Source organism: Streptomyces sp. NPDC053427 (genome assembly GCF_044544985.1).
Taxonomy (GTDB): Bacteria; Actinomycetota; Actinomycetes; order Streptomycetales; family Streptomycetaceae; genus Streptomyces.
Map to the genome: position 1 here is coordinate 56,801 of NZ_JBITYA010000017.1, position 57,671 is coordinate 114,471.

The following is a 57,671-nucleotide window of genomic DNA, read 5'->3' on the forward strand; positions in this document are numbered from 1 at the left end:
AGCCGACCCGCCCCGGAAGCGCCGACCGTCCCCTCGGGCCACGCGGCGGCACCCGCCCCGGCGGTCGTACGACCGGCGGACGCGGCAGGCGCCGGGCCGGCCGGGACGGTGACCGGAGCCGACGGTGACGCTGCCGACGCTGGGCGGCCGGCGTGACCTGGGCGCCGGCCGAACCGTTCACGAGAGTGGCGCAGGCCGTACGGAGCCCCGACACCACCAGGGAGCGCAGAGCGTGCCAGGCATCGTCCCCACCACCCAGCCGGCCCGCCGGCCGTCCGGCGAACGGCGCCCCGCGCCGCCCCCGGTTCCCCGGCCCCAGCCGGTCCACTCCTCGCTGGTCTGCGTGGCCCTGCCGGGCCTGGCCGTCTCGTCCCCCTCGGGGCAGCTGACCGGGCAGGGGCTGGACGGCTACTACCGTGACGGGCTGCGGGTCCTCTCCCGCTGCGAGGTACGGGCCGGGTGCGGTGAACCACTCGTCGTGCAGGGCCGGTTGATCGCCGCGGAACGCGCGCGGTTCGTCGGCACGATCCGCAGAACCGGTGACCGCGGTCCGGATCCGGATGTCCGCATGGAGCGGCTGCGGTCCGCCGAGGGCACCGAGCAGTTCACCTTCCGCAGCAGCGCCGCCAGGCCCCTCCGGCTCCCCGTCGAGATCCGGCTGGCCACCGACCTCGCGGAGCTGGGCGCCGTCGCCGCCGGGCTACCCGGGCCCGGGCTGCGGGCCGCCGTCCATGGCTCAGGGCTCCGCTGGTCCGCGCCCGGCGCGCATGCGGTGGTCTCCGCGACGCCCGCGCCGCAGGACGCGATCGCGTCGGCGGGCCTGCTGCGCTGGAAGCTGGACCTGCCGCCCGGCGGCCACTGCACCATCGAGCTGCGCGTCCGGCTCGAGCACTGCGCCGACGGCCCCCTGGGCGACGACCAGGCCGGCCGATGGCGCCCCGGCGATGCCCAGATCCCCGGCCCGCGAGCCCGGACCCCTGCTCCTCGTACGCGTGGTGACCGGGCACCGCGCCCCTGGTCGCCCGCGCAGCTGGAGTGCGACGACCACCGGGCCGACGCCCTCCTGGCGGGCAGCCTCGACGATCTGTACGGCCTGCTGATGCGCGACCCCGCCCGGCCCATGGACACCTTTGTCGCAGGCGGCTTTCCGTGGCGGTGCGGGCTGGCCCCGGCGGAGGCGCTGTGGACCGCCCGGATGCTGCTGCCCCTGGGCACCCGTCTCGCCGCGGGCACGCTGCGGGCGCTCGCCCGTACTCAACAAGCCACCCCGGGGAAGGATTTCGGCCGAATTCCCGGAGCCCTCCGCGACGCCGGACCGCACGCCCCGCCGAGCTGCACCGGCATGGAGGCGACTCTCCTGTTCCCCACCGTCCTCGCGGAGGCGCGTCGCTGGGGCCTGCCGGACCAGGAGACCGAACGGCTGCTGCCCGCCGCGGACCGCTGCCTCCGATGGCTGCGCATCGCTTCAGAACCGGCGGGCAGAGGAAGCGGCGGCTACGTCCCCGACCCCGCGTCCGACGGTCCCTACCGCTGCGAGACCCAGGCCCACGCACACCGCGCCGCGCTCCTGGGCGCCGATCTCCTGGACGCCTCCGGGTCGCCCGACGCGAGGGTGCTGCGGGAGTGGGCCGCGGATCTGCGCACCAGGTTCCGTACGGACTTCTGGCTCGAGGACCGGGCGGGCGGTCGCCCCGCCGCCCTGCTCACCGGCGACGGACGCCCGCTGCCGCACCTCGGCTCCAGTGCGGCCCATCTCCTCGACACCGGGCTGCTCGGCGGCGGCACCCTCGCCCCCGGCCTCCTGGACGCGGCCCAGACCGACCAGCTGGCCAGGCTCCTGGGCGGCCCCGCCCTGGACACCGGCTGGGGGTTGCGAGGCCTGGGGGCAAAGGAGAGCGGTTACAACCCGTTCGGTCACCGCAGCGGCGCGGTCCGCGTCCACGAGACGGCGATCGCCGTGGCGGGACTTGCCGCGGCCGGCCACGACAAGGCGGCCGGCTCGCTGGCGCGGGGCGTCCTCGACGCCGCGGACAGCTTCGGGCTCCGCCTCCCGGAGATGTACGCGGGCGAGCAGCGCACCGCCGACGGCGCACCCGTCCCGCACCCGGCGGCTTGCCGCCCCGCGGCGGTGGCGGCGGCCGGTGCGGCGCAGATACTGATCGCGCTCGCCGGACTGCGCCCCGATGTTCCCGCCCGGACGGTGACCGTCCGTCCGCTCGGCAGTGCGCCGCTGGGAGCGATGCAGTTCACCGGCCTGAGCGTCGCGGAGCAACCGTTCGCCGTACGGATCAGCCGACTCGGCATGGGCATGGTGGAGGCGGCCGCGGACGGTCTGCAACTGGGTTCCTGAGCGCCTCAGGACCTGTTTATCGTCAGGCGGACGACTATGATCGCGGGCATGCCTCCCTACGACCCGTCGGCCTTTCCGCCCTTCGCCGTCACCGTCGACCTGGTCGTGCTCACCGTGCGCCGCCATGCGCTGTGCGCCCTGGCCGTCCGTCGCGGCGAGCCGCCGTTCCAGGGCCGCTGGGCGCTGCCCGGCGGGTTCGTCCGGGCTGATGAGGACCTCGTGGACGCGGCCGCCCGGGAACTCGCCGAGGAGACCGGCCTGCACGCCCAGTCCCCGACGGGACCGCCGCCCGCGTACGCCGCGCACCTCGAACAGCTCGCCACCTACGGCGACCCCAAGCGCGACCCCCGCATGCGGGTCGTCAGCGTCGCGCATCTCGTCCTCGCCCCCGACCTGCCCGCCCCGCGAGCCGGCGGCGACGCCCACAGCGCGCGCTGGGCACCGGTGGAGACCCTCCTCGACCACGACGGTACGCACGGCCGCGACGGCGAGCTGTCGGCGCCGCTGGCCTTCGACCACGCGCAGATCCTCGACGACGGCGTGGAGCGCGCCCGTTCGAAGATCGAATATTCCTCCCTCGCCACGGCCTTCTGTCCGCCGGAGTTCACCGTTGGCGAGCTGCGGAGGGTCTATGAAGCGGTCTGGGGCGTCGCGCTGGACCCCCGTAACTTCCACCGCAAGGTGACCGGTACCCCAGGTTTCCTGGTGCCCACCGGCGGTACGACGACCCGTCAGGGCGGCCGACCCGCCCAGCTGTTCAGGGCCGGCGGGGCCACGTTGCTCAATCCGCCGATGCTGCGTCCGGAAGTCTGAGCCGGGGCGCGAGCGACCGGGCGGGACACGACGGAACATCACCACTCGGCAATTACGGGTAAATAGGACATATCGCGTTACCTTGGCCGGGTGAGCCCTCTCGTATCCCCAGCCCCCGCCGAACGGTCTCACGCCCCGCGAGGGACGCGATGATCCAGGCCATCGGACTGACCAGCGCACCCCGCGGCGAACTCCCGTCCGCCGTCGACGACCTGAGCTTCGAGGCGCAGCCCGGCAAGGTCACCGTCCTCCTCGGCGGCGCCGCCGCGGGCAAGACCACCGCCCTGCGCCTGATGCTGCAACTCGAACGCGGCCGCGGCGTCGCCCTCTTCCGGGGCCGCCCCCTGCACCGCATCCCCAACCCCACCCGCGAAATCGGGGTCCTCCTGGGCGACACCCCCGCCGACCCGTCCCGTACGGCCCGCACCCATCTGCGCATGCTCAGCGCCGCCGCCGGCGTCCCGGTCACCCGCGCCGACGACGTGCTCGAGCTCGTCGGCCTCAGCGGCCTGGCGGACCAGCGTCTGGGTGAGTTCTCCCGCGGGATGGACCGCCGGCTCGGCCTGGCGTCGGCGCTCATCGGTGACCCCCACACCCTCCTGCTCGACGAACCCGGCGACGGAGTCACCCGGCGCGAAGCGGCATGGCTGCACGGCCTGCTGCGCGGCTACGCCGCACAAGGCGGCGCCGTCCTCGTCACCTCACGTGACGCCAAGGAAGCCGCCCGGATCGCCGACCGTGTGGTCACCCTCGCAGAAGGTCGACTTGTCGCCGATCAGGAAGCCGCCGACTTCGCCCGCACCCGCCTGCGACCGCGGGTGGCCGTCCGCTCCCCGCAGGCCGACCGCCTCGCCACTCTTCTCGTCGACGAGTCCCAGCGCGCCGACCACGCCGCGGACCCCGTCGTCGGCCGGGCCATCGAGGTCGTACGCGAGAGCGGCAGCCGCCTCGCCGTCTACGGCAGCAGCTGCGCCGCGGTGGGGGAGGCCGCCTTCCGGCACGGCATCCTTGTGCACCAGCTCGCCGACGAGGTCGGTGACACCAGCCCGGTCACCCCGCTGCACCGCGCCGACGGCCGCTCACCCGGCCCCACCGCCGATGTCCCGTCCGCGACATCGCCCCCGGACGATGCGGACCCCGCGCCCGCTCCCGGCCCAGCCTCGGCTCCCGCTCCCGCCCCCGCGCCGATGGTCCGCGTCCTCCAGGCCGCCCGCGCCGCCATCGCCCCCAAAGGCACGGACACCGTGTCCGACACCCTGACCCTCCCGATCATCGGGGCCACCGTCCCCGCGGCCCGCCCGGCCCGCTCCTCGACGCCGGTCGTGGAGGAACTCGTCATCCCCCGGCTGCCCGCACCCGGCCCGGCCTGGCCGCTGCGCTATGAACTGCGCCGCTCGCTCAGCGACCGCACCGGCCTGTTCGTGACCGTCGCCTCCGTGCTCGTATCCCTGGGCCTGGCGCTGCTGCTGGCCCGGCTCGGCGACGCCCCGGTGTCCCGCGTACTCACCGGCTGGCCCCGTCAACTGCCCTTCCCTCCGGCGGCACTCGGCGCGGGACTCCTGGGAGCACTCTCCTTCGGCCAGGAGTTCCGATATCCGGCACTGGCTCCCGAACGCGGCACCGTTCCCCGCCGTCTCGCACTGCTTGTCGCCAAACTTCTCGTCAGCGGCGCATCCGCGCTGGCTCTCGGTGTTTGTGTGCTCACCGCCGACGAGGCCGGTGTCCGCTTCCTGTTCGGGCCGGAATCAGTCACCAGCATCACCGAATGGCCTGTTCTCGCCGCAGGTTGGACGGGCCTGCTGATCGCCTGCGCATGGGCGGGCGTACTGGCCGCCGGCGTATTCCGGTCCACCGCAATGGGGTTGGCCGCCGTGCTCGCCGTACCCGTCGTCGTTCTGCCGCTCGTGCAGCGCATGGCCGCCGAGCCCGCAGCCCGGTCACTGGCGGGACTCCCGGGGCGACTGGGGTCGTCGGCTCTCTATCAGTGGCCGTCCGGAATCGATCAGGCCGTATCCGTCGCCATGCGACTTGCGACCCAACCCGTGGGCAGTGCAATGGCGTTGTCGCTGACCGCCCTGGTCTGCGCGTATGCCCTCACGATGTTCCGCGGATGGGCACGCTGACGCCGTATGACGCCCGTTTCGCAGCCCCGTTGTTGCGCCGCTGTCCACAACTCACCGCAGGCGGCGCATTTCTTTCCGATAAAGCGTCAATTGAGAGATGACGGGCGATCACCCTTTCGTGTGCTTTTCACCAAAGACCTCAAGGGTGTTCAGGGTGTCGCCGACAAAGGATGCGTGAGTACCCTTGCGCACACCATGATGACCGCGGCTCGCCCCGGCGACACCGGCCTCGCAGGTCCGGGCGAGCTTGACCGCTACCCCTACGCCAACGGCGCCAACGCCGCCGTGAACGCGGCAGGCGTGGATCGCACCGAGCGCGTCTCGCCGGTTTGGGACGGTTCCGAAGCAGAGATGGGCCGGGTCGGCCGCCGCGCGGCCGGCAGCCGCGGCCGCGGCCTGCACGGCCAACTCGTACAGCAGCTAGGACAGATGATCGTCTCCGGCGATCTCGGCGCCGACCGCCCGCTCGTCCCCGAGGAGATCGGCCAGCGCTTCGAGGTCTCGCGGACCGTCGTCCGCGAGTCGCTGCGCGTCCTCGAGGCCAAGGGCCTGGTCAGCGCCCGCCCCAACGTGGGCACCCGGGTCCGCCCCGTCAGCGACTGGAACCTCCTCGACCCCGACATCATCGAGTGGCGGGCCTACGGACCGCAGCGCGACGACCAGCGCCGCGAGCTGTGCGAGCTGCGCTGGACGATCGAGCCGCTCGCCGCCCGCCTCGCCGCCGGCCACGCCCGGGAGGACATCCAGCAGCGCCTCGCCGACATGGTGGAGATCATGGGCCACTCCGCCGCCCAGGGCGACACCGTGACCTTCGGCCGCGCCGACGTCGAGTTCCACACCCTGCTGCTGTCGCTCGCCGGCAACCGGATGCTCGAGCACCTCTCCGGGATCGTCAGCTCCGCGCTGCACGTCTCCGGTGGCCCGTCCGGTGGCTGTGAGCGCCCGATCGAGACGTCCGTGGGTCAGCACATGCGGATCGTCGACGCCATCGGCTCCGGCGACGCCACGGCGGCCGAGTCCGCGATGCGCCAGCTCCTCGCCGCCCACAGCGAGGCCGGCGCCCAGGGCTCCGGGACGCCCGTCGACCACGTCGTCCCCGCGCCCCGCGAGCACTGAGGGCCCGTACCCGAATGCGTACGGACCGTAGGCGCCGCGGCGGCCGGTTGCCACGCGCCCCCTACGGGCGGGGTGCTCCGTACGTGTCGAAGGCACGCGAGATCGTCGGATCCGGGGCGTCGCCCGGGTCCGACGATGGACCTTAGGAGGATTGCATGTCATATGACTGGGAATGGGTCGTTATGGGGTGTGACTCGGGCCACGCGGATTGGGCGTAACGCTCCACGGGGAAGCGCGATGACTTAAGAGGTGATGGCCGAGGAGGGAATACGGACGGCGTTCGTGACGCTGTTCAACTCCCCGGCCGCCCCCGCGCCGTCGGTCCATCCCTACCGGCGGTCGTCGGCTCCGATCCACACAGGACGGGGCCGGAAGCCGTTTCCATCGTTCCGAGAGGTTGTTCGTGTCGGCCAGCACATCCCGTACGCTCCCGCCGGAGATCGCCGAGTCCGAGTCTGTGATGGCGCTCATCGAGCGGGGAAAGGCTGATGGGCAGATCGCCGGCGATGACGTGCGTCGGGCCTTCGAGGCTGACCAGATTCCGCCAACCCAGTGGAAGAACGTTCTGCGCAGCCTCAACCAGATCCTCGACGAGGAGGGTGTGACGCTGATGGTCAGTGCCGCAGAGGCGCCCAAGCGCACCCGCAAGAGCGTCGCAGCGAAGAGCCCGGCAAAGCGCACCGCCACCAAGACCGTCGCGGCCAAGACCGCCACGGTGAAGAAGGCCACCGCCGCGGCCGCCCCCATGGCGGACCCGGCCGGTGAGACCGAGTCCGCGCCTGCCAAGAAGGCAGCGGCAAAGAAGACCGCCGCCAAGAAGACGGTCGCCAAGAAGGCAACCGCCAAGAAGACCACCGCCAAGAAGGCGGGGGCCAAGAAGGACGTCGACGAGCTGCTCGACGACGAGGCCACCGAGGAGACCCCGACGCCCGGGAAGGGCGAGGCGGCCGATGCCCCGGAGGGCGCCGAGAACGCCGGCTTCGTCCTGTCCGACGACGACGAGGACGACGCTCCCGCGCAGCAGGTCGCCGCGGCCGGCGCCACCGCCGACCCGGTCAAGGACTACCTCAAGCAGATCGGCAAGGTCCCGCTCCTCAACGCCGAGCAGGAGGTCGAGCTCGCCAAGCGCATCGAGGCGGGCCTGTTCGCCGAGGACAAGCTGGCGAACTCCGACAAGCTCGCGCCCAAGCTCAAGCGCGAGCTGGAGATCATCGCCGAGGACGGCCGCCGGGCCAAGAACCACCTCCTGGAGGCCAACCTCCGGCTGGTCGTCTCCCTGGCCAAGCGCTACACCGGCCGCGGCATGCTCTTCCTGGACCTGATCCAGGAGGGCAACCTCGGTCTGATCCGTGCGGTCGAGAAGTTCGACTACACCAAGGGCTACAAGTTCTCGACCTACGCGACGTGGTGGATCCGCCAGGCCATCACCCGCGCCATGGCCGACCAGGCCCGCACCATCCGCATCCCCGTCCACATGGTCGAGGTCATCAACAAGCTCGCGCGCGTCCAGCGCCAGATGCTCCAGGACCTGGGCCGTGAGCCCACCCCGGAGGAGCTGGCCAAGGAACTCGACATGACCCCCGAGAAGGTCATCGAGGTCCAGAAGTACGGCCGCGAGCCGATTTCGCTGCACACCCCGCTGGGCGAGGACGGCGACAGCGAGTTCGGTGACCTGATCGAGGACTCCGAGGCGGTCGTCCCGGCCGACGCGGTCAGCTTCACGCTTCTGCAGGAGCAGCTGCACTCCGTGCTGGACACCCTCTCCGAGCGCGAGGCCGGCGTGGTCTCCATGCGCTTCGGCCTCACCGACGGACAGCCCAAGACGCTGGACGAGATCGGCAAGGTCTACGGCGTCACGCGCGAGCGGATCCGTCAGATCGAGTCCAAGACCATGTCCAAGCTGCGTCACCCGTCGCGCTCCCAGGTGCTGCGCGACTACCTCGACTAGCCGAACGGGCACGGACCGCCCCGCGAGCCCGGTTCCTCCTTCGTGGAGGGGCCGGGCTCGCGGCCGTCCGGGTGCGGGGGACCTCCGTTTGGGTCACTCTGGGTGGGCGACACTGTCCCCAGAGTCAGGAGTCCGTATGCGTCCGTCCCACGCCGTTTTCGGAGCCCTCGCACTGGTCTTCGCCGTGCCGGCAGCCGCGACCGCGGACGATTCCGTGGTCGGCGGCACGCCGGTACGGCTCTCCCAGAGCCCATGGGCGGTCGCCCTTGCTTCCCACAACCGGTTCGGCACCGCGCGCTCCGGACAGTTCTGCGGCGGTGTCCTGGTCGGCAGCTCGACGGTGGTGACAGCCGCACACTGTCTGAGCAGGGAGGTGCTGGGCGTGCCCTGGCAGCAGGTGACCGATCTGCGGATCGTCATCGGGCGCGACAACCTCACCCAGGGCGGTGGCCTTGAACTCAAGCCCGCGAAGGTCTGGGTGAACCCGGGATATGACAGCTGGACCAACGAAGGCGACATGGCCGTCCTCACGTTGCAGAAGCCGGTCAGAAACCGGCCGATTCCGATAGCGCGCCAAGAGGACACCGCCTACCAGGCAGGCAATGAGGCCACCGTTTACGGCTGGGGCGACATGACCGGCGAGGGCAGTTACGCCTCGCGGCTGCGGTCGGCCGATGTGAATGTGCTCAACGACTCGGTCTGCGCCAAGGCCTATCCCGGCAACGCCGACGGCACGTACAAGCCCGAATCCATGCTGTGTGCGGGGGAGCCTGGGGGCGGGCGGGATGCCTGCCAGGGGGACAGCGGTGGGCCGCTGGTCGTGCGCGGACGCCTGGTGGGGCTGGTGTCGTGGGGGACCGGCTGCGGCAAGGCCGGCAGTCCCGGCGTCTATACGCGTGCCTCGGCGCTGCTTCCCGCGGTGGCCGGGCACGGCGCAGGGTGAACAGGCGCAGAGCGCGAGGGCACGGTGGAGCGTACGAGTGCGGGCGGTCTCCCCGGTTGTGCCGGGGGAACCGCCCGCCGCACGGCCTCAGGCCGCTGCTCGCTCGTCGTGGATGCGAAGTGTCAGCGTTCCTCTTCGGACGCGGACGTCGGAGAAGCGGTCAGCCGCTCCGTCTCGTCCTGTATTTCCGCGGCGATCTTCTTGAGTTCTGGCTCGAACTTGCGACCGTGGTGGGCGCAGAAGAGCAGTTCGCCGCCGGACATCAGGACGACGCGCAGGTATGCCTGGGCGCCGCAGCGGTCGCAGCGGTCAGCGGCCGTCAGCGGGCTCGCGGGTGTCAGAACAGTAGTCACGTCGCCTCTTCTCTAGCTCGACGAGCTGTCGTACCAGGGTCAACATCCAACCAGGCCGAAAACGTTCCCGCTTGTGCCTTTTCCTCGAAAAAAAATTCTTCGAGGTGGCCGGGTGCTGCCGGGTGGCGGCGAATGAGCCGTATTGCGTGGTGGTCTGATTCACATCGGTTGTCGGGGTCTGCCCTCCCGGCTGGCTTGCCGGTTGTTGATGAGGACGTGCCCGGAGCCTAAATGGTTCATGCCTCGAAGGGAACGTGATGTGCACGTCACTGGGACGTCATACTATCGAGGGATCGAACAACTGAACGAAACTTTACTACGATGGACGTGCTTACGGGTGGCGTCACATCGGCTCTACCAGGCCTCGGTACCCTCTCACCGGCGACACCGCCACAACCGAGTCCGCGGAATGCGGACTGCCAGAAATTCAGCGAGGAGCGAACCGCGTGACCGCCGAGATGTCCGTGCCGTCCACCGCAGTGCTGACCGGGGCAGACCGGGACGGTTCCAACTACACCGCGCGGCATCTGCTCGTCCTCGAGGGTCTGGAGGCCGTCCGCAAGCGTCCCGGCATGTACATCGGCTCGACGGACAGTCGCGGCCTGATGCACTGCCTGTGGGAAATCATCGACAACTCCGTCGACGAGGCGCTGGGCGGCTACTGCGACCACATCGAGGTGATCCTCCACGACGACGGGTCGGTGGAGGTACGGGACAACGGCCGCGGCATCCCCGTGGACGTCGAGCCCAAGACCGGGCTCAGCGGCGTCGAGGTCGTGATGACCAAGCTGCACGCCGGCGGAAAGTTCGGCGGCGGCTCGTACGCGGCCTCCGGCGGCCTGCACGGCGTCGGCGCCTCGGTCGTCAACGCGCTCTCCGCGCGGCTCGACGTCGAGGTGGACCGCAACAGCAAGACGCACTCCATCAGCTTCCGCCGCGGCGTCCCCGGCGTCTTCACCGAATCCGGACCCGACGCCCCCTTCGACCCCGGCAACGGCCTGATCAAGGGCAAGCGGGTCGTCAAGGCGAAGACCGGCACCCGGGTGCGTTACTGGGCCGACCGGCAGATCTTCCTCAAGGACGCCAAGCTTTCCCTGGAGACGCTGCACGCCCGCGCCCGCCAGACGGCCTTCCTGGTGCCCGGCCTGACCCTCGTCGTCCGTGACGAACGCGGCATCGACGGCGCCGGCAAGACGGAAGAGACCTTCCGCTACGACGGCGGCATCAGCGAGTTCTGCGAGTACCTCGCCCAGGACAAGGGCGTCTGCGACGTCCTGCGCCTGACCGGACAGGGCACCTTCAAGGAGACCGTGCCGGTCCTGGACGACCGCGGTCATATGACACCGACCGAAGTCACCCGGGAACTGGGCGTCGACATCGCGCTGCGCTGGGGCACCGGCTACGACTCCATGGTCAGGTCGTTCGTCAACATCATCGCCACGCCCAAGGGCGGCACCCACGTCTCCGGCTTCGAGCGCTCGGTCACCAAGACCGTCAACGAGGTACTGCGCACGCAGAAGCTGCTGCGGGTCGCCGAGGACGACGTCGTCAAGGACGACGCCATGGAAGGCCTCACCGCGGTGGTGACCGTACGGCTCGCCGAGCCGCAGTTCGAGGGCCAGACCAAGGAGGTGCTCGGTACCTCGGCCGCCTCGCGGATCGTCGCCCAGGTGGTGAGCCGGGAACTCAAGGCGTTCCTGACCTCCACCAAGCGGGACGACAAGCAGCAGGCGCGCTCCGTCATGGAGAAGATCGTCGCCGCCGCCCGCACGCGCATCGCCGCCCGTCAGCACAAGGAGGCCCAGCGGCGGAAGACGGCGCTGGAGTCCTCCTCCCTGCCGGCCAAGCTTGCCGACTGCCGCAGCGACGACGTCGACCGCAGTGAACTGTTCATCGTCGAGGGTGACTCGGCGCTCGGCACCGCGAAGCTGGCGCGCAACTCCGAGTTCCAGGCGCTGCTGCCGATCCGCGGCAAGATCCTCAACGTCCAGAAGTCGTCGGTCTCGGACATGCTCAAGAACGCCGAGTGCGGCTCCATCATCCAGGTCATAGGGGCCGGATCCGGCCGGACCTTCGACATCGACGCCGCTCGCTACGGCAAGGTCATCTTCCTCGCCGACGCCGACGTCGACGGCGCACACATCCGCTGCCTGCTGCTGACGCTCTTCCAGCGCTACATGCGGCCGATGGTCGAACAGGGCCGGGTCTTCTCCGCGGTCCCGCCGCTGCACCGCGTCGAACTCACCAACCCCAAGAAGGGCCAGGACAAGTACATCTACACCTACTCGGACAACGAGCTGCGCCAGACGCTGCTCGAGCTCCAGCGCAAGAACGTCCGCTACAAGGACAGCATCCAGCGTTACAAGGGCCTGGGTGAGATGGACGCCGACCAGCTCGCCGAGACGACGATGGACCCGCGGCACCGCACCCTGCGGCGGATCAACATCAGCGATCTGGAGGCGGCGGAGAAGGCCTTCGACCTCCTGATGGGCAACGAAGTCGCGCCCCGCAAGGAGTTCATCACCAACTCCGCGTCCACTCTGGACCGTTCGCGCATCGACACCTGAGCCGGCCGCTCCTCCCCACGGGCGCCTCTCCACCCCCGGGTGGAGAGGCGCCCGTGGCGATTTCCACCCGGGGCCCACCCCTGCTCCGATCCGGCCGGCCAGGCCTTCTCCGTAGCGTCGGGAACATCGTCGATTCCCCGTCCCACGGAGGCCCAGACCATGAGCGGCGTGCTCACCATCGTTGTGATCACCGCGGTTGTCGTGCTCGTATTCGTCCGGCAGTTCACGGCGCAGCGCATCACCTCGGAGGGCAAGAAGTGGTGGCTGATCCCCGTCGTCCTGGCGGTCGTGGCATGCCGGCAGCCCGGCCTGGTGGACCCCGACCATCACACGGCCTCCGTCCTCCTCCTCGGTGCGGAACTCCTGGTGGCGCTCGCCGGCGGCGCCGCCTGGGCCTGGACCACCCGGATCTGGACGGACACGGACGGTGAGGTGTGGACCAAGGGTGGCTGGGTGACGGCGGGCGTGTGGCTGTGCGGGATGGCGGTGCGCATCGGCCTCCTGGCCGTCGCCCGGCTCATGGGCGTCCACCAGGGCAGCCCGGCCCTCACGCTCACCATCGCCGCGATGCTGCTCTCCCGGGCCGGCGTCCTCTCCTGGCGGGCCCGGACCGCCCAGCGGACGTACCGTGTCCCTGTCGCGGGCCGATGCCCCTGCCCGGCCCCGAGCCTCGGGCGCCGATCCGGACCCCCGGGCGCCGGGCTGGACGCCTCGGGGCCGGACACCGATATCCGGACACCGACGAAGGACCGTACGTGCCGCTGAACGCCTGGACGAGCTGGCCGCTGCGGGAGTCGCTGTCGCGCGAGGGCCTCGGCGGAGGCCGGCTGTGGATCGGCCGGGGCATCCGCGTCCTGGTGGTGGTCGGTCTGGCGTGGGCCACCCTGGGGGGACGGACGTTCAGCGGCTGGGGCCTGGTGGCGGCGGCCGCCGCGATGGCGGTCACCGTGCTGGTGTTCCGCGGCTTCTTCCGCATGACGCTGGCACGCCGCCTGTGGCCGTCCATCGGCCTGTTCTTCCTCCTGGAGGCGGCGGCCTTCGGTTTCGCACTCGCCGGTGCCCGGCCGGCCGCGATCGTCCTGTGGTGCGCATGCGCCATCACCGCGATGGAGCGGCTGCCGCTGAGCGTCGCCCTGCCGTGCTCGGCCGCCGCCCTCGCTGCGTACGCCACGATGAACACCGACAGCTGGCTGACGACCACCACGACCGTCGCGGGCCTCGCGCTGGCGGGCTATGTCGTACGGCTGGACGCCGAGGCGCGCGGCAACGCCCAGCGGCTGCTGGCGCAGGAACGCGCCGCCCGCGCGGCCGAGGCCGAGACGGCGGCGCTGGCCGAACGCGGCCGGATCGCCCGCGAAATCCATGACGTCCTCGCCCACAGCCTCAGCGCCCAGCTGGTGCACCTGGAGGCGGCGCGGCAACTGATCCAACGCAGCACCGACCTCGAGGCCGACCGCGATCAGATCCTGGAGCGGGTGATCGCGTGCCGGGGAATGGCCCGAGAAGGGCTTGACGGGACGCGTGAGGCGCTTTCAGCCCTGCGTGGGGACATGACCCCATCGAGGACTTCCTGTGCCGCCTGGTGGCCGCTGAGGGCGCGCAGCTGGACGTCACGGGCGAGCGGCGGGTCGTACCGGCGGAAGCGGGGCTCGCGCTGCGGCGGGTGGCCCAGGAGGCGCTGACGAACGTGCGCAAGCACGCGCCGGGCGCCCGGGTGAGCGTGCGGCTGGAGTACGCGGACGGCGACGTGGGGCTCGAGGTACGCGACTCGGGCGGCGGTGGCGCGCCCGCCGAGCTCGCGCGGAGCGGCTCCGGGTACGGTCTGCTCGGGATGCGGGAGCGCGCCGAACTCCTCGGCGGAACGCTGGAGTCCGGTCCCGCGGAGGAGGGCTTCGTGGTGCGGTTGAGGGTGCCCGCATGACGGCACGCGCCGCGGCACGCGTTGTGGTCGCCGACGACCAGACGGTGGTGCGCGAGGGAATCGTGATGCTGCTGGGGCTGCTGCCGGGCATCGAGGTCGTCGGATCCGCCGCAGACGGCGAGGAGGCGGTCCGTATGGTCGCCGAACTCGCCCCCGACGTCGTCCTGATGGACCTGCGGATGCCACGCTGTGACGGCGTCGAGGCGACCCGCCGCATCCGTACGGACCATCCGGGCACCCAGGTCGTGGTGCTCACCACCTACGCCGACGACGACTCGCTCTTCCCCGCCCTCCAGGCCGGCGCCCGCGACTATCTGACCAAGGACGCGGACGGCGACGAGATCGTCCGCGCCATCGACGACGTGCTCTCCGGCGAAGCCGGGCTGTCGCCGAAGATCCAGCGCCGCCTACTCGAGCGCATCGCCGAGCCCGTACGGCCCAGGCCACAGCCCGCGGTCGGGCCCCCGGACGGGCTGACCGTCCGCGAGACGGAGGTGCTGCGCCTCGTCGCAGAGGGGCAGTCGAACCCGGAGATCGCCCGCACTCTCCACGTCTCCACCGCGACCGTGAAGACCCACATCAACAACCTCTTCGCCAAGGCGGGGCTGCGGGACCGGGCCCAGGCGATCCACTACGCCTACCGCCACGGCCTCGCACAGCCGCCCGGATGACCCACCTGATTCAGTGAAGCATTCGGAATGAAGCGTCCCGGATCTTCCTTTCTGTCCATCCTTGGTGCCCACGGTCTGCAAGCCCGTGCAACAAGGAGTGTTCGGTGGACAAGCAGGACGGCCGAGAGGCCGGCGAGCCGGGTGACGTACGGTTCCACGACCCCGGGTACGAGACGCCCGCCTCCGGGCGGGGCGAGTGGCACGACGGCGCGACGGACGAACGGTGCCGGCCGGGCCATGTGCAAACGCCCGCCCCGGTGCCACTGCCGCGGTCCGCGTCCCACGGAGAGGTCTACCTGGCGGTGCAGCGAAGCGGCGCCTTCCAGGAGGTACGACGCCGCTACCGGCGCTTCGTCGTACCCGCCACCGCCCTTTTCTTGGCCTGGTACCTCGCTTACGTGATCGCGGCCATCGCCGCGCCAGGTCTGATGGCGCACCGCGTCGCCGGGGCGCTCAACGTCGCGATGCTCGCCGGACTCGGACAGTTCGCCACGACCTTCCTGCTCACCTGGGCCTATGCGCGGCATGCCAGGCTGCGCCGGGACAGCGCGGCGCTCGACATCCGCTGGGAGACCCAGGAACTGACCGGAAGGAACGCCCGGTGACCGGCGACCACCAGACCCTGGCGCTGGTCCTGTTCAGCGCGTTCATCGCCGTCACCCTGGCGATCACCACCTGGGCGAGCCGCCGCAGGCATGGCTCAGCCGAGGAGTTCTACGCCGGCGGCAGGCTTTTCTCACCCATGGAGAACGGTTTCGCCATCGCGGGTGACTACATGTCCGCCGCGTCCTTCCTCGGCGTCTCCGGACTGATCGCGCTCTTCGGCTACGACGGCCTGCTCTATTGCGTCGGCTTCCTCGTCGCCTGGCTCGTCGTCCTCTTCCTGGTCGCCGAACTGGTCCGCAACTGCGGCAGGTTCACCCTCGCCGACGTCGTCGCCGCCCGGATGCGCGAACGCCCCGTCCGTATCGCGGCCGGGGCCGCCTCCGTCACCGTCTCCGTGCTCTACCTCGTCGCCCAGATGGTCGGCGCCGGCAGCCTGGTGGCGCTGCTTCTCGACGGGGCGGACGCACAGGCCCGCACCTGGACGGTGATCGGCGTCGGCGCGCTGATGGTTTTCTACGTCGCCTTCGGCGGCATGCGCGCGACGACATGGATCCAGATCGTCAAAGCCGTGCTCCTCCTTGGAGGTGCCATCGCACTGACCGTCCTGGTGGTGGCTCGCTTTCACGGTGACATCAATGGACTGCTGAACACCGCAGCCGAACGCAGCGGCCACGGAGGCAAGTTCCTCGCACCGGGACTCAAGTACGGCAGCGACTGGACATCCCGGCTCGACTTCATCAGCCTCGGGCTCGCACTCGTCCTCGGCACCGCAGGGCTGCCGCACATCCTGGCCCGCTTCTACACCGTCCCCACGGCGCGCTCCGCCCGCCGCTCCGCCGTCTGGGCCATCGGTCTGATCGGCGGCTTCTACCTGATGACCATCGTGCTGGGCTTCGGCGCCGCCGCGCTGCTCGGCAGCGACGCCGTCCGCGCCTCCAGCAAGGCAGGCAACACCGCGGTTCCGCTGCTCGCCCTGCACCTGGGCGGTGGCGCCGGTTCGACCGGAGGAACGGTTCTCTTCGCCGTCGTGGCCGCTGTCGCCTTCGCCACGATCCTGGCCGTGGTCGCCGGCGTCACCCTCGCCTCGTCCGCCTCCGTCGCCCACGACCTGTACGCCTCGCTACGGCGCTCTCGAAGCGCGACGCGGGGCAGCCAGCGCAGCGAAGTGGCCGTGGCGCGTATCGCGGCGGTCGGTGTCGGCGCCGTCGCCATCGGCCTCGCGCTGCTCGCCCGGGACCTGAACGTCGCCTTCCTGGTAGGCCTGGCGTTTGCCGTCGCCGCATCGGCCAACCTGCCGGCCCTGCTGTACGCCCTCTTCTGGCGCCGGTTCACCACCCGCGGCGCGGTCTGGTCGGTCTATGGCGGACTGATCCCGGCACTCACCCTGGTCGTCCTCTCACCGGTGGTCTCCGGCAATCCGGAGGCACTCTTCCCCGGACCGGACTTTGCCTACTTCCCGCTGGAGAACCCGGGTGTCGTATCGATCCCCCTGGGCTTCCTCATGGGCTGGCTGGGAACACTGCTCTCCCCGGAGGCAGCCGACGAAGCCCGCCACGCGGAGACCGAGGTCCGGGCTCTTACGGGGGCGGGGGCTGTCTAGGAGTCATGTGACCGGCCTGCGCCGTACGGTGGCACGCGCGCGGTCTCTGCATGCCGACCACTAGACCCACTCGTAACGGTGTTCGGGGCGGCCGGTCTCGCCGTACCTGAGGGTGAGGCGGACCCGGCTGGTGCGTTCCAGGAGCTTGAGGTACCGCTGGGCGGTCTGCCGGCTCAGACCCGCCTGGAGGGCGACGTCCTGCGCGGACAGCGGGGTGTCCGCGGAGCGGAGCACCGAGCGCACACGGTCGGCGGTGGCGGTGGAGTGGCCCTTGGGCAGCTCTGCGTTGCCCGCACCGGTCGCCCCCAATGCGCCGAAGATCCGGTCGACTTCGGACTGTTCCGCCTGGCCACCGCTCTCGAAGGTACGGTGCAGCGCAGCGTAGCCCTCCAGCTTGGAGCGCAGGCCCGCAAAGGTGAACGGTTTGACCAGATACTGGAGCGCGCCGTGTCGCATGGCGGCCTGCACGGTCGCGATGTCACGGGCCGCCGTCACCATGATCACGTCGGTGACCAGACCGCGCCGCCGCAGGTCGGCCACCAGCTGGAGTCCCGTCTCATCGGGGAGGTAGTGGTCCAGGAGGATCAGATCAACGGGGTGCGTGTCGAGGGCGGCCAGCGCTTCGGCGGCGGAGTGGGCCAGGCAGCTGACGCGGAAGCCTGCGATCTTGGTGACATACGCGGCGTTGATCTCCGCGACCCGCACGTCGTCGTCCACGACCAATACGTCGATCATCGGCCGGCTCCCGCGGTGTCCGTTGCGTCATCGGCGCCCGTCGGGCGCTGAGTGCCTTCGGAGGCGCCGGACGTCCCGAAGGCAGCGGCGTCCGTACGCCCGTCGTGCCGCGATGCTTCGTGCGTCGACTCCCGAAGCTCTTCGGACAGCGCATCGGGGACCGTCACCGTGAACACCGCGCCGCCTCCCGCGCGCTCGCCGACCGAGACGCTGCCGCCATAGCGCTCGGCGAGGCGGCGTACGAGCGCCAGGCCGATGCCGCGCCGCCCATGGGCCGGAGGTTCCTTGGTCGTCCAGCCCTCGGTGAAGATCTCCGCGCGACGAGCCTCCGGCACCCCAGGTCCGTTGTCACAGACCTGGACGACGGCGGTCCGGCCGTCCGCGCGGACCTCCACTTCCACCCGGGCGTCCCGCTGGCCGCCCGTGGCGTCCAGGGCGTTGTCCACGAGGTTCCCCAGGACGGTGACCAGGCCGTGCGGGTCGACCAGGCGGTCGGGCAGAAACGCCTCGGGGGAGAGGCTCAGCGAGGCGCCGCGCTCGGTGGCAACGGTGGCCTTGCCGACCAGGAGGGCGGCCAGCAGCGGATCGCGAATGCGCTCGGTGACCTGCTCCGCAGTCGCCCGGTGCACGCCCACGGCCTCTGTCACGAACTCCACGGCCTCCTCGTACAGCCCGAGTTCGAGCAGCCCGAGGAGCGTGTGCAGTCGGTTGGCGTGTTCGTGGTCCTGGGCGCGCAGGGCATCGATCAGACCGCGGGTGCCGTCCAGTTCGCGTCCCAGCCGTTCCAGTTCGGTGCGGTCGCGCAAGGTGACCACGGCGCCCCCGTCATCGGTGGGCATGCGATTCGCCACCAGGACACGCTGCCCGCTGACGGCGAGCAGATCGGCACCCGACACCCGGCCGGCAAGGACGTCGGTCGTACGGCCTGGTGGCAGGGTCTCGTCCAAGGGGCGGCCGGTGTCCGCGGCATGCAGGTCGAGGAGACGCTGCGCCTCGTCGTTCATGAGGCGGATCCGGCCGTGCTTGTCCAGCGCGAGGAACCCTTCCCGGATGCCGTGCAGCATCGCCTCACGCTCCGCGAGCAGCGAGGAGATGTCCGAGAAGGCCAGGTCGTGGGTACGGCGCTGCAGGCGCCGGGCGACAAGATAGGCGGCGACTGCGCCCACGGCGAGGGCTCCGCCCGCGTAGGCCAACAGCTCGGGCACGGTGGAGAGCAGTCGTTCCTGAACGCTCTCGTAGGAGATACCGACCGATACGGCTCCGACGACCTTGCCGTTCTCGTCGCGCAGCGGGACCTTGCCGCGTGCGGATCGACCGAGCGTGCCCTCATCGATCTGCATGACCTCCTTGCCGGAGAGCACGGTGGACGGGTCGGTGGAGACGTGGTGGCCGATCTCGTTTGGGTCGGTGTGGGACCAGCGCACCCCTCGCTGATCCATGATCACGACGTACTCGGCGCCGGTGGCGGCGCGAATCCGCTCGGCCTCGTTCTGGACCGGTCCGTGCTGCGTCGGGCGGGAGGATTTCAGGGCGTCGTCGAGGCGCGGCTCGGCGGCGGTGGTCTGGGCGATGGCGAGCGCGCGGCGCATCGCCTGATCGTCGAGTTCGGCGCTGAGCGGGGCGAGGAACAGGCCGGTCGCGAGCGCGGTGACACCGGTGGCGATGGCCAGCTGCATCAGCAGCACCTGGGAGAAGACGCGGCGCGGCCAGCCCAGACGCAGCCTGGTGGAGCGCGGCGGGCCGGCTGGGGACTCGCCTCTCGTGGCCGCCGGCCTGCTGCGCCGAGCAGCGCTGCCCGGCACCTCTGTGGGGGCATCGTCGCGCAATGAGTGGCCCGAGGGCCGTGCGCCGCTCGGGCGCGAGGCCGGTTCGTCCTTCTCGCCCATACGAACGAACAGTAAGCGTGGAGGGGACCGGGCCGGTAATCCCTGTCGGCCCGGACGCGGAGGGTGGTCGGGGGACGACGCTCATGTGACCTCAGGGTGTCCCGGGGCGACCCTCCGCGGAGTTATCCACAGGCCTTTCGGTCGCGAATTGTGTGCGCATAACCTCGCAGGGTGCTCGTGCCGCCTGGCAATCGCAGCAGGCCTGAGGGGGTGCGAGGAGCAGGCGGGGCGTGCGAGCAGGCGGAGGGGGAGCAGACATGCGGGCGATGTGGGATCGGCACGACGGGGGACGTAGCACGGAATCACAGGGTGTACGGCACCCGATCACCGTGCTGGAGGCCGTGAGGCCCGTGCTGGGCAGCCTGGGTGTGGTGGTGACGCTCGGGGTGGCTTTGGGGCTCGCGCTGAGGCGCGGTAAGGCGCTGGGCGCCGCGGGTCCATCTGCCGAGGCATGCCGCTGCAGGTGCCACGCGGAAACCGGCAAGCGGAAACGGCCGACGGCGTCAGGAGACCGGAAGGGCGAGCGAGCCGTGTTGCGGTGTGGCGACCGTGTCCGGGACGGCGGTGATGGAGGTGACCGCCATACGCGCCGGTGGTCCGAGCGGCGCACCACAACTAGCGGGCGCCGGAGCACCGTCGGTCCGCTGCTCGACCGCGACGCGCCAGGCGCGGCCGTCGGTGTGCGCGACGGAAACGGACCAGGCGGCAGCGCTTCCCGTGATCGGTCCCCCCGCGGACGCCCGGTCGTCGCCCCGCCCCGTTTCGGGCCGCACCGTGTCGGTCCGTACGACGTCGAGTGCGTCCGCCCGCTCCTCCCGGATCAGCTCGCGGACCGCGAGGTCAGCGGCCTGCGCCGGCCGGTCCCACGCAGAACGGCCGCGGCAGTGCTCGAACGTGATCCGTCCATCGCGCGCCGCCTCCACGGTGTCCTTGACGAGATGAGCCGACGCCCGGCCGTAGGCGTAGCCGTACGGGAGAACGAAGAGCGTGGGGGAGAAACGGTGGCCTCCGATGTGGGTGACCTCCCAGGCCTCGGCTCCGCTGGCGGCGAGCTCGGCGGCCAGAGGCCGGCCGAGAAGCGCGCAGCAACGGTCCCGCTTGCCGTTGGTGCAGACGAGGACCAGCGGCTCACCGGTGTACGGCTCCCAGAGGCCTCGGTGGTCCCCGGCGCCCAACGCGGAAAAGTCCAGCCCGAGGGCGGCCCTGGGGTCGCTGACGGTGGTGGTGCGAACCCAGGAGCGGCCCGGCGCGGTGTGCGCAACGAACAGCCGACGCCGGGGGACGCTGTGGCAGTCGGCATGCCGCCCGGGTCGACGGATCAGGGCGATGCGTACGCCGGTGCCGTCTGCCGCGGCCTCCAAGGCCCTGCCGAGGTGCGGATCGAGGTGGCTGTCCGTCAGCGCATTGGCACCCCAAGGACCGGTCTGCTCGATGAGCAGCCAGGTGCGGGCGGTCGCCGCGGTCCCGGCGACAGGTTCGGCCGATTCGCGGGAAGCGGTAGCGCAGATGCTCACGAAGGTAAGCCTAACCTGATCAGCTGTGGTGGGTCTTCACGCGCCGGCGTCCCCCTCTGTCACGGCAGCGGCTGCGGCGGACGGGGGGTGTCGCTGTACTGCCCGCTGGGGCGCATGCGCAGTGGGCGTTCGTCGTACTCCTCCAGTGCGTGCGCGATCCAGTCGGCCGTACGGGCGATGGCGAAGACGGCTTCACCCGCTTCGGAGGGCATGGCTGCCGATACGGTCAGCACGGCCAGCGCAAGATCGACGTTGGCATGCGGCTCGGTGTGCCGGGCGGCGGTGGTGATGACGTCGCGGGCGGCCTGCAAAGCCGAGCGCGCCTGCGGTACGTCCTCCAGCAGTCCGGAGAGCGCACCGGCCCGTGGGTCCTCACCCGAGTAGAGACGATGGCCGAGGCCGGGCAAGCGGTGCCCCTCCCGCAGATGGTCGGCGACGACCGCGGCACCACTCCCTCGCTCCAGTGGCTTCAACGCGTCGAGCTTCACCGCCCGTGTCGTTGCTTCTACCGGTGCTGACCTCGCGGCTTGCCTCGTCGGCGCGGTCAGTGCGCTCAGCCGTTGCCCGCGGTTGTGTCCTGACGCCGGCGGTAGTCCGGGGCCAGGGGGCGGGAAGGGAACAGCAGACCGCCGGGTGGGCCGTTGGCGGCCGGACCTGACGGCGACCCGGCCGCTGTTGATGGTGAGGCGGTCGTGCGGGGGCGCATCGGCGGGGGTCCGTTACGATCGGCAGCCCGTCCGACGCCGTCCCGCACGTCTCGCCACCCGCAAATGGAGGCGCCCCACCTTGGCCATGCAACAGATCCCGGTCGTCGTGCTCGCGGGCTTCCTAGGGTCGGGCAAGACCACCCTCCTCAACCACCTGCTCAGCGCCGGCGCCGGAACTCGTATCGGTGCCATCGTCAATGACTTCGGCAGCATCGAGATCGACGCGATGACCGTCGCCGGGCAGGTGGACTCGATGGTCTCGTTCGGCAATGGCTGTCTGTGCTGCGCGGTCGACACCAGCGAACTCGACGACTATCTGGAGCGGCTGGCCCGCCCCGCCGCCCGTATCGACGTCATCGTCATTGAGGCCAGCGGGCTGGCTGAGCCCGAGGAACTCATCCGGATGATCCTCGCCAGCGAGACCGACCGGATCGTCTACGGCGGGCTGGTCGAGGTCGTCGACGCCGCAGAGTTCGCGGATACCCGCACCCGGCATCCCGAACTCGACCGGCATGTGCGCATCGCTGATCTTGTGGTGCTCAACAAGGCGGACCGCATCGAGGACGCGGCGCGTGAGGAGCTCATGGACACGCTGGGCGATCTCGCGCCGGGCAGGCCCGTGGTCTGTACGGCGTACGGGCGCATCGACCCGGATCTGTTCTTCGACCGCGGCGCGGGCGATGACCTCGATGCGGCGGTCCGGCAGTTGTCGTTCGAGGATCTGCTCCGGGAGAGAGGCGTGGACTCGGCCGACGGCCCCGGTCACCTGCGCGACGAGCACCAAGGCCATGACCATGGGCCCGGTGAGCCCTGTGCTCACCTCCACGTCGGCTACCAAAGCGTGGAGTTCACCTCATCGGAGCCGATGAACCCGCGTCGACTCATGGACTTTCTCGACAGTCGGCCCAGCGGCCTCTACCGCATCAAGGGCTTCGTCCACTTCGATGTCCCGGACAGTCGGCAGAAGTTCACCGTGCACGCGGTGGGTGACTTTCTGCGTTTCTACCCTTCACCCTGGGGGCGTGGCGAAGAGCGCAGCACGCAGCTCGTCCTGATCGGCAGCGGGATCGACGCGGCGGCTCTGAGGAAAGAGCTGACGGCGTGCCGCGACGACGCTCCGGAGGAGGCCTCCGAGCACAGCATGTGGGGCGTCCTGCGTTATGTGGCCTCGCACGAGGAGTAGCCACCGGACACCGGTAATCGGACACCGGCCCGAAGGCATGGCCCAGAGAACCATGACGGGCCGGAGACCTGCGGGCGAGGCGCCCCCGCGCCAGCAACCCACCAGGCACCCACAGGCCAAGAGTTCAGGGCCCAGCAGTCACTCCGACTGCCGGGCCGCGAGCCGGCCGGCCCCCAAGGACCGGCCGGCCGCTCGACGGCGACCCGCCTGCAACGACCCGCCTACACCGGCCCCGCCAGCGCCGCCACCGGCTTGATCAGCGGGACGCCGGAGCCGTCCCGGCGCGGATCCACCTCCGGCAGCTCCACCGGCGCGCCCTTGGTGTCCGCCGCCCGCACCGGCGCGGCGCCGGCCCACGCCATGGTCAGGCAGTCCTCGCCCTTGAGGAACCGCTGACAGCGCACGCCGCCGGTCGCCCGGCCCTTGCGCGGATACTGGTCGAACGGCGTGAGCTTGGCCGTGGCCACCGAGTCGTCCAGGGTGCCGTGCGAGCCGGCGACCGTGAACACCATGGCGTCGGCGGCCGGATCGACCGCGGCGAACGCGATGACCTTCGCGCCCTCTCCCAGCTTGATGCCCGCCATGCCGCCCGCGGGCCGGCCCTGCGGCCGTACCTGGGACGCGGGATAGCGCAGCAGCTGCGCCTCGCTGCTGATGAAGACCAGGTCCTCCTCACCGGTACGCAGCTCCGCCGCGCCCACGATGCGGTCGCTGTCCTTGAGGGTGATGACCTCCAACTCGTCCTTGTTGGACGGATAGTCGGGCACCACGCGCTTGACGACCCCCTGTTCCGTGCCGAGCGCCAGGCCGGGTGAGGACTCGTCCAGCGTGATGAGGCAGATCAGCTCCTCGCCCTCCTCGAGGGTCAGGAACTCCGAGATCTGCGCGCCACCGGAGAGGTTGGGCGCCGCGGCGGTGTCCGGGAGCTGCGGCAGGTCGATCACGGGGATGCGCAGCAGCCGCCCCGTGGACGTCACCGCGCCGACCTCGCCGCGGGTCGTGGCCGGCACCGCCGAGACGATCGCGTCGTGCTTGACCCTCTTGGCCTCCGCGTCGAACGGGATCTCCCCGGTGGCCGTACGCGCCAGCAGCCCCGTCGAGGACAGCAGCACCCGGCACGGGTCGTCGGACACCTCCAGCGGCACCGCGCCGATCGCGGGGCCCGCCGACTCCAGCAGGACCGTGCGCCGGTCCGTGCCGTACTTCTTGGCGACCGCGGCCAGCTCGCCGGAGACCAGCTTGCGCAGCTCGGCGTCCGACTCCAGGATCTGCGTCAGCTTCTCGATCTCGTCCTTGAGCCGGTCGCGCTCCGACTCCAGCTCGATGCGGTCGAACTTGGTCAGGCGGCGCAGCGGGGTGTCGAGGATGTACTGCGTCTGGATGTCGCTCAGCGAGAAGCGTTCGATCAGCCGCTCCTTGGCCTGGGCGCTGTTCTCGCTGGAGCGGATGAGGCGGATGACCTCGTCGATGTCCACCAGGGCGGTCAGCAGGCCCTCGACCAGGTGGAGCCGGTCGCGCCGCTTGCCGCGCCGGAACTCGCTGCGCCGGCGCACCACGTTGAAGCGGTGGTCGACGTAGACCTCCAGCAGCTCCTTGAGGCCCAGCGTCAGCGGCTGGCCGTCCACCAGCGCGACGTTGTTGATGCCGAAGGACTCCTCCATCGGCGTGAGCTTGTAGAGCTGCTCCAGGACGGCTTCGGGGTTGAAGCCGTTCTTGACCTCGATGACCAGCCGCAGGCCGTGCTCGCGGTCGGTGAGGTCCTTCACGTCCGCGATGCCCTGCAGCTTCTTCGAGCCGACCAGGTCCTTGATCTTGGAGATGACCTTCTCGGGGCCGACGGTGAAGGGGAGTTCGGTGACGACCAGGCCCTTGCGGCGCGCCGTGACGGTCTCCACCGTGACCGTGGCACGGATCTTGAAAGTGCCGCGGCCCTTCTCGTACGCGTCCCGTACGCCGCCCAGGCCCACGATGCGGCCACCGGTGGGCAGATCGGGGCCCGGCACGAAACGCATCAGGGTGTCGAGATCGGCGTTGGGGTGCTTGATCAGGTGGCGGGCCGCGGCGATCACCTCGCCGAGGTTGTGCGGCGGCATGTTCGTCGCCATCCCGACCGCGATGCCGGACGTGCCGTTGACCAGGAGGTTCGGGTATGCGGCGGGGAGGGCTACCGGCTCCCGTTCCTGGCCGTCGTAGTTCGGCGCGAAGTCGACGGTGTCCTCGTCGATGGACTCCGTCATCAGGGACGTCGCCGAGGCCATCCGGCACTCGGTGTATCGCATCGCGGCCGGCGGGTCGTCGTTGCCCAGCGAACCGAAGTTGCCGTGGCCGTCCACCAGCGGCAGCCGCATCGAGAACGGCTGCGCCATGCGTACCAGCGCGTCGTAGATGGACGCGTCGCCGTGCGGGTGGAGCTTACCCATCACCTCGCCGACGACCCGGGCGCACTTGACGTACGAGCGTTCGGGCCGCAGGCCCATCTCGTTCATCTGGTACAAGATGCGGCGGTGCACGGGCTTGAGGCCGTCGCGGGCGTCCGGCAGGGCGCGGGAGTAGATGACCGAATACGCGTACTCGAGGAAGGAACCCTGCATCTCGTCGACGACGTCGATGTCGAGGATCCTCTCCTCGAAGTCGTCCGGCGGCGGGGTCTTCGTGCTGCGGCGGGCCATCGCGGCTGCGGCTCCTTCTGCTGCGTCTACTGCCGATGTGGGATCAACATGCTCGGGTCGGTCAACACTGCCGGGCCGACCGGAATTGCCGGTCGCCCGGATGTCGGGCCGGTCGGCCGGCGGATCGATCAGTCGGCGGATCAACCCGTGAGTCTGCCTGAGTCTGACGCGGACCATTGTGGACCGCCCCACTGACAACGCCGACCGCGACTCCCCTTTCGGCGGCTCGGGGCCGCCTCACAGGCCCTCCGTACGGGTCCGCTCGTCCGGGAACTTCGCCAGATGTCGGCGCGGTTGCATACAGTGACAGGACTTCCTCGCAAGCGGATCGAAGGGACGTACATGCCCATGGGTCACACGGCCACAGAACAAGCCGGCTCCGGCGGCCTGACAGCGACCGAGCACCGGCTGGCCAACGGCCTGCGCGTGGTGCTCTCCGAAGACCACCTGACCCCGGTTGCAGCGGTGTGCCTGTGGTACGACGTCGGCTCCCGCCACGAGGTCAAGGGCCGTACGGGCCTGGCTCACCTCTTCGAGCACCTCATGTTCCAGGGTTCCGCGCAGGTGCAGGGCAATGGCCACTTCGAGCTCGTCCAGGGCGCCGGCGGATCGCTGAACGGCACCACGAGCTTCGAGCGCACCAACTACTTCGAGACCATGCCCGCCCATGAGCTGGAGCTCGCGCTCTGGCTGGAGGCGGACCGGATGGGCTCGCTGCTGACCGCGCTCGACGACGAGTCCCTGGAGAACCAGCGCGACGTCGTCAAGAACGAGCGCCGCCAGCGTTACGACAACGTCCCCTACGGCACGGCCTTCGAGAAGCTGACGGCCATGGCGTACCCGGAGGGCCACCCGTACCACCACACCCCCATCGGGTCGATGGCCGATCTGGACGCGGCCTCTCTGGAGGACGCGCGGGCGTTCTTCCGCACGTACTACGCGCCCAACAACGCCGTCCTGTCGATCGTCGGGGACATCGACCCCGAGCAGACGCTGGCCTGGGTGGAGAAGTACTTCGGTTCCATCCCCGCGCACAACGGCAAGCAGCCGCCGCGCGACGGTTCGCTGCCCGAGGTCATCGGCGGCGAGCTGCGCGAGGTCGTCGAGGAGGAAGTGCCTTCCCGTGCCCTCATGGCGGCCTACCGGCTGCCGCACGACGGCACCCGTGAGGCGGACGCCGCGGACCTCGCGCTGACCGTCCTGGGCGGCGGCGAGTCCTCCCGGCTCTACAACCGCCTGGTGCGCCGCGACCGCACCGCCGTGGCCGCCGGTTTCGGCCTGCTGCGGCTGGCCGGGGCGCCCTCGCTGGGCTGGCTGGACGTGAAGACGTCCGCCGGCGTGGAGGTACCCGCCATCGAGAGCGCCGTCGACGAGGAGCTGGCCCGCTTCGCCGCCGAGGGGCCGACCCCGGAGGAGATGGAGCGCGCGCAGGCCCAGTTGGAGCGCGAATGGCTGGACCGCCTGGCCACGGTCAGCGGCCGCGCCGACGAACTGTGCCGCTTCGCCGTGCTGTTCGGTGACCCGCAGCTTGCGCTGAGTGCCGTCCAGCGCGTCCTGGACATCACTCCCGAGGAGGTGCAGGCGGTCGCCGAGGCCCGGCTGCGCCCCGACAACCGCGCGGTGCTCGTGTACGAGCCCACCGAGCCGACCGCCCCGGCCGACCCGGCCGCCGACACCGAGAAGGAGGAGGAGGACCGGTGAGCGACTCCACCACCCGCGCAGATTCCGCCGCGACCGCCATGGACTTCCACCCCCAGCCCAAGGGCGGCGCGCCCAAGCCCTGGGCCTTCCCGGCCCCCGAGCGCTCCCAACTCGCCAACGGGCTCACCCTCCTGACCAGCCACCGTCCCGGCCAGCAGGTCGTCGCCGTCGAGATCAACCTCGTCGCCCCTCTGGAGGCCGAGCCGGAGGGCCTGGACGGCGTCGCCACGATCATGGCGCGCGCCCTGTCCGAGGGCACCGACAAGCACGACGCCGAGGAGTTCGCCGCCGAGCTGGAGCGCTGCGGCGCCACCCTGGATGCGCACGCCGACCACCCCGGCCTGCGGGTCTCCCTCGAGGTGCCGGTGTCGCGGCTGCCCCGCGCGCTCGGTCTGCTCGCCGACGCGCTGCGCGCCCCCGCCTTCCCTGACAGCGAGATCGAGCGGCTGGTACGCAACCGCCTCGACGAGATCCCGCACGAGCTCGCCAACCCGGCGCGACGGGCCGCGATGGCGCTGTCCAAGGAGCTGTTCCCGGCCACTTCCCGGATGTCGCGGCCCCGCCAGGGCACCGAGGAGACCGTCGAGCGCATCGATGCCGCGGCGGTCCGCGCCTTCTACGACGCCCACGTACGGCCCGCCACGGGCACCGCCGTCATCGTCGGCGACCTCACCGGCGTCGACCTCCAGGCGGCGCTCGCCGACACCCTGAGCGCTTGGAGCGGCTCCACCGCCGAGCCGCTGAAGCCCTCGGCGATCACCGCCGACGACACCGGCCGCGTGGTCATCGTCGACCGCCCCGGAGCCGTCCAGACGCAGCTGCTGATCGGCCGCATCGGCGCCGACCGGCACGATCGGGTCTGGCCCGCGCAGGTGCTCGGCACGTACTGCCTGGGCGGCACGCTCACCTCCCGGCTGGACCGGGTGCTGCGCGAGGAGAAGGGCTACACCTACGGGGTGCGCGCCTTCGGCCAGGTACTGCGCTCGTCGGCGGACGGCAGCGGCGCCGCCATGCTCGCCATCAGCGGGTCGGTGGACACCGCCTCCACGGGGCCGGCCCTCGAGGACCTCTGGCAGGTGCTGCGCACCCTTGCGGCAGAGGGGCTGACGGACGCCGAGCGGGATGTTGCCGTGCAGAACCTCGTCGGCGTCGCGCCGCTGAAGTACGAGACCGCAGCGGCCGTCGCCGGCACGCTCGCCGACCAGGTGGAGCAGCACCTCCCGGACGACTTCCAGGCGCAGCTGTACGCCCGGCTCGCCGAGACCGGGACGGTCGAGGCGACCGCGGCCGCCGTCAGCGCCTTCCCCGTGGACCGCCTGGTGACGGTCCTGGTGGGTGACGCCGCGCAGATCACGGAGCCCGTCAGGGAACTGGGCATCGGCACGGTGACGGTCGTCGGCGGCTGACCCCCGCCGGCTGACTGCCGGTCAGGTACCGGCTGGGGAATCCGGCCGGCCGTGAAGCGACAGAGCGGCTCCCGTGGTGCACGTCCACCACGGGAGCCGCCGTATGTCCGGATTGTTGCGGCTGGTTGCCCGGTGTCCTTGTGGCGTACGGCACAAAGCGCCGGTTCTGTTTGCCGATTGAAAGATGTCCCGATTAGCGTCGGTCCGACTGTTCGTCACAGGTCCGCCACAACAGTGGCACCGGACAGTCATCGCCGAGTCCCCGTACGGCGCGAGCCAGGGGAGCCGGGGACCCACACGTCCCCTGGGGTGAATCGGGTCCCTCTCCGGAGGAGCCCGTAGGAGACCTTCCTGCTCCGAACCCGTCAGCTAACCCGGTAGGCGAGAAGGAAGGAAAGGACAAGCCACCAGATGGCGTTCACCCGTGCCACCGGGAAGCATCGTCGTGCCAGCCGCACGGCTCGTACGACCCGCAAGTTCGCCGGCATCGCCACCCTCGCGGCCTCCGGCGTCGTCGCCTCCGTCGCCTCGCCGGCGCTGGCCGCCACCGGCGAGACGCACGCCGAGGACACCGGCCTGCGGCAGGCCGTCGTGATGGGCGACGAGCTCGCCAGCCGCGTCGAGGCCCAGGCCGACGCGCAGCAGACGGCCGCCGAGGCCGCCGCGGTGCAGGCGAGGGCCGCGGCCGTGGCGAAGAAGGCGGCCGACGAGGCCCAGCGGCTCGCCGAGGCCGCCAAGAAGAAGGCAGAGGCGAAGGCCAAGGAGGAGCGGGAGGCCAAGGAGCGCGCGGCCCGCGACGCGGAGCGCAAGCGGCTCAACGCCTTCGTCGCCCCGATAGCCGGCTCCTACGTCTCCACCGGCTACAAGGCCTCCAGCGGCCTGTGGTCCTCCGGCAGCCACACCGGCATCGACTTCCACGCCGCCACCGGCACCTCCGTCCACACCGTCGGCTCGGGCACCGTCGTCGAGGCCGGCTGGGGCGGCTCGTACGGCAACAACATCGTGATCAAGATGCACGACGGCACGTACACCCAGTACGGCCACCTGTCGTCCATCGGGGTGTCGGTCGGTCAGACCGTCACTCCCGGCCAGCAGATAGGCCTCTCGGGTGCCACCGGCAACGTCACCGGTCCGCACCTCCACTTCGAGGCCCGCACCGGCCCCGACTACGGTTCGGACATCGACCCGATCGCGTACCTGCGCGCGCACGGCGTCGGCGTCTGACGCCCCACGCGTCCTGGTGGAGCCCCGGCCGACGGCCGGGGCTTCCGCGTATCCGGTGCGCGGCAGGCGCCGGCCGTCCCGCCCCGTGGCCAAAAAATATCCCTGAATTCCCGGAGCCCGTCGGAAATCTCGTCCCGGTCGAATAGAGTCACGGAAAACCCGCCGATCGGCGGAGTTTCCCGGGGATTACGGCGGAGGCACGGACGATGCGAGGCCATCTTTCCGCGCATGCGGTGTGCACGGCGATTCGCGACGACATTGTCTCCGGTGCGCTTGCGCCGGGGAGCCGGCTGATCGAGGAAATTCTCGCGGCCCGCTACGGCGTCTCCAGAGTCCCGGTCCGCGAGGCGCTGCGTACCCTGCAGTCCGAGGGCTTCGTCACCACCCGCCACCATGCGGGCGCCTGCGTCGCCGAGCCCACCGAGCAGGAAGCGGCCGATCTCCTGGACATCCGCGCCCTGTTGGAGCCGCTGGGCGCCGCCCGTGCCGCCGTCCGCCGCAGCCCCGCCCACCTGAAGGTGCTACGCGGTCTCGTACGGCTCGGCCGCGAGCGGGCCCGGCACGGTCACCCCGCGGACGTGCGCCAACTGGACGGCTGGTTCCACGAGACGCTCGCCCAGGCGGCCGGCAGCGCCAGCCTGACGGCGCTGCTCACCCAGCTGCGGCGCAAGATCGAGTGGATGTACACGGTGGAACTTCCCGCGCGGGCCGTCGACTCGTGGGACGAGCACGGTGCGGTGCTGGACGCGGTGGCCAAAGGGGATGCGGAGCGGGCCCGCGCCCTGATGGCGGCTCATGTCGAACGCTCCCTCCCGGTGTACCGGTTGCGCCGCCCCGCCGCACCCGCGGTGAGGGACGCGAAACGACCCGTCAACACGGCGCGTGCCCGCAATTAACATCCGGGCCGTATACAAAGGGGTAGGGAATTCCCGCCGGGGCGGGTGAGGGTGCCTGCCGTTCGCGATGCCGGTATTTCCGCCGTGCATTCCTGCCCCGATGTGCATTCCTGTCCGACGTACATTCTTGCCTGTCGTGTATTCCTGCCGCGAATAATCGGCGATCCATTATTTCGGCATGCCCGTACGGTGAATGCGGTTCAGTAAACCCGTGCAGCGAAAGTCCCGCAGCGAAACCGGCCCGCTGATGCCGCCCCCGGCAAAACGGCCCCGCGGCGGCAACCGTTTCCGGTCGCCGCCGCGGGGCCGCAGGCGGAGAAAACAGGGAATCCCGAGGGACCCGGACCGTCAGACCGTCTCGGGGAGCTCTTCCAGGCCCTCGGAGACGAGCTTCGCCAGGCGGTCGAGCGCGGCCTCGGCCCCTTCGGCGTCGGAGGCCAGCACGATCTCCTCGCCGCCCTGGGCGCCCAGACCCAGAACCGCGAGCATGGAGGCCGCGTTGACGGGGTTGCCATCGGCCTTGGCGATCGTCATCGGAATGCCGGCCGCGGTGGCCGCACGGACGAAGATCGAGGCGGGGCGGGCGTGCAGGCCCTCTGCCCAGCCGACATTGACGCGGCGCTCAGCCATTGGGGATGCCCTTCAAGTCGCGTGACAGTTGTCTAGACCATTCTCTCACGCTGCCGGGAGTGCTCCGGCGACGCTCCGGCAGCGCTCCGTTGGCATCGAGCGTACGCATGCCGAGCCGGTTGTCGGTGCCCCGCCGTACGCTTGTCCGCATGCAGACGCAGCCGCACCACGCGTACCCGACCCACTGGGAAGCCGACGTGGTGCTGCGCGACGGCGGCACGGCGCAGATCCGACCCATCACGCCCGATGACGCCGCACGGCTGGTCTCGTTCTACGAGCAGGTCTCGGACGAGTCGAAGTACTACCGCTTCTTCGCGCCCTACCCGCGCCTGTCCGACCGTGACGTCCACCGTTTCACCCACCATGACTACGTCGACCGGGTCGGCCTCGCCGCCACCGTCGGCGGCGAGTTCATCGCCACCGTCCGCTACGACCGGATCAACGACCAGGGGCTGCCCGCCAAGGACCCCGAGGACGACCAGGCCGAGGTCGCCTTCCTGGTCCAGGACGCCCACCAGGGCCGCGGCGTCGCCTCCGCCCTCCTGGAGCACATCGCCGCGGTGGCCCGTGAGCGCGGCATTCGCCGGTTCGCCGCCGAGGTGCTGCCCGCGAACTCCAAGATGATCAAGGTGTTCACGGACGCCGGCTACACCCAGAAGCGCACGTTCGAGGACGGCGTGGTCCGGCTGGAATTCGACCTGGAGCCGACCGAGCAGTCCATGGCCGTGATGCGCGGCCGGGAGCAGCGCGCCGAGGCCCGCTCCGTCCAGCGGCTGCTCGCCCCGGGCTCGGTCGCCGTCATCGGGACGGGCCGCGCCCCCGGGGGCGTCGGCCGCTCCGCCCTTCGCAACCTCCTCGACTCCGGCTTCACCGGCCGCGCCCATGCCGTCAACCACGCCTTCCCCGAGGGCATGGACCGCCTCGAGCCCGAAGGCGTACCCGCCGCCCGCTCGCTGCGGGAGATCCCCGACCCGGTCGATCTGGCGGTCATCGCCGTGCCCGCGGCCCACGTTCCCGATGTGGTCCGCGACTGCGGCGAACACGGCGTCCAGGGCGTGCTGATCCTGTCCTCCGGATACGCCGAGGCGGGTCCCGAAGGCCGCGAGCGGCAGCGCGCCCTGCTCCGCCAGGCCCGCTCGTACGGCATGCGGCTCATCGGGCCCAACGCCTTCGGCATGATCAACACGGCCGCGCCCGTCCGGCTGAACGCCTCCCTGGCCCCCCAGATGCCCGGCGCGGGCCACATCGGTCTGTTCACCCAGTCCGGGGCGATCGGCATCGCCCTGCTCAGCGGGCTGCACTCCCGCGGCCCCGGTGACGGCGGCATCGCGGGCATCTCCGCCTTCGTCTCGGCGGGCAACCGCGCCGACCTCTCCGGCAACGACCTGCTCCAGTACTGGTACGACGACCCGGACACCGATGTGGTGATCCTCTATCTGGAGTCCATCGGCAATCCCCGCAAGTTCGCCCGGCTCGCCCGCCGTACGGCCGCCCGCAAGCCGGTCGTGGTCGCCAAGGGCGCCCGGCACAACGGCACCTCGCCGCTGGGCCACGCCGTCCCCACGGTCCGTATCCCCGACAGCACCGTCGCCGCCCTGATGCGGCAGGCCGGTGTGATCCGCGTCGACACGGTCACCGAGCTGATCGACGCCGGGCTGCTGCTGGCCTCCCAGCCGCTGCCGGCCGGGCCCCGCATCGCGATCCTGGGCAATTCCGAATCGCTCGCACTCCTGGCGTACGACTCCTGCCTGACCGAGGGCCTCCGTCCGCTGCGCCCGCATGTGCTGGCACCGACGGCGACACCGGAGGACTTCCGCGCCGCGCTCGCCCAGTCGCTCGCGGGCGAGGGCTGCGACGCCGTTGTCGTGACGGCCATCCCCTGGGTGGGCGAAGGGGAAGGTGCCGTTCCGGGCGCACGCGAGGGCACCGCGCTCGCCGCCGCCCTGCGCACCGCCGCCGCGGCCGACCCGGCCAAGCCCGTGACGGTCGTCCACCTGGCGATGGACGACCTGGCCGAGACGCTGGCCGCCCAGGGGGAGTCACCCGAGCCGCCCCCTTCGCCCCGGGACGAGCCACCGGCCGACTCCAGCGCCCCGGTACCGCCCCACCCGGGCGCCCCCGCCTCGCCCCGGCCCTCGTACCCCCCACGTCCCCCGTACCCGCCACGCCCTCCGCGCCCACCGTCCTCCGGCCCGCAGGCGCCCCAGGATGCGGCGCCCCCCGCCCCGCCCCGCCGCCCCGACCCCGTCCGGATCCCCGCCTACCCCGCCGCGGAGCGGGCCGTCCGCGCGCTCGGCGAGGCCGTCCGCTACGCCGCCTGGCGCCGCGACGCCGCCGAGCCCGGCCGGGTCCCCGAGTACGACGACATCCAGGAGACGGCCGCCGGAGCCGACATCGACCGGCTCCTCGACCGCCTCGCCCCCGGCCCCGGCCGCTCCGCCCCGCTGTCGGCCGCCGACGCCGAGGCCCTGCTCGCCCGCTACGGCATCCACACCCGCCCCTCCCTGCCCGCCCCCGACCCCGACACCGCCGTCCGTGCCGCCGCCCGGCTCGGCTTCCCCGTCGCCCTCAAGACCACCGCGCCCCACCTACGGCACCGCGCCGACCTCGGCGGAGTCCGCCTGGACATCGCCGGCGAGCGCGAACTGCGCCGCATCTACGCCGAATTGACCGACTTCCTCGGCTCGCCCGAAGAGCTGCGCCCGGTCGTCCAGGCGATGGTGCCGCGCGGCGTCGACACGATCGTCCGCGCCGCCATCGACCCGGCCGCCGGAGCGGTGCTCTCCTTCGGCCTGGCGGGCGCCCCCTCCCAGCTGCTCGGCGACATCGCCCACCGGCTGATTCCGGCCACCGACCGCGATGTCGCCGACCAGATCCGGTCGATCCGCGCCGCCCCGCTGCTGTTCGGCTGGCGCGGCTCGCAGCCGGTGGACACCACCGCGCTCGCCGAGCTCCTGCTGCGCGTCTCCCGGCTGGTCGACGACCACTCGGAGGTCGTCGGCGTCGACCTCGAGCCGGTCGTCGTCGCACCGCACGGCCTGTCCGTCCTGGGAGCCGCCGTCCGCCTGGCCAGGCCCCCCGCCACGACCGACCTCGGCCCCCGCCGCCTGCCCGTCTACTGAGGCTCTCGCGCCCCGGTACGCCCCGTAAGATGGACCCCATGGCTAAGACCGGTACGACGACCCAGGGGCTGCGCGCGGCGATCGAGCGCAGTGGCTATTACCCGACCCTCGTGGCCGAGGCGGTGCAGGCCGCGGTGGGCGGCGAACCGGTCGTGTCGTACCTCGTCCACCAGGAGACGACCTTCGACGCGAACGAGGTCCGCCGCCATGTCACGGTCCTGGTCCTGACCGGCACCCGCTTCATCGTCAGCCACACCGACGAGCAGGCCGCCGACGCCACCAGCCCCTCGCCGTACGCCACGACCTCCACCGAGTCCGTCAAGCTCGGCCGGATCTCTTCGGTCGTGCTCAGCCGCGTGGTCGCCAACCCCGAGTCGTACACCCCCGGCCAGCTGCCCCGCGAGGTCGTCCTCACCATCGGCTGGGGTGCCGTCGCCCGCCTCGACCTGGAGCCCGCCAGCTGCGGCGACCCCAACTGCGAGGCGGACCACGGCTATACGGGCTCCTCCACCGCCGACGACCTGTCGCTGCGGGTCAGCGAGGCCGGCGACGGACCGGACTCGGTACGCGAGACGCTCGCCTTCGCTCAGGCGCTCTCCGAGGCCACTGCGGCCACCGTCAGCTCCCGCTGATGGTGCACACCGCCCCCGCCTGGCCCGAACCGGCGCCCCTCGACCCGCTCACCGCCCCGGTGCCGCAGTACGGAACCGGCTCGCTCGCCGACCTGCTGCCCGCGATCACCGCGGGCCAGGGGCTGCGTGAACTCGCCACCGGGATGGAACTGGCCCCCGCCGACCGTGCCTGCGTCTTCCTCGTCGACGGCCTCGGCTGGGAACTGCTGCGCGCCCACCCCGAGGAGGCGCCGTTCCTCACCTCCCTCCTGGACACCTCGTTCAACGGCACCGGCCGCCCGCTCACCGCCGGCTTCCCGGCCACCACCGCCACCTCCCTCGCCTCGGTCGGCACGGGCCTGCCACCGGGCGCGCACGGCCTGGCGGGCTACACCTGCGAGGACCCGGCCACCGGTGCGCTGATGAACCAGCTGCGCTGGCGCCCGTGGACCGACCCGCACGTCTGGCAGCCCCACCCGACGGTCTTCCAGCTGGCCGACGCCGCGGGCATCCACACCTGCCAGGTCTCCGCGCCGGACTTCGAGCACACCCCGCTCACGAAGGTGGCGCTCAGCGGCGGCACGTTCCACGGCCGGCTCTCCGGCGAGGAGCGGATGGACCTCGCCGCCGAACAGCTCGCGGCCGGCGACCGCTCGCTGGTCTACACGTACTACTCCGAGGTCGACGGCAAGGGGCACCGCTACGGCGTCGACTCCGATGCCTGGCGCGGCCAGTTGATGTACGTCGACCGGCTCGCGCAGCGGCTGGCCGAGCAGCTCCCGCCGCGCTCCGCCCTCTACATCACCGCCGACCACGGCATGATCGACATTCCGTTCGGCCCCGAGTACCGGATCGACTTCGACGAGGACTGGGAACTGCGCGCCGGCGTACGCCTGTTGGGCGGCGAGGGGCGGGCCCGGCATGTGTATGCGCATCCTGGCGCGGCCGGCGATGTGCTCGCCATCTGGCGCGAAGTGGTCGGCGAGCAGATGTGGGTCGCCGGCCGCGAAGAGGCCATCACCGCGGGGTGGTTCGGCCCGCACGTCGACGACCGGGTGCGCGGCCGGATCGGCGATGTGGTGGCGGTCGCGCACGCCGACATGGCGATCATCGCCTCCGAACGCGAGCGGGGTGAGTCGGCGATGGTCGGGCTGCACGGCTCGATGACCCCGGCGGAGCAGCTGGTGCCGCTCCTGGAAGTCCGCACCTGACCCGTCCGGCCCCACCCCGTCCGGTCCCCGACCGTCCCTTCCCCACGAGCCCGAAAGGCCCGCTGCTTCCCATGCCCGAGCTGGTGTTCTTCTCCGGAACGATGGACTGCGGAAAGAGCACCCTCGCTCTGCAGATCGAGCACAACCGCTCGGCCCGCGGGCTGCAGGGGCTGATATTCAGCCGCAACGACCGGGCCGGGCGGGGCAAGCTCTCCTCCCGCCTGGGCCTGGTCACCGAGGCCGTCGAGGCCGCGGACGACATGGACTTCTACGCCCACATCGTCGGCCGGCTCTCCTCCGGCGGCCGGGTCGACTACGTCATCGCCGACGAGGCGCAGTTCCTTGCGCCCGAACAGGTCGACCAGCTCGCCCGCGTCGTGGACGACCTCGATCTGGACGTCTTCGCGTTCGGCATCACCACCGACTTCCGCAGCAAGCTCTTCCCCGGCTCCCAGCGGCTGGTCGAACTCGCCGACCGGATAGAGGTGTTGCAGGTCGAGGCGCTGTGCTGGTGCGGAGCCCGCGCCACGCACAATGCCCGTACCGTCGATGGCCGGATGGTGGTGGAGGGCGCGCAGGTCGTCGTCGGCGATGTCGCCGGCCGCGATGCGGCGGGTGCACAGGCCGAGGTCGGCTACGAGGTGTTGTGCCGGCGTCATCACCGCCGTCGGCAGACCTCCGCCACCGCCCGCGCCGGCGCGCTCTCCCCGGACGTCCTGCCGGTCGACGCGCCCCGCTGAACCGCCCCCGTGCGAAGCGTCAGCGCGTCTGGATGATCCTGAACGAGGCGCCTTCGCCGTCGGCGACCGTCGCCAGCCTGCCGTGTGCGGAGTCCTGCGGCGGCCCCAGGACTCGCCCGCCCAGTTCGGTGACCCGGCGCACCGCGGCGTCGGTGTCCGGGACGGCGAAGTACGTCATCCAGTACGGTCCCCGGTCCCGCGGCAGCGCGTCGCCCACGCCATGGATCCCGGCCACCGGATGCCCCTTGAGGTGCAGCGTCACATAGTCGAAGTCGGTCGCGTCCACGGCCTCCGGCTCGAAGCCGAAGACCCGTTCGTAGAACGGCTCGACGATGCGGGTCTCGCGGGTGACCAGTTCGTTCCACACCGGGGTGCCCGGCTCGCCGCTGACCGCGGTGCCCATCATCGACCTGCCCTGCCAGATGCCGAAGATCGCCCCCTCGGGATCGGAGCCGAGCGCCATCCGCCCCGCGTCGTCCGCGTCCAGCGGTCCGACGCCCACCGTGCCGCCGCAGCAACGGATCTGCTCGGCGGTGGCGTCCGCGTCATCGCTCGCCAGATAGGTGGTCCAGGCGACGGGCAGATGGCGATCGCCCGGCAGCTCGCCGACCCCGGCCACCTCCCGGCCGTCGAGGTAGGCGCGGGCGTACGGACCGAAATGCTGCGGCCCCGGACGGAACTCCCAGCCGAAGAGCGCGCCGTAGAACTCCTGCGTGGCGGACAGGCTGTGTGCCAGGAGGCTCACCCAGCAGGGCGCGCCGGGCATCCGCCGAGTCGCTGCCTCGGTCGTCATCGTCACTTACTCCTCGGGGCATCGGGGTGCTGGCCATGGGGGTACGGGCGCGGGTCCCGAGCAGATGCTCGCACCCTGTGACCTGCTGTGTGCCCCGGCCGCGCCGTCCTTGGCGCGTTCGCGAGGGAGAATGCCCGTTTTGCTGTCTTGCGTCCGTTTTGATGGTGGCGTCAACTCGCGCAACTCCGCCATACGGAGGGTGGGATCCCGCCTTCTCTACGTAGTCGTCGCTACGCAAGGATGAGTCCCATGAATGCCATCATCACCGCTACCGAACTCGCGAGCGAGTTGGCGGGGGCCGCCGCCCCGGTGCTCCTCGACGTCCGCTACCAGCTCGGCGGTCCGCCCGGCCGTCCCCAGTACGAGGCCGGACACGTGCCCGGCGCGGTCTACGTCGACCTCGACGCCGAGCTGGCCTCGCCCCCCGGTCCGGCGGGCCGCCACCCGCTTCCCGATCTCACCGTCTTCGGCGACGCCATGCGTGCGGCCGGGGTGGCCGGGGACCGTGCCGTGGTCGTCTACGACGGCGGTCAGGGCTGGGCCGCGGCGCGCGCCTGGTGGCTGCTGCGCTGGTCGGGTCACCCCGACGTCCGCGTACTCGACGGCGGCCTCGCGGCCTGGCAGGAGTCCGGCGGAGCCATGAGTGTCGACATGGTGACTCCGCAGGTTGGCGACTTCACCCCCGTCCCCGGGGCGCTGCCGCTGCTGACGGCGGACGACGCGGCCTCTCTGGCGCGCCGGGGCGTCCTCCTGGACGCGCGGGCCGCCGAGCGCTATCGCGGCGAGGTGGAGCCCATCGACAAGGTGGCCGGCCACATCCCCGGCGCCGTGTCCGCCCCCACCACCGAGAACGTCGTCGAGGGTGGCACCACCTTCCGCGACGCGGCGGAGCTGGCCAAGCGCTTCGCGTCGCTGGGCGCCACCGAGGGCGCGGAGGTCGGTGTCTACTGCGGTTCCGGTGTCTCCGCCGCGCACGAGGTCCTCGCCCTGGCGGCGGCCGGCATCCCTGCCGCGCTGTACGTCGGCTCCTGGAGCGAGTGGTCCAGCGACCCGTCCCGACCCGTGGCCACCGGACCCCAGCCCGGCTGACCCCTGCCCGGGGCCCGTACGGGCCCCGACAGCGCGCCGCCCGCCCCCCTGGCTCCAGAGGGGCGGGCGATGCGTTCGTCGCCGAAAACTATTCCGGCTTCTTGCGCCGGGTGCCGAAGACGATCTCGTCCCAGCTGGGCACCGCGGCCCGGCGGCCCGGCCGTACGCCGTCCGCCTCGGCCTGCCGGTCCGTCGTCCCGGTCAGCCGGTCGCGATGTCCGGCCACCGCCCGCGGCATCAGCACATCGGCGTACGCGGAACCCGCGCCCGCACTCGCCGCCGGCGCGGCCGGCTCCTCCAGCTCTTCCTCCGCCGCTTCCTCTTCCTGAGGCGCCTTGGCGGTCTCCGGGACGACCATGTCGCCGCGGAAGCTCGGCACCGCCTCCAGCAGGCTGGTCAGCGAATCCCGCTCGCGTTCGGCGACGGCTTCCTCCGCGACTCTGGGGCCGCTCTCCTCACCGCCCGGTTGCGCCGCACGTTCGGCCCGCTCGCCGCGGTCGGGGATCTGGCGGTCCAGGGCGCGGTCCAGCGGCCGGTCGCGCGGCAGCCGTGCGATCCGCGGCACGAACGGGAAGCTCGGCTCGGGCGTGTCGTCGCTCTCGCCGATCAGCGCCCGCGCCTCGTCGTCCACGGCCTGTACGAGCCGCCGCGGCGGGTCGTACGTCCAGCTCGCGGAGTGCGGCTCGGCCGCGACGCGGTAGACCAGCAGCACCTCCCAGGTGCCGTCGTCCCGGCGCCAGGAGTCCCACTGGATGCTGTCCTTGTCGGCGCCGCGCAGCAGCAGCCGCTCCGCGACCGCCTCGCCGAGCTGTGGGCCGGTGTTCTCGCCGGGACGCCGTACCGGAGTCTTGCGGGCCCGCTCGGCCATGAATGCGCGCTCGGCCAGGACCGGCCCTTCGAAGCGGCGCACCCGGTCGACGGGGATGCCGGCGAGCTGAGCGACCTCCTCAGCGGAGGACCCGGCACGTATCCGCGCCTGGATGTCCCGCGGACGCAGGTGGCTTTCGACCTCGATCTCGATCTGGCCCAGCCGTGCGCGGTCGTTGCGGACCGCGGCCCGCAGCCGCTCGTCGATCGGAAGCGTGTACTCGGTGCTGTCCGCAGCTTTGAGCACCAGCCGTGTGCCGTCGTTGGAGACGGCCACGACACGCAGTTCGGGCATGGGGACCTCCCGGGTGGTGCCTGCCGACGTCACGTGCGTCGCTGCTTCCGCTAGTCGAGTGTGGCCTGCCCGGGTGCAGCCTGCCACAACATTGCCGAGTTGCCCGGCGAGTCGGGGCTTGGCCCAGAAACGCCGTTATGACACGGTTACCAGTTTGCAACGCTCGGTGACCATGTCGCTTGCCTGGTGATCGATCACCCGTGCCGAGCGACGGCGCCCCGGGTCGAGTGCCGCCTTGAGGGCCCCTCCCGCGGATCCGGGCAGCCGGACGGGATCCCGGGCCAGGGCTCGCCACAGTACTCCATTTGGGCCACTGAAGTGGACCGCCGCGCCGCTGAACTTCTGTTGCGGAAACGGAGTTGGGTCGTCTTGTCGATCTCTCTACCGTCGCCGCGGGTGGCGAGATTCACAAAATCTCCGCAACTGGAACTATCCGCTTCGCCAAAAGGTCCCTTCTCCATGCAAGCTGGATCGAAGGGGCTATCAAAGGTAGGAGATGGACGAAGAAACCGAATCCGACAGGAAGAAGAAGGGGAAGCGGATCGACCTGAGCATCGCCCAGGTCGCGGGCAGTGCTCTCGCGGCGGCCATCGGCGCGTATCTCGCGGGGCGGCTCGGCGTCTACGGAACCATCATCGGCGCGGGTGTGGTCAGTGTCGTGGCCACGACCGGCGGCTCGATATTCCAGCATCTGTTCCGGCGCACCGGCGAACAGCTCAAGGAAGCGTCGGTCAGCACCAGGCCGAAGCCGCGCCGTTCCTCTTCCTCCCACCCTCGATCCACAACCGGAGCGGCAGCCCGTGCCGAGCGCACGATGGTGCTGCCCACCTTCGACAAGCAGGGCGCGCCGGACGACGTCACCTCCGTCGCCGCCAAGACCCCCGGTCCCGGCACGGACCGCACCCGGCTGCTCCCGCAGGCCGCCCAGGCATACCGCCGTGACCCCGCCGGCGCGCACCCCACGCCGCGGTCCGACGAGGCGACGCGGATGCTGCGCCCGTTTGAGGCCGCAGGCGGTGGCCGGCCCACCGACAGGACGCAGCTGGTGCCGCGTCTGGACAACCGGACTCCGGCACCGGGCCGTGCGGCTCCCCGCGCCGGTGACGCCACCGCCGTACCGCCCGCGTCCGGCAAGGCCGGGCACGCCGGGCGGCCCGAGGAGATCAGCACCGCGACATACGGCACCCGGCTGCGCGGCTGGAAGCGGCCCGCGCTCGGTGCGCTCGCCGTCTTCGTCGTCGCCATGGGCGCCGTCACGGCTACGGAGCTGATGACCGGAGTGACGCCGAGCGGCCAGGACGGCACCACGGTCGGCCGCCTCACCGGCGTCGGGGGTGTCGCCCACCAGCGGCCCAGCGGCCCCAGGACGCCGGACCCGGACCACTCCACCGGGCACGGCACGGACGGCGGCAGCACCGGCGAGCCGACCCCGGAGCCCAGCGGCTCCGGCGGGACCGGCGACGAGTCCGGCAGCGGAAAGCAGTCTCCGACGCCGACCCCGTCCGACAGCGGCACGAGTTCACCGGACCCCGAGACGTCCCCGTCCGGTAAGCCGTCCCCGAGCGACTCCTCCGGCAGCGGCAGCGGGACCGGCGGCGACAGCGGCGACGGTTCGACCGGCGGCCAGGACCAGGGCGGGCAGTCGAACCCGAAGGACGCCGAGCAGCAGCAGGCTCCGGAGCCGGGCGCTTCCTGACCGCCGCGGCGCGGACCCGGAACGGCCGCGGTCCGGTGCCCCGTTGCGGGGTGCCGGACCGCGGCCGTTCCCGTCAGTCGCCCAGGACCCGCTGCAGATAGCCGTTGGTGAACCGGCGTTCGGGATCCAGCCGGTCGCGCAGCGCGGTGAACTCACCGAACCGTGGATAGGCGTCGGCCAGGTAGGCGGCATCGCGGGTGTGCAGCTTTCCCCAGTGCGGGCGTCCGCCGTGCGCGGCCATGATCCGCTCGGCGGCCGCGAAGTACGCCTCGTGCGGCGTACCGCGGTACATGTGCACGGCGAGGTACACGGTGTCCCGGCCGGAGGCGGTCGACAGCGGGATGTCGTCGGCGGGGGCGGTGCGCACCTCCACCGGGAAGCTCACCTTGAAGTCCGAGCGTTCCACCAGCGCCTTGAGCTCGACCAGCGCCGAGACCGCGGCCTCGCGCGGCAGCGCGTACTCCATCTCCACGAAGCGCACCCGCCGCGGAGAGGTGAACACCTTGTAGGGGATGTCGGTGTACGTACGGGCCGACAGCGCGCGGCTGGAGATCTTGGCGATGCCCGGTATCGAGGCCGGTATCGCCCGGCCGAGGCTGCAGACGACCTGGAAGACGCCGTTGGACAGCAGTTCGTCCTCGACCCAGCCGCTGATCCTTCCGGGCGGCGCGGCCGGGCCCTGGCTGCGGTTGTTGCGCTTGGTGTTGCAGCTGCCGGTGTGCGGGAACCAGTAGAACTCGAAGTGCTCGTTCTCGGCGACGAGTTCGTCGAAGCGGTCGGTCACCTCGCCGAAGGGCATCGGCTCCTCACGGGCGGTCAGCAAGAACTCCGGTTCCACGGCGAAGGTCAGCTCGGTGATCACGCCCAGCGCGCCGAGCCCCAGCCGTGCCATGTCGAAGACCTCGGGGTTGTCCTCGGCGGAGCAGGTCAGGACCGAACCGTCGGCGGTGACCAGTTCCAGGGCGGTGATCTGCGCGGCGAGGGAGGCCGAGTCGCGGCCGGTGCCGTGGGTGCCGGTGCTGGTGGCGCCGGAGACCGTCTGCTCCATGATGTCGCCCATGTTGGTCAGCGACAGCCCGTGCGCGGCGAGCGTTTCGTTGAGGCGCCTCAGGGGCGTGCCGGCGGCCACGGTGACCGTCCCGGCCTCGCGGTCCACCTTGCGTACGCCGGTGAGCCGGTCGGGGCGGATCAGCAGCCCGTCGGTGGCGGCCGCCGCGGTGAAGGAGTGGCCGGTGCCGGCCGCCTTCACGGTCAGCCCGTCGGTGGCGGCGGCGCGTATGGCGGCCGCCGTTTCCTCGGTGCTTCCCGGGGCCGCTGTTCGGGCGGGGCGGGCGGTGACATTGCCCGCCCAGTTGCGCCACGCCCCACTGGGACCGCGTCCTCCCGAGCCGCCGACGGCGTTGCTGGCTGCCATGGTGACGTCCCCTCCCTCCGCGCGGGCAGGCCGAGTTCGGCTGCCGTTGATGTCAGCGCATGATGCCAGTCACCGACCTGACATCCAGGTGGGGTGACGGGAATCACATGATCAAGGAATCGGCCGGAATCGCCCGGCTCCGGGATATGTCGTACCGCCGGTAACACGAACGTGGCCCGCGGACGGGCCCACGGCGTGCCGGCCTCGCTCGGAGGGCGGCGAGGGATGCCGGTTCGGCGGCCGATGGACCAGAGGGGGCGCGGCGCTTTTCTGACGGTCCAGAGGGGCGGGCCGATGTTGCCGATGGTCCAGAGGGGACGCTGATCTCTCCGACGGTTCCAGAGGGGGCGGCGGGCCTCCCTGATGGTCCAGAGGGGGCGCTGGTTCGCCGGCCCTCCCCAGGGGGCGATTCGTCCGCGGAGCGGAGGTGTGCGCGCCCGCCCGTGCGACGGCGGCTACCGGACCGGCTTGTCGTCCAACCGCGCGGCGACAGGGGCCGTCCCGGCGACCGGGGCGACCGGCTGCGGGCGCAGTCTGCGGTAGCCGGCGAACGCCACCAGCGCCGCCAGGACACCCGCCGTGCCCGGCACCAGATAGCCGCGGGCGGCCCCGACGGCGTCCACGGCCCAGCCGCCGGCCGCCGAGCCGAGCGCGACGCCCACCGCGAGCCCGGTGCTCGTCCACGTCATGCCCTCGGTCAGCTTCGCCTGCGGCACATGCTCCTCGACCAGCGCCATGGTGGTCACCATCGTCGGCGCGACGGACAGCCCCGCGAGGAACAGCGCGAGCGCCAGCAGCGGCAGCGAGCCCACCAGTTGGAGCGGCACCATGCTCACGGCCATCGCGCAGACCCCCACCACCCAGCGGCGGGACGGGTGACCCTTGAGATGCAGCAGCCCGAAGACCGCGCCCGCCGTGCACGAGCCGAGCGCATAGACCGCAAGCACCAGGCTGGCCGCGGACTTGTGGCCCACCTCCTCGGCGAAGGCGACGGTCACCACATCGACCGCCCCGAAGATGGCCCCGGTCGCCACAAATGTCATCACCAGTACCTGCAGCCCCCGCGAACGCAGCGCCGAGCCCTTGGTGTGCTGCTCGCGCGGGTGCGGCATCGGTTCCGTACGGCGCTGCGCGGTCAGCCAGAAGACACCGGCCGTCAGGAAGAGCGCCGCCAGCAGCGGCCCGGCCTCCGGGAACCAGGCCGTCGAAAGCCCGATGGACAGGATCGGGCCGAAGATGAAGCACGTCTCGTCGACGATGGACTCCCACGCGTACGCGGTGTGCAGCTCCCGCGGCGAGCCCCGGTAGATCTCCGCCCAGCGCGCCCGGACCATCGAGCCCACGCTCGGCACGCAGCCCACACCCGCCGCGAAGACGAACAGCGTCCAGTCCGCCCAGCGCTGCTGCGCACTCAGCAGCAGACCGGCCACCGCGACCACGGCGACGAGGGTGGCCGGGCGCAGCACCCGGCGCTGGCCGCGCCGGTCCACCAGCCGGGATATCTGCGGGCCGATGACCGCGGCCGACAGCGCGATCGTCGCGGACAGCACCCCGGCCAGGCCGTAGCGCCCGGTCAGCTGGGAAACCATCGTGACGACGCCGATGCCCATCATCGACAGCGTCATCCGGCCCAGCAGTCCGGCGGCGGAGAAGGACTTCGTGCCGGGGCGGCCGAATATGGCGCGGTAGGGACTGGGCAACGGGGGAGCTCCGCCGGGTGAGGACCGGGATTCGGTGAGGAATACAGCCGGTAAGGAACGACTGACGCCGATACAGCTTACGGGTGGCTGCGCGCCGGCCGCCTCCCGGTTTTCCGCCCCTCCCGTCCCCCAGGCGCACAGGGGGTCTGCCCGTCACGGCACGGCGAAGGGTGGCAGGATCGACGGCATGCCCGAACAGTGCGACCCCAGCCCTTACGACGCCCTGCTGCTGCTGTCCTTCGGAGGCCCCGAAGGCCCCGACGAGGTGGTCCCGTTCCTGGAGAACGTCACCCGCGGCCGCGGCATCCCCCGTGAGCGCCTCAAAGAGGTCGGTCAGCACTATTTCCTGTTCGGCGGCGTCAGCCCCATCAACGCCCAGAACCGCGAGCTGCTGGACGCGCTCCGCAAGGACTTCGCCGACCACGGCCTGGACCTGCCGGTTTACTGGGGCAACCGCAACTGGGCGCCCTATCTGACAGACACCCTGCGCACGATGGTCACCGACGGCCACCGCCGTATCGCCGTCCTGGCGACCAGCGCCTATGCGTCGTACTCCGGTTGCCGGCAGTACCGCGAGAACCTCGCCGATGCGCTCGCCGCCCTCCAGGCCGAGGGCCTGCCCGTCCCGCAGGTCGACAAGCTGCGGCACTACTTCAACCACCCCGGCTTCGTCCGTCCGATGATCGACGGCGTACTGGCCTCGCTCGCCGAACTGCCGCAGGACGCGCGCCAGGGCGCGCACCTCGCCTTCACCACGCACTCCATCCCCACGGCCGCCGCCGACACCTCCGGCACGCCCGACGAGCACAGCCGGGACGGCGAGGGCGGCGCCTATGTCGCCCAGCACCTGGACGTCGCCCGCGAGATCGCCGCCGCCGTGCACGCGGAGACCGGTGTGCAGCACCCCTGGCGGCTCGTCTACCAGTCCCGCAGCGGCGCCCCGCACATCCCCTGGCTGGAACCGGACATCTGCGATCACCTGGAGGCGGTGCACGCCGAGGGCGCCTCCGCCGTCGTCATGGCCCCCATCGGATTCGTCTCGGACCACATGGAGGTCAAGTACGACCTCGACACCGAGGCCACCGCCAAGGCCGCCGAGCTGGGGCTCCCGGTCGCCAGGTCGGCCACCGTCGGCGCCGACCCGCGGTTCGCCGCGGCCGTCCGCGACCTCCTCCTGGAGCGTGCGGCCACCGAGCGGGGCCGCTCCCCGGAGCGCTGCGCCCTGGGCGCCCTCGGCGCCTCCCACGACCTGTGCCCGGTCGGCTGCTGTCCCGCCCGTGCGCCCCGCCCGGCCGCCGCCGGCGCGGACTGGCAGGGCCCGGTCGCCCAGACCCCGGCGTAAGCCCTCCGCGGGCGCCGCCGAAGCGCCCGCACGAGCCCGTCCGCCCGTCCCGTACGCCCCCGACCACTGCTCGCCCGAGCAAGGAGCAACGTGCCCGACCCGCTGCACTCCGACCCGACGCAGACCGACCGGACCGACCGGACCGACCGGACCGACGAGACCGACGCCCTGTACGACGAGCTCCTCGAACTGGCCCTGGAGGCCGCCCGCCGCGCCGGCACGCTGCTGCGCGACGGCCGGCCCGCGGACCTGGGGGTGGCCGCCACCAAGTCCAGCCCCATCGACGTCGTCACCGAGATGGACCTCGCCTCGGAGAAGCTGATCACCGGCTTCCTCGCCGAGCACCGCCCCGACGACGGATTCCTGGGGGAGGAGGGCGCCAGCGTCGAGGGCACCAGCGGCGTCCGCTGGGTCATCGACCCCGTCGACGGCACCGTCAACTACCTCTACGACCTGCCGTCCTGGGCGGTGTCCATCGCCGCCGAGAAGGACGGCGAGACCGTCGTCGGCGTCGTCGCCGCCCCGATGCGCGGCGAGACCTACCAGGCCGTACGGGGCCGTGGCGCGTTCAACAACGGCGAGCGCATCCGCCACCGGCCCGCGCCGCCGCTCTCCCAGGCGCTGGTCGCCACCGGCTTCGGCTACCTCGCCGAGCGCCGGGCCGCCCAGGCGGAGGTGGTGCGCACCCTGCTGCCGCAGGTCCGCGACATCCGGCGGGGCGGCTCGGCCGCGATCGATCTGTGCGATGTGGCCTGCGGGCGGCTGGATGCCTACTACGAGCGCGGCCTGAACCCCTGGGACCTGGCGGCCGGCGTGCTGATCGGCCAGGAGGCCGGCCTGGTCACCGGCGGGCGGCCCGGCCGTCCCGCCTCCGGCGAGCTGACCCTGGCGGCCTCCCCGGCCCTCTTCGGGCAGTTGCAGCCCCTCCTGGACCAGCTCGGCGCCTGGCACGACTGAGCCCCGCGAACGGGCCCACGGACGCACGGGAGCGCCCCGGCACCAGCCCTGCGGTGCCGGGGCGCTCCCGTCGTGGAGGCCGGACGGTCAGGCGTTGCTGACCGCGCCGACCTCCACGCCATGCTCGGTGGCCAGACGCTGCAGGTCCTCGAGTTCTGCCTGCTCGACCTCGGCGAGGAAGTCGTCGCCCGACGCACGGGCACGGTCCAGATCGGCTTCGGTGTTCTTTATGCGCTGCAGAATGCCTGCGGTGAACGCGTCCATGGTGCGCCCCCTCGTCGTGGGTCGGTGGCACGGGGGTGTGCCGACGGGTGGGTCGATCACGGCTAGGTCCCTGCGGTGGATCAGCCGTCGGAAGACGCCAACAGGGCGTGATCGCGGGTGTGCAGACGTCCTCCCCACCCCAAACCTCACGGAAACCTCAACCCGTCCAGGAATCCGGCCATCCGGCGTCCGGCGTGCGCCCTGAACCCCTCCGATCCCCTCTTACCGCCGGTTTATGGCTCTTCGGGGCAGGATGGAGGGGCTCTGAGAGATGTTGTGCCCTGCCCAAAAGGGCCGTGAGGAAGGACTAGCGACGTGCGTGTACTCGTCGTCGAGGACGAGCAGCTGCTCGCCGATGCGGTGGCCACCGGACTGCGCCGGGAGGCCATGGCCGTCGACGTGGTCTACGACGGCGCTGCCGCCCTGGAGCGGATCGCGATCAACGACTACGACGTCGTCGTCCTCGACCGCGACCTGCCGCTGGTGCACGGCGACGACGTGTGCCGCAAGGTCGTCGAGCTGGGCATGCCCACCCGGGTCCTGATGCTCACCGCCTCCGGTGACGTCAGCGACCGCGTGGAGGGCCTGGAGATCGGCGCGGACGACTACCTTCCCAAGCCCTTCGCGTTCACCGAGCTGACCGCCCGGGTGCGCGCTCTGGGGCGCCGTACGACCGTCGCCCTGCCGCCCGTCCTGGAGCGGGCCGGCATCAAACTGGATCCCAACCGCCGCGAGGTCTTCCGCGACGGCAACGAGGTCCAGCTCGCGCCGAAGGAGTTCGCGGTGCTGGAGGTGCTGATGCGCAGCGAGGGCACGGTCGTCTCGGCCGAGCAGCTTTTGGAGAAGGCCTGGGACGAGAACACCGACCCGTTCACCAACGTCGTCCGGGTCACGGTCATGACGCTGCGCCGCAAGCTCGGCGAGCCGGCCGTGATCGTCACGGTCCCCGGCTCGGGATACCGGATCTGACCGGCGATGCCTTCCCTGCCTTCGTTCTCCAAGGCGCACACGCCGCCTCCCGCCGCCCCGCCCAAACCCACCTGGGACCCCAAACCGGTCAACGTCCGGCCGTTCCCGTGGCTGCGTCCCACGATCCGGATACGGCTGACGCTGCTGTACGGCGGCATGTTCCTGATGGCCGGCATCGTGCTGCTGACGATCATCTACATGCTGGCCGCGGACGCGCTGAGCGTGGGGAACCAACCTCCCTTCAAGATCGTGGGCGCGAAGGAACTGAGCATCGTGAGCGCCTCGTGCCGCGGGCTGTCCTCGCACTCCGTCATCCAGCTCGATCAGCTCAACGGCGCGGTCGGCGAGTGCCTCCAGCACCAGCGCACGCTGGCCCTCAACACCCTCCTCAACCGCTCCCTGCTCGCCCTCCTCGGCCTGACCGTCGTCGCCTTCGCCTTCGGCTACGCCATGGCCGGCCGGGTGCTGTCCCCGCTGGGCCGCATCACCCGCACCGCCCAGCGGGTGGCCGGTTCCGATCTGCACCGGCGGATCGAGCTGGGCGGGCCCGACGACGAGCTCAAGGAGCTCGCGGACACCTTCGACGAGATGCTGGACCGCCTGGACCGGGCCTTCGAGTCGCAGCGTCGCTTCGTCTCCAATGCCTCGCACGAGCTGCGTACCCCTCTGGCGATCAACCGCACCCTGCTGGAGGTCCAGCTCGCCGACCCGGCGGCGTCCCCCGAGCTCGCGCAGCTCGGCAAGACGCTGCTGGCGACGAACGAGCGCAGCGAGCAGCTGGTGGAGGGCCTGCTACTGCTCGCCCGCAGTGAGAACAGGGTCGTCGACAAGAAGCCCGTCGATCTGTCCGAGGTCGCCTCCCAGGCCGTGGACCAGAGCCGCGAGGAGGCGCACTCCAAGGGCGTGGCGCTGCGCGGCGTCCGTCAGCAGGTCTTCGTCCAGGGCAACGGCGTCCTGCTGGAGCGCATCGCGCTGAACCTCGTCCAGAACGCCGTGCGCTACAACGTCCCCGAGGACGGCTGGGTCGAGGTCGGTACGGAGCCGCAGCCCGGCTGCGCGGTCATGGTGGTCTCCAACACCGGACCGGTCGTCCCGGCCTACGAGATCGAGAACCTCTTCGAGCCGTTCCGGCGGCTGCGCACCGAGCGCACCGGCAGCGACAAGGGCGTGGGCCTCGGCCTGTCCATCGTGCGCTCGGTGGTGCGGGCCCATGACGGCACCATCACGGCCGAGCCGCGCGAGGGCGGCGGGCTGGTGATGCGGGTCGTCCTGCCGCTCTGAGCAGGCTCGCCGGGCGCCGGGCGATCCCCGCGCGGCGCCCGGCGGGGCCGCGCGGGGGGCTGTGCGGTCGCTGGAGGCGTCGCACGGGCCCACCGAAGGTTTCGGACATGCGTGCCCATGATCGCTCGCTGGGCGGCCACACAGCGCCTCGCCTCCCGGTTTGACGAGAAGGGCGGTGAGCAAGGATCCTTCGCCCGAGTTCGCTTTGCGCGGAATTCGGCCGGTCCTCCCGGTGCTTTGAGGGTGTGTGATCCCTCACAGGCGTGAAATTCCGGCCATCTACGGTGAGTGATCAAAATACCTGGTAGAAAGCCGGGAAAATCCGGGTTTCCCGGGGGCCTGATCACGGGAAGTACACGTGATGGGCTGCGCGAGGTGCGACTTTCGGACCGTGTACGGTCCTGATCGCCATCCAAACCGATCACCTCTTCAGGGGTGCGGTTGGGTGTCGATTGAGTAACAGACCTTGATGTGAGGCAAAATCTCCGCCTCAGGTCGGGCACAAGTCCGGCCTCTCACGCGTTACGAGCGCTGAGACACCGCAGACACCCAGAGGGGGAGAGCGAAAATGGCTACGGATTACGACACCCCACGCAAGACCGATGACGACCTCAACGAGGACAGCATCGAGGAACTGAAGTCGCGGCGGAACGACAAGTCCGCCTCGGCCGTCGACGTCGACGAGTTCGAGCAGGCCGAGGGCCTGGAACTGCCCGGCGCGGACCTGTCCAACGAAGAGCTTGCCGTGCGCGTGCTGCCCAAGCAGCAGGACGAGTTCACGTGCATGAGCTGCTTCCTGGTCCACCACCGCAGCCAGCTGGCCGCGGAGGACAAGAACGGCAACCCGATCTGCCGCGACTGCGCGGCCTGAGGACGGCCGACGCCGTGCCAGGCGTGAACCCGTTCCGTAAGGGACCAAGGGGCGAGAAAGGTCCGGCGGCCGGCGCACGATCACGCGAAGAAAACGCGCCCGTGCCCGCCGACCCGACCGCCCTGCCCGCGGAGCGGACGACCGGCACACCGCAGCGGCGGCACCTCCCGCTCGAGCGAAGCCGAGAGCGGGGGAGAGGCCGCACGGCCTCGCTCGGCGCCACGGCCGTCCGCGGTGCCCGGGCCGGCGGCGTCAGCGCGCGGGCCAGGCTCGCCGCCATCGCCGACCGGATCATCGACACCGCTCCGCGCATCCCGGTCCGCGATCTTGCCGCCTTGCGGACGCAGTTCCCCGGCCTGACCCCCGAGGAACTGGCCGACAAGCTGGTCGCCGGCGCCTGCAAGGGCACCGGCACCGTCGGCGCGGGCGTGGGCGCGGCCGCCATGCTTCCCGTACCGCCCGCCATGCCGTACGAGCTGGCCGCCGAGATCGTCGGCGTCGCCTCCGTGGAGATCAAGCTGATCGCCGAGCTGTACGAGGTCTACGGCCTGCGGCCCCCGGGGAATCTCAAACAGCGCGCGATCGCCATCCTGACCTCCTGGACGGAGGAGCGGGGCATCGAGATCACCAACCCCGCGACGCTGGACATCGCGCTCGGCGCCCAGATGCGGCGCGAACTGCGTCAGCAGGTGATGAAGCGCACGCTGCGCAATCTTCCCAACCTCACGCCGTTCCTGGTGGGCGCCGCCGTGGGCGCGCTCATGAACCGGCGCGACACCAGACGCCTCGCCGACAAGATCCGCAGGGACCTGCGCACACGACAGGTCCCGTGGGACGCCCTTCCGGACCCCGGACGGGGCGGAACACCCCCGGGAGACTGACCGCCGCTCCGTCAGGCGCGTACGGCCGCCAGAGCCGCCACCAGGCGCTCCGGCTCCCGCGTCGACAGATAGGCGTACGGCGTCGGGTCCTCGGGATCGGTGATCTCCACCCGCACCGCGGTACGGATGTAGCCGCGCAGCAGCATGAAGGCCCGCGCATCGGCCTTGTGCGTACGCCAGGCCATCGCCTCGTCCGCATCCAGCGCCCGCGCCTCGCCCAGCGCCGCCACCGGGATCTTCGCGTCACCCGCGATCAGCGAGTCGCCCACCACCCGGATCCGCGCCGAGCCGTACGAGCTCACCGCCACCGACGCGAGCGCCGCGCCGCCGATCAGCCCGCCGAGCATCGGCAGCGTCCCCACCGGGAGCAGCATCAGGGCGCAGGCGACGCCGATCAGCCCGGCGATCACCCACCAGGACCGGGGCGCGGTGAGGCGTTCTTCGTACGACTGCATGGCTCCAGCTTGGCACGGCGGCGCAGGCCCGTTACGCGCGCGGGTAGGGTCTGCACTCGTGAGTGGAACTGACGAACCCAGGGCGCGGCTGACACCGCCGAAGGACGCCGCCGCTCCGGTGCGGCATCCGGAGGCGCCGGCGCCCGGAGAACTCCTCGGCGCGCACTACGACGGATGCTTCGGCTGCGGTACGGGCCAGCGGCACGGCCTGCACCTGGAGGCGCGGGCCGGCGACGGCGTGAGCGTACGGGCCGAGTTCACCGTCAAGGAGGCCCACCAGGGCGCCCCCGGCCTGGCGCACGGCGGAGTGCTGGCCACCGCGCTGGACGAGACGCTCGGCTCGCTGAACTGGCTGCTGCGGGTGATCGCCGTGACCGGCCGGCTGGAGACCGACTTCCTGCGGCCGGTGCCGCTGGGCACCGTGCTGCACCTGGAGGCGCGGGTCACCGCGGTGCACGGCCGGAAGATCTACTCGACGGCCGTGGGCCGGATAGGCGGCCCCGACGGCCCGGCCGCGGTGCGTGCCGAGGCCGTCTTCATCGAGGTGAAGGTCGACCACTTCATCGACAACGGACGGACCGAGGAGATCCAGGCGGCGATGGCCGACCCGGACCAGGTCAAGCGAGCGCGTGCCTTCGAGGTGAACCCGTGAGTCAGGTACGGAATCCGGTGGACGTACTGCTGCGCCGGCTGGATCCGGAGGTGCCCGTTCCGTCGTACGGGCATCCCGGCGACGCGGGCATGGATCTTGTGACCACCGAGGCCGCCGAGCTGGCGCCGGGGGAGCGCGCCGTGCTCCCCACCGGAGTGTCGATCGCACTGCCCGACGGGTACGCGGCGTTCGTGCACCCCCGCTCGGGTCTCGCCGCCCGGTGCGGCCTGGCGTTGGTGAATGCACCCGGGACGGTCGATGCCGGGTACCGTGGGGAGATCAAGGTGATCGTGGTCAATCTGGACCCGCGCGAGAGTGTGCGGTTCGAGAGATTCGACCGGATCGCCCAACTGGTCGTCCAGCAGGTCGAGAAGGTGCGCTTCCACGAGGTGGCGGAACTTCCCGGCTCGGCGCGGGCCGAGGGGGGATTCGGTTCCACCGGCGGTCATGCGGCGGTGGGTGGCTCCACGGGCGGGAATGGATACGCATCGGTCGGTGCCGACCGGGAAGGACAGTGACGTGTTCGGACGTCGCAAGAAGAACGAGGCTCGCGAGGAGCCGGCGCAGGACACCGCGCTCGCCGAGGAGGCAGCGGTGAGCGACGCCGACGAGGACGAGGCGAGCGAGCAGCGGCTCAATCTCCCCCCCGCGCCGCGGCCCGACGGCCCCTGGGACTCCTCGGAGGTCAAGGAGCCCGGTGAAGGCCGGGTGGACCTCGGCGGCCTGTTCGTGCCCGGAGTCGAGGGCATGGAGCTGCGCGTGGAGGTCGCCGGGGACGCGATCGTCGCCGCGACCGTGGTGCTGCAGGACAGCGCCGTACAGCTGCAGGCCTTCGCCGCCCCCAGGAACGAGGGCATCTGGGGCGAGGTCCGCGAGGAGATCGCCTCCGGCATCACCCAGCAGGGCGGTGTCATCGACGAGGTCGAGGGCCCGCTGGGCTGGGAGCTGCGCGCCCAGGTCCCCGTACAGCTGCCGGACGGGACGAACGGCGTGCAGGTCGTGCGCTTCGTCGGTGTCGACGGCCCCAGGTGGTTCCTGCGCGGTGTGATCTCCGGGCAGGGCGCCGTGCAGCCGCAGGCCGCCGGGGTGCTGGAGCACATCTTCCGGGACACCGTGATCGTCCGCGGCGACGCCCCGATGGCGCCGCGCGACCCGATCGTCCTGAAGCTGCCGGACGACGCCCAGATGGTGCCGGACGGCGTGCAGCAGGACCCGGCCGGGGGCTCGCGCTTCGGCGGTGGCGTGGAGCGCCTGGAGCGCGGTCCGGAGATCACCGAGATTCGCTGACACACCCCGCGGCCGACGGGCGCGCAGATGCGCCCAGGTCGGCCGGATCGTGAGGGTCGTGAGGGCCCGTATCCCCGTTGAGGGGGTGCGGGCCCTCGGTGTTTGTGCAGGTCAGGTCCGAACGCGTATGAAATTCGTCAACGGAGCGCTAATGGCCGTAAGGGAGGCGTCAACACCGGTCAAGTGACGTCGGATGGACGCTTTGCTTTGGGGGTCCTCATCTCCCCATCCCTCTAGGAGCACACGATGGCCGACGTGGCCTTCGTCGTCGTCACGATCGCGGTCTTCGCGCTGGTGGCTCTCGTCGCCAAGGGGGTGACGAAGCTGTGACCATCGAGAACATCGTCGGCCTGATCGTTGCCGTCGCCCTGCTGGGTTATCTGGTCCTCGCCCTCGTCTTCCCGGAGAGGTTCTGAGCACCATATGAGCCCCGTTCTCGCAGGTGTGCTCCAGCTGATAGCGCTGATCGCGGCGCTGGCCCTGGCGTACCGTCCGCTCGGCGACTACATGGCCGCCGTCTACAGTTCCCCCAAGCACCTCCGCATCGAGAAGCTCATCTACCGCTGCATCGGCGCCAACGCCGATGCCGAGATGCGCTGGCCCGCCTATCTCCGTGGCGTCCTGGCGTTCTCCGTGGTGGGTGTGCTCTTCCTCTACCTCCTGCAGCGCGTCCAGGGCGGCATGCCGCTGTCCCTCGGCTTCGCGTCGATCAGCCCGGACCAGGCGTTCAACACCGCCGCGTCCTTCGTCGCCAACACCAACTGGCAGTCCTACAGCGGCGAGCAGGCCATGGGCCACGTCGTGCAGACCGCCGGCCTCGCGGTGCAGAACTTCGTCTCCGCCGCCACCGGCATGGCCATCGCCATCGCCCTCGTCCGCGGCTTCGCCCGGTCCCGTACGGGCGACCTCGGCAACTTCTGGGCCGACCTGGTGCGCGGCACCGTACGGGTGCTCGTCCCGATCGCCGTCGTCGGCGCCATCGTCCTGGTGGCCTGCGGCGCCGTTCAGAACTTCTCCGGCATCCACGAGGTCGGCCAGTTCATGGGCGGCAGCCAGCAGACCAACGGCGGCGCGGTGGCCTCCCAGGAGGTCATCAAGGAGCTGGGCACCAACGGAGGCGGCTACTTCAACGCCAACTCCGCCCACCCCTTCGAGAACCCCAACGCCTTCACCAACCTCTTCGAGATCTTCCTGATCCTGGTCATCCCGTTCGCGCTGACCCGCACCTTCGGCAAGCTCGTCGGGAACGTGAAGCAGGGCTACGCGATCCTCGCCACCATGGGCATCATCTGGCTCGGCTTCACCGCCCTGATGATGTGGACCGAGTTCGCGCACGGCGGCCCGGCCCTGCAGGCCGCGGGCGCCGCCATGGAAGGCAAGGAGACCCGCTTCGGCGTCGGCTCCTCCGCGATCTTCTCGGTGGCCACCACCCTGACCTCCACCGGAGCGGTGGACTCCTTCCACTCCTCGTTCACGGCGTTCGGCGGCGGCATCCAGCTGCTCGGCATGATGCTCGGTGAGATCGCCCCCGGTGGCGTGGGTTCCGGCCTCTACGGCATGCTCGTCATGGCGATCATCGCGGTGTTCATCGCGGGCCTGATGGTGGGCCGTACGCCCGAATACCTCGGCAAGAAGATCGGCACCCGCGAGATCAAGCTCGCCGCCTGCTACATCCTCATCACGCCCACCCTGGTGCTCGGCTTCACCGCCGCGTCCATGGTGCTGCCCGACGCGCTCGGCTCGATCCTCAACACCAAGGCCATGGGCGCCGGTTCGCACGGCTTCTCCGAGGTGCTCTACGCGTTCACCTCCGGCGCCAACAACAACGGCTCCGCCTTCGGCGGCCTGAACGCCAACACGCCCTGGTACAACACCACGATCGGTCTGGCGATGCTGCTCGGCCGCTTCCTGCCGATGGTGTTCGTGCTCGCCCTGGCCGGCTCGCTCGCCGAGCAGAAGCCGATCCCGGAGACCGCGGGCACCCTCCGTACCGAGAAGCCGCTCTTCGCCGGGCTGCTCGTCGGCACGATCCTGATCATCACCGGTCTGACCTACTTCCCGGCGCTGGCCCTCGGGCCGCTGGCGGAGGGTCTGTCATGACCGCCCCCGTGAAACCAGAGGAGCCCGGCTCCATGTCCACCGCCACTCCGACTCGCGCTCCGCACCAGGACGTCCCCAGCGGGCACAAGCCCGGCGACGGCCGCGTGGGCGGCGGTCTCTTCGACCCCAAGCAGCTGGTCAAGTCCTTCCCGGACGCGATACGCAAGCTCGACCCGCGGGTGATGGTCAAGTCCCCCGTGATGTTCGTGGTCGAGGTCGGCTCCGTGCTGACCACGATCTTCGCTCTCAAGTCCCCCTCGGACTGGTTCGGCTGGGCGATCGCCGCCTGGCTGTGGCTGACCGTCATCTTCGCCAACCTGGCCGAGGCGGTCGCCGAGGGCCGCGGCAAGGCGCAGGCCGACACCCTGCGCAAGGCCAAGACCGACACCGTCGCGCGCCGGCTCAACGGCGGGACGGAGGAGCAGGTACCCGGTACCGAGCTGCGCATTGGCGACCTGGTCGTCTGCGAGGCCGGCGACATCATCCCCGGTGACGGCGATGTGGTCGAGGGTGTGGCGTCGGTCGACGAGTCCGCGATCACGGGCGAATCGGCTCCGGTCATCCGGGAGTCGGGCGGTGACCGCTCGGCCGTCACCGGCGGGACGAAGGTGCTCTCCGACCGCATCGTCATCAAGATCACGACGAAGCCCGGCGAGACTTTCATCGACCGGATGATCAACCTCGTCGAGGGCGCCGCACGGCAGAAGACCCCCAACGAGATCGCGCTGAACATCCTGCTCGCGTCGCTCACCATCGTCTTCCTGCTGGCGGTCGTCACCCTCCAGCCGTTCGCGATCTACGCGGGCGCCGAACAGCCCATGATCGTGCTGCTCGCGCTGCTGGTCTGTCTGATCCCGACGACGATCGGCGCACTGCTGTCGGCCATCGGCATCGCCGGCATGGACCGGCTCGTGCAGCGCAACGTCCTGGCGATGTCCGGACGCGCCGTCGAAGCGGCAGGCGATGTATCGACATTGCTGCTCGACAAGACCGGCACCATCACCCTCGGCAACCGCCAGGCCGCCGAGTTCGTTCCCGTACGGGGCACGACCGAGGCCGAGGTCGCGGACGCCGCCCAGCTCTCCTCGCTCGCCGACGAAACGCCCGAGGGCCGCTCCATCGTCGTCCTGGCCAAGGAGAAGTACGGCCTGCGCGAGCGCCACCAGGGCGAGCTGACGGGCGCCGAGTGGGTCCCGTTCACCGCCCAGACCCGGATGTCGGGTGTGGACGTCGACGGCCGCAAGGTCCGCAAGGGCGCGACCGGTTCGGTCGTCGCCTGGGTCAAGGAGCGCGGCGGCACCGTCGCCGAGGACGCCCAGCAGCTCACCGACACCATCTCGCAGGCCGGTGGCACCCCGCTGCTGGTCGCTCTGGAGGACGAGCGCGGCCCGCGCGTCCTGGGTGTCATCCACCTCAAGGACGTCGTCAAGGACGGCATGCGGGAGCGGTTCGTCGAGCTGCGCCGGATGGGCATCAAGACCGTCATGATCACGGGTGACAACCCGCTGACGG

At 71.3% G+C, this 57,671-nt stretch carries 47 protein-coding genes, 2 pseudogenes and 1 riboswitch (2 of these 50 running past the window's edge); of the genes and pseudogenes, 36 read left to right on the plus strand and 13 right to left on the minus strand.

The window, feature by feature from the left end:
* The 7 genes from ACIGWZ_RS36445 to ACIGWZ_RS36475 all read left to right on the plus strand — a co-directional run.
* Positions 1–128: the 3' portion of a DUF4192 domain-containing protein gene (locus ACIGWZ_RS36445; RefSeq protein ID WP_400071819.1), read on the plus strand. It extends 1,336 nt beyond the left edge of the window; the window shows 128 of its 1,464 coding nt (coding positions 1,337–1,464); its start codon lies off the left edge, out of view; it ends in the stop codon at positions 126–128.
* Positions 129–343: 215 nt separating this feature from the next.
* Positions 344–2,350 (plus strand): glycogen debranching N-terminal domain-containing protein, encoded by a 2,007-nt coding sequence (locus ACIGWZ_RS36450; protein WP_400071937.1) that lies wholly within the window; start codon positions 344–346, stop codon positions 2,348–2,350.
* A gap of 48 nt (positions 2,351–2,398) precedes the next feature.
* Positions 2,399–3,163, plus strand: coding sequence for an NUDIX domain-containing protein (locus tag ACIGWZ_RS36455; protein ID WP_400071821.1), 765 nt, complete (start codon positions 2,399–2,401; stop codon positions 3,161–3,163).
* A gap of 149 nt (positions 3,164–3,312) precedes the next feature.
* Positions 3,313–5,286 carry an ATP-binding cassette domain-containing protein gene (locus ACIGWZ_RS36460; protein ID WP_400071823.1) on the plus strand — a complete coding sequence of 658 codons (1,974 nt, stop codon included), beginning with the start codon at positions 3,313–3,315 and terminating at the stop codon, positions 5,284–5,286.
* 120 nt (positions 5,287–5,406) lie between these two features.
* Positions 5,407–6,402, plus strand: coding sequence for a FadR/GntR family transcriptional regulator (locus ACIGWZ_RS36465; protein ID WP_400071824.1), 996 nt, complete (start codon positions 5,407–5,409; stop codon positions 6,400–6,402).
* Between the two features lie 403 nt (positions 6,403–6,805).
* Complete coding sequence (locus ACIGWZ_RS36470) at positions 6,806–8,350, plus strand: RNA polymerase sigma factor (RefSeq protein ID WP_400071826.1); 1,545 nt, start codon at positions 6,806–6,808, stop codon at positions 8,348–8,350.
* A 136-nt stretch (positions 8,351–8,486) separates the two neighbouring features.
* Entirely contained in the window at positions 8,487–9,293 is an 807-nt protein-coding gene (locus tag ACIGWZ_RS36475; protein ID WP_400071828.1) for a S1 family peptidase, read from the plus strand.
* Positions 9,294–9,415: 122 nt separating this feature from the next.
* Here ACIGWZ_RS36475 and ACIGWZ_RS36480 read toward each other — a convergent pair whose 3' ends face one another.
* Positions 9,416–9,646: a hypothetical protein gene (locus ACIGWZ_RS36480; protein WP_362703484.1), complete on the minus strand. Its 231-nt coding sequence runs from the start codon at positions 9,644–9,646 to the stop codon at positions 9,416–9,418.
* Positions 9,647–10,092: 446 nt separating this feature from the next.
* Here ACIGWZ_RS36480 and ACIGWZ_RS36485 point away from each other — a divergent pair, with 446 nt between their 5' ends.
* The 6 genes and pseudogenes from ACIGWZ_RS36485 to ACIGWZ_RS36510 all read left to right on the plus strand — a co-directional run bounded on the left by ACIGWZ_RS36485 (position 10,093) and on the right by ACIGWZ_RS36510 (position 17,011).
* Positions 10,093–12,213, plus strand: coding sequence for a type IIA DNA topoisomerase subunit B (locus ACIGWZ_RS36485; RefSeq protein WP_400071830.1), 2,121 nt, complete (start codon positions 10,093–10,095; stop codon positions 12,211–12,213).
* A gap of 159 nt (positions 12,214–12,372) precedes the next feature.
* Positions 12,373–12,978 (plus strand): DUF1453 domain-containing protein, encoded by a 606-nt coding sequence (locus ACIGWZ_RS36490; protein ID WP_400071832.1) that lies wholly within the window; start codon positions 12,373–12,375, stop codon positions 12,976–12,978.
* Positions 12,969–14,134: pseudogene (locus ACIGWZ_RS36495) on the plus strand (sensor histidine kinase). Before ACIGWZ_RS36490 ends, ACIGWZ_RS36495 begins: the two are co-directional and overlap by 10 nt.
* Positions 14,131–14,805 (plus strand): response regulator, encoded by a 675-nt coding sequence (locus tag ACIGWZ_RS36500; protein WP_400071834.1) that lies wholly within the window; start codon positions 14,131–14,133, stop codon positions 14,803–14,805. The pseudogene ACIGWZ_RS36495 and the gene ACIGWZ_RS36500 overlap by 4 nt, the downstream one beginning before the upstream one ends.
* A 104-nt stretch (positions 14,806–14,909) precedes the next feature.
* Positions 14,910–15,410, plus strand: coding sequence for a DUF485 domain-containing protein (locus tag ACIGWZ_RS36505; RefSeq protein WP_400071836.1), 501 nt, complete (start codon positions 14,910–14,912; stop codon positions 15,408–15,410).
* Positions 15,407–17,011, plus strand: a complete 1,605-nt coding sequence (locus tag ACIGWZ_RS36510; protein WP_400071838.1) for a cation acetate symporter — start codon at positions 15,407–15,409, stop codon at positions 17,009–17,011. Before ACIGWZ_RS36505 ends, ACIGWZ_RS36510 begins: the two co-directional genes overlap by 4 nt.
* Before the next feature lie 60 nt (positions 17,012–17,071).
* Here the strand turns inward: ACIGWZ_RS36510 and ACIGWZ_RS36515 are convergent, their stop codons facing one another.
* From ACIGWZ_RS36515 to ACIGWZ_RS36530, 4 genes and pseudogenes are all read right to left on the minus strand, one after another.
* Entirely contained in the window at positions 17,072–17,746 is a 675-nt protein-coding gene (locus tag ACIGWZ_RS36515; RefSeq protein WP_400071840.1) for a response regulator, read from the minus strand.
* Entirely contained in the window at positions 17,743–19,422 is a 1,680-nt protein-coding gene (locus ACIGWZ_RS36520; RefSeq protein ID WP_400071842.1) for an ATP-binding protein, read from the minus strand. The genes ACIGWZ_RS36515 and ACIGWZ_RS36520 overlap by 4 nt, the downstream gene beginning before the upstream one ends.
* 713 nt (positions 19,423–20,135) lie before the next feature.
* Complete coding sequence (locus ACIGWZ_RS36525) at positions 20,136–21,146, minus strand: sucrase ferredoxin (protein ID WP_400071844.1); 1,011 nt, start codon at positions 21,144–21,146, stop codon at positions 20,136–20,138.
* A 59-nt stretch (positions 21,147–21,205) separates the two neighbouring features.
* Positions 21,206–21,610 (minus strand): annotated as a pseudogene (locus ACIGWZ_RS36530) (citrate/2-methylcitrate synthase); the annotation flags it as partial.
* 322 nt (positions 21,611–21,932) lie between these two features.
* On the opposite strand from ACIGWZ_RS36530, the gene ACIGWZ_RS36535 reads away from it, so the two are divergent.
* Complete coding sequence (locus ACIGWZ_RS36535) at positions 21,933–23,036, plus strand: CobW family GTP-binding protein (protein WP_400071846.1); 1,104 nt, start codon at positions 21,933–21,935, stop codon at positions 23,034–23,036.
* Between the two features lie 221 nt (positions 23,037–23,257).
* On the opposite strand, the gene ACIGWZ_RS36540 is transcribed toward ACIGWZ_RS36535, so the two are convergent.
* Positions 23,258–25,705: a DNA topoisomerase (ATP-hydrolyzing) subunit A gene (locus tag ACIGWZ_RS36540; RefSeq protein WP_400071848.1), complete on the minus strand. Its 2,448-nt coding sequence runs from the start codon at positions 25,703–25,705 to the stop codon at positions 23,258–23,260.
* 348 nt (positions 25,706–26,053) lie between these two features.
* On the opposite strand from ACIGWZ_RS36540, the gene ACIGWZ_RS36545 reads away from it, so the two are divergent.
* The 4 genes from ACIGWZ_RS36545 (at position 26,054) to ACIGWZ_RS36560 (ending at position 30,932) form a co-directional block, all read left to right on the plus strand.
* Entirely contained in the window at positions 26,054–27,406 is a 1,353-nt protein-coding gene (locus tag ACIGWZ_RS36545) for a M16 family metallopeptidase (RefSeq protein WP_400071939.1), read from the plus strand.
* Positions 27,407–27,444: 38 nt separating this feature from the next.
* A complete protein-coding gene (locus tag ACIGWZ_RS36550; RefSeq protein ID WP_400071941.1) occupies positions 27,445–28,812 on the plus strand; it encodes a M16 family metallopeptidase in 1,368 nt (455 codons plus the stop codon).
* A gap of 242 nt (positions 28,813–29,054) precedes the next feature.
* Positions 29,055–29,211, plus strand: a riboswitch (cyclic di-AMP (ydaO/yuaA leader).
* A 12-nt stretch (positions 29,212–29,223) separates the two neighbouring features.
* Positions 29,224–30,036 carry a M23 family metallopeptidase gene (locus tag ACIGWZ_RS36555; protein WP_400071850.1) on the plus strand — a complete coding sequence of 271 codons (813 nt, stop codon included), beginning with the start codon at positions 29,224–29,226 and terminating at the stop codon, positions 30,034–30,036.
* 206 nt (positions 30,037–30,242) lie between these two features.
* Positions 30,243–30,932, plus strand: a complete 690-nt coding sequence (locus ACIGWZ_RS36560) for a GntR family transcriptional regulator (protein WP_400071852.1) — start codon at positions 30,243–30,245, stop codon at positions 30,930–30,932.
* A 348-nt stretch (positions 30,933–31,280) separates the two neighbouring features.
* Here the strand turns inward: ACIGWZ_RS36560 and ACIGWZ_RS36565 are convergent, their stop codons facing one another.
* Complete coding sequence (locus ACIGWZ_RS36565; protein WP_400071853.1) at positions 31,281–31,562, minus strand: HPr family phosphocarrier protein; 282 nt, start codon at positions 31,560–31,562, stop codon at positions 31,281–31,283.
* A 149-nt stretch (positions 31,563–31,711) separates the two neighbouring features.
* On the opposite strand from ACIGWZ_RS36565, the gene ACIGWZ_RS36570 reads away from it, so the two are divergent.
* The 4 genes from ACIGWZ_RS36570 to ACIGWZ_RS36585 all read left to right on the plus strand — a co-directional run bounded on the left by ACIGWZ_RS36570 (position 31,712) and on the right by ACIGWZ_RS36585 (position 37,246).
* A complete protein-coding gene (locus tag ACIGWZ_RS36570; protein ID WP_400071855.1) occupies positions 31,712–34,684 on the plus strand; it encodes a GNAT family N-acetyltransferase in 2,973 nt (990 codons plus the stop codon).
* Positions 34,685–34,722: 38 nt separating this feature from the next.
* Entirely contained in the window at positions 34,723–35,316 is a 594-nt protein-coding gene (locus ACIGWZ_RS36575) for a DUF5998 family protein (RefSeq protein WP_400071857.1), read from the plus strand.
* The gene (locus tag ACIGWZ_RS36580; protein ID WP_400071859.1) at positions 35,316–36,506 is read left to right on the plus strand and encodes an alkaline phosphatase family protein; all 1,191 of its coding nucleotides are present in this window, start codon (positions 35,316–35,318) and stop codon (positions 36,504–36,506) included. Before ACIGWZ_RS36575 ends, ACIGWZ_RS36580 begins: the two co-directional genes overlap by 1 nt.
* Before the next feature lie 71 nt (positions 36,507–36,577).
* The gene (locus ACIGWZ_RS36585) at positions 36,578–37,246 is read left to right on the plus strand and encodes a thymidine kinase (RefSeq protein ID WP_400071861.1); all 669 of its coding nucleotides are present in this window, start codon (positions 36,578–36,580) and stop codon (positions 37,244–37,246) included.
* Positions 37,247–37,265: 19 nt separating this feature from the next.
* Here ACIGWZ_RS36585 and ACIGWZ_RS36590 read toward each other — a convergent pair whose 3' ends face one another.
* A complete protein-coding gene (locus ACIGWZ_RS36590) occupies positions 37,266–38,039 on the minus strand; it encodes a VOC family protein (protein WP_400071863.1) in 774 nt (257 codons plus the stop codon).
* Positions 38,040–38,288: 249 nt separating this feature from the next.
* Here ACIGWZ_RS36590 and ACIGWZ_RS36595 point away from each other — a divergent pair, with 249 nt between their 5' ends.
* Positions 38,289–39,128 (plus strand): sulfurtransferase, encoded by an 840-nt coding sequence (locus ACIGWZ_RS36595; RefSeq protein ID WP_400071865.1) that lies wholly within the window; start codon positions 38,289–38,291, stop codon positions 39,126–39,128.
* 88 nt (positions 39,129–39,216) lie between these two features.
* Here the strand turns inward: ACIGWZ_RS36595 and sepH are convergent, their stop codons facing one another.
* A complete protein-coding gene (gene sepH / locus ACIGWZ_RS36600; protein WP_400071866.1) occupies positions 39,217–40,290 on the minus strand; it encodes a septation protein SepH in 1,074 nt (357 codons plus the stop codon).
* Positions 40,291–40,786: 496 nt separating this feature from the next.
* Here sepH and ACIGWZ_RS36605 point away from each other — a divergent pair, with 496 nt between their 5' ends.
* A complete protein-coding gene (locus ACIGWZ_RS36605) occupies positions 40,787–41,986 on the plus strand; it encodes a hypothetical protein (RefSeq protein ID WP_400071868.1) in 1,200 nt (399 codons plus the stop codon).
* 73 nt (positions 41,987–42,059) lie between these two features.
* Here ACIGWZ_RS36605 and ACIGWZ_RS36610 read toward each other — a convergent pair whose 3' ends face one another.
* Positions 42,060–43,400 (minus strand): D-arabinono-1,4-lactone oxidase, encoded by a 1,341-nt coding sequence (locus ACIGWZ_RS36610; RefSeq protein WP_400071870.1) that lies wholly within the window; start codon positions 43,398–43,400, stop codon positions 42,060–42,062.
* A gap of 455 nt (positions 43,401–43,855) precedes the next feature.
* Positions 43,856–45,100: an MFS transporter gene (locus tag ACIGWZ_RS36615; protein WP_400071872.1), complete on the minus strand. Its 1,245-nt coding sequence runs from the start codon at positions 45,098–45,100 to the stop codon at positions 43,856–43,858.
* Positions 45,101–45,287: 187 nt separating this feature from the next.
* Between ACIGWZ_RS36615 and ACIGWZ_RS36620 the strand changes: the two genes are divergently transcribed.
* Positions 45,288–46,442 (plus strand): ferrochelatase, encoded by a 1,155-nt coding sequence (locus ACIGWZ_RS36620; RefSeq protein WP_400071874.1) that lies wholly within the window; start codon positions 45,288–45,290, stop codon positions 46,440–46,442.
* Between the two features lie 90 nt (positions 46,443–46,532).
* Positions 46,533–47,399: an inositol monophosphatase family protein gene (locus tag ACIGWZ_RS36625; RefSeq protein ID WP_400071876.1), complete on the plus strand. Its 867-nt coding sequence runs from the start codon at positions 46,533–46,535 to the stop codon at positions 47,397–47,399.
* Positions 47,400–47,486: 87 nt separating this feature from the next.
* Here the strand turns inward: ACIGWZ_RS36625 and ACIGWZ_RS36630 are convergent, their stop codons facing one another.
* The gene (locus ACIGWZ_RS36630) at positions 47,487–47,663 is read right to left on the minus strand and encodes a hypothetical protein (RefSeq protein WP_400071878.1); all 177 of its coding nucleotides are present in this window, start codon (positions 47,661–47,663) and stop codon (positions 47,487–47,489) included.
* Positions 47,664–47,978: 315 nt separating this feature from the next.
* Between ACIGWZ_RS36630 and ACIGWZ_RS36635 the strand changes: the two genes are divergently transcribed.
* The 4 genes from ACIGWZ_RS36635 to ACIGWZ_RS36650 all read left to right on the plus strand — a co-directional run bounded on the left by ACIGWZ_RS36635 (position 47,979) and on the right by ACIGWZ_RS36650 (position 51,665).
* Complete coding sequence (locus ACIGWZ_RS36635; RefSeq protein WP_400071880.1) at positions 47,979–48,632, plus strand: response regulator transcription factor; 654 nt, start codon at positions 47,979–47,981, stop codon at positions 48,630–48,632.
* Positions 48,633–48,638: 6 nt separating this feature from the next.
* The gene (locus ACIGWZ_RS36640) at positions 48,639–49,913 is read left to right on the plus strand and encodes a sensor histidine kinase (RefSeq protein WP_400071882.1); all 1,275 of its coding nucleotides are present in this window, start codon (positions 48,639–48,641) and stop codon (positions 49,911–49,913) included.
* Positions 49,914–50,481: 568 nt separating this feature from the next.
* Entirely contained in the window at positions 50,482–50,784 is a 303-nt protein-coding gene (locus tag ACIGWZ_RS36645) for a DUF4193 domain-containing protein (protein ID WP_016575747.1), read from the plus strand.
* A gap of 101 nt (positions 50,785–50,885) precedes the next feature.
* A complete protein-coding gene (locus ACIGWZ_RS36650) occupies positions 50,886–51,665 on the plus strand; it encodes a hypothetical protein (RefSeq protein WP_400071885.1) in 780 nt (259 codons plus the stop codon).
* Positions 51,666–51,676: 11 nt separating this feature from the next.
* On the opposite strand, the gene ACIGWZ_RS36655 is transcribed toward ACIGWZ_RS36650, so the two are convergent.
* Positions 51,677–52,120 (minus strand): DUF3093 domain-containing protein, encoded by a 444-nt coding sequence (locus ACIGWZ_RS36655; protein ID WP_400071887.1) that lies wholly within the window; start codon positions 52,118–52,120, stop codon positions 51,677–51,679.
* Positions 52,121–52,178: 58 nt separating this feature from the next.
* On the opposite strand from ACIGWZ_RS36655, the gene ACIGWZ_RS36660 reads away from it, so the two are divergent.
* The 6 genes from ACIGWZ_RS36660 to kdpB form a co-directional block, all read left to right on the plus strand.
* Positions 52,179–52,772: a PaaI family thioesterase gene (locus ACIGWZ_RS36660; protein ID WP_400071889.1), complete on the plus strand. Its 594-nt coding sequence runs from the start codon at positions 52,179–52,181 to the stop codon at positions 52,770–52,772.
* Positions 52,769–53,290 (plus strand): dUTP diphosphatase, encoded by a 522-nt coding sequence (gene dut, locus ACIGWZ_RS36665; RefSeq protein ID WP_400071891.1) that lies wholly within the window; start codon positions 52,769–52,771, stop codon positions 53,288–53,290. Before ACIGWZ_RS36660 ends, dut begins: the two co-directional genes overlap by 4 nt.
* Position 53,291: 1 nt before the next feature.
* A complete protein-coding gene (locus tag ACIGWZ_RS36670) occupies positions 53,292–54,059 on the plus strand; it encodes a DUF3710 domain-containing protein (protein ID WP_400071893.1) in 768 nt (255 codons plus the stop codon).
* 326 nt (positions 54,060–54,385) lie between these two features.
* Complete coding sequence (gene kdpF, locus ACIGWZ_RS36675) at positions 54,386–54,475, plus strand: K(+)-transporting ATPase subunit F (protein WP_016575741.1); 90 nt, start codon at positions 54,386–54,388, stop codon at positions 54,473–54,475.
* Positions 54,476–54,482: 7 nt separating this feature from the next.
* A complete protein-coding gene (gene kdpA / locus ACIGWZ_RS36680; protein ID WP_400071896.1) occupies positions 54,483–56,159 on the plus strand; it encodes a potassium-transporting ATPase subunit KdpA in 1,677 nt (558 codons plus the stop codon).
* Positions 56,160–56,191: 32 nt separating this feature from the next.
* Positions 56,192–57,671 carry the 5' portion of a potassium-transporting ATPase subunit KdpB gene (kdpB, locus tag ACIGWZ_RS36685; RefSeq protein ID WP_400071898.1) on the plus strand. The gene runs 620 nt beyond the window's last position, so 1,480 of the gene's 2,100 nt are visible here — the first part of the coding sequence; the start codon lies at positions 56,192–56,194; its stop codon lies off the right edge, out of view.

Coding starts and splice junctions, on each gene's coding strand:
- ACIGWZ_RS36455 (WP_400071821.1), top strand. CDS start 2,399: ATGCCTCCCTACGACCCGTCGGCCTTTCCGCCCTTCGCCGTCACCGTC.
- ACIGWZ_RS36460 (WP_400071823.1), top strand. CDS start 3,313: ATGATCCAGGCCATCGGACTGACCAGCGCACCCCGCGGCGAACTCCCG.
- ACIGWZ_RS36475 (WP_400071828.1), top strand. CDS start 8,487: ATGCGTCCGTCCCACGCCGTTTTCGGAGCCCTCGCACTGGTCTTCGCC.
- ACIGWZ_RS36490 (WP_400071832.1), top strand. CDS start 12,373: ATGAGCGGCGTGCTCACCATCGTTGTGATCACCGCGGTTGTCGTGCTC.
- ACIGWZ_RS36500 (WP_400071834.1), top strand. CDS start 14,131: ATGACGGCACGCGCCGCGGCACGCGTTGTGGTCGCCGACGACCAGACG.
- ACIGWZ_RS36515 (WP_400071840.1), bottom strand. CDS start 17,746: ATGATCGACGTATTGGTCGTGGACGACGACGTGCGGGTCGCGGAGATC.
- ACIGWZ_RS36520 (WP_400071842.1), bottom strand. CDS start 19,422: ATGCAGCTGGCCATCGCCACCGGTGTCACCGCGCTCGCGACCGGCCTG.
- ACIGWZ_RS36540 (WP_400071848.1), bottom strand. CDS start 25,705: ATGGCCCGCCGCAGCACGAAGACCCCGCCGCCGGACGACTTCGAGGAG.
- ACIGWZ_RS36545 (WP_400071939.1), top strand. CDS start 26,054: ATGGGTCACACGGCCACAGAACAAGCCGGCTCCGGCGGCCTGACAGCG.
- ACIGWZ_RS36550 (WP_400071941.1), top strand. CDS start 27,445: ATGGACTTCCACCCCCAGCCCAAGGGCGGCGCGCCCAAGCCCTGGGCC.
- ACIGWZ_RS36555 (WP_400071850.1), top strand. CDS start 29,224: ATGGCGTTCACCCGTGCCACCGGGAAGCATCGTCGTGCCAGCCGCACG.
- ACIGWZ_RS36560 (WP_400071852.1), top strand. CDS start 30,243: ATGCGAGGCCATCTTTCCGCGCATGCGGTGTGCACGGCGATTCGCGAC.
- ACIGWZ_RS36565 (WP_400071853.1), bottom strand. CDS start 31,562: ATGGCTGAGCGCCGCGTCAATGTCGGCTGGGCAGAGGGCCTGCACGCC.
- ACIGWZ_RS36570 (WP_400071855.1), top strand. CDS start 31,712: ATGCAGACGCAGCCGCACCACGCGTACCCGACCCACTGGGAAGCCGAC.
- ACIGWZ_RS36575 (WP_400071857.1), top strand. CDS start 34,723: ATGGCTAAGACCGGTACGACGACCCAGGGGCTGCGCGCGGCGATCGAG.
- ACIGWZ_RS36580 (WP_400071859.1), top strand. CDS start 35,316: ATGGTGCACACCGCCCCCGCCTGGCCCGAACCGGCGCCCCTCGACCCG.
- ACIGWZ_RS36585 (WP_400071861.1), top strand. CDS start 36,578: ATGCCCGAGCTGGTGTTCTTCTCCGGAACGATGGACTGCGGAAAGAGC.
- ACIGWZ_RS36590 (WP_400071863.1), bottom strand. CDS start 38,039: ATGACGACCGAGGCAGCGACTCGGCGGATGCCCGGCGCGCCCTGCTGG.
- ACIGWZ_RS36595 (WP_400071865.1), top strand. CDS start 38,289: ATGAATGCCATCATCACCGCTACCGAACTCGCGAGCGAGTTGGCGGGG.
- sepH (WP_400071866.1), bottom strand. CDS start 40,290: ATGCCCGAACTGCGTGTCGTGGCCGTCTCCAACGACGGCACACGGCTG.
- ACIGWZ_RS36605 (WP_400071868.1), top strand. CDS start 40,787: ATGGACGAAGAAACCGAATCCGACAGGAAGAAGAAGGGGAAGCGGATC.
- ACIGWZ_RS36610 (WP_400071870.1), bottom strand. CDS start 43,400: ATGGCAGCCAGCAACGCCGTCGGCGGCTCGGGAGGACGCGGTCCCAGT.
- ACIGWZ_RS36620 (WP_400071874.1), top strand. CDS start 45,288: ATGCCCGAACAGTGCGACCCCAGCCCTTACGACGCCCTGCTGCTGCTG.
- ACIGWZ_RS36630 (WP_400071878.1), bottom strand. CDS start 47,663: ATGGACGCGTTCACCGCAGGCATTCTGCAGCGCATAAAGAACACCGAA.
- ACIGWZ_RS36640 (WP_400071882.1), top strand. CDS start 48,639: ATGCCTTCCCTGCCTTCGTTCTCCAAGGCGCACACGCCGCCTCCCGCC.
- ACIGWZ_RS36645 (WP_016575747.1), top strand. CDS start 50,482: ATGGCTACGGATTACGACACCCCACGCAAGACCGATGACGACCTCAAC.
- ACIGWZ_RS36655 (WP_400071887.1), bottom strand. CDS start 52,120: ATGCAGTCGTACGAAGAACGCCTCACCGCGCCCCGGTCCTGGTGGGTG.
- kdpA (WP_400071896.1), top strand. CDS start 54,483: ATGAGCCCCGTTCTCGCAGGTGTGCTCCAGCTGATAGCGCTGATCGCG.